Origin of the sequence: Amycolatopsis sp. NPDC004625, from assembly GCF_040609695.1 — a bacterium.
Lineage (GTDB): Bacteria > Actinomycetota > Actinomycetes > Mycobacteriales > Pseudonocardiaceae > Amycolatopsis.
The window spans coordinates 1-55690 of sequence record NZ_JBEXKX010000050.1 but is presented as its reverse complement, the minus strand read 5'-3'; the positions used below and the strand labels follow the sequence as shown (position 1 = coordinate 55690).

Here is a 55690-nt window from a genome sequence, read left to right as displayed (position 1 = left end):
ACCTGGTCGTCGGCGGGCGGGCGCGGCAGCGGCAGGGCTGCCTGGTCAGCGTGCTCGTCGGGGTCGTCGGCGCGGCACTGGGCGGGCTGCTCTACCGGCTCGCGACCGGCCAGGCGAAGACGTTCGACTTCGACTTCCCCAGCTTCGGCGTGGCCATCCTCGGCGCCGTCGTGCTGCTGGCGATCCTGCGGCTGGTCAGCGGGCGCACCCGGCGGCCGAGTGATCGCCGGTGACTTTTCCGCTGAACGGTGATCAAGCGGCCACCGGCCGCTAGACTGCTCCCTCACGCGCATCTCCCGGTGGCCGGGTGCGTGCGCCGTCGGGGGGCGGATGCACCCGGCCCCGTTTCCCCGCTTCGATGACGACGTCGACCGCGCGCACGGGGTCGACGAGCGGCGGCACCGGCACCTCCTCGATCTCCTGACGCCACGCGCCCAGGAGCTCGCGAAGCCGGGCTTCGGCAAGATCGCGGCGGTGGGTCATCGGTCCTCACAGGTCAGGTGGGGGCAGCGCCCCGAACGGCGGCAACTACTCAGTGTCATCGGTGAAATCGACTTTGTGTTACGACCGGGCGATCATTCCCACCCGCCGCGGTGACCCCCTCGCGGAGGAGCCGGGTGGGGCGCACGGACACGCTCACCTGGGGCAGCGGTAGCGTGAAGGCGCCCGCCGGACCTCCGGCACCCACCATTCTTCCGACACGAAACCAGGGGACCCGACCATGAGCGGCACCCGGCCGGAGCCCGCCGGCAACCCAGTCGCGCACGCCCTCCAGCTCGCCCGCGAGACGCTGCCGCCGATGCACCCCGCGGGTCGCCCGTTCGTGGCGGGCGGCGTCGCCGCGACGCTGCTGGCCCGCCGGTTCTCCAAGCGCCTCGGCCTCGTCGGGGCGCTGGCGACGGTGGCGACGGCCGCGTTCTTCCGCGAGCCGAAGCGCGTCCCGCCGCCGCGGGACGGCGTCGCGCTCGCCTCGGCCGACGGTCTCGTGTCCCTGATCGAGGAGGCCGTGCCGCCCGCCGAGCTCGGCCTGCCCGCCGAGCCGCGGATGCGCGTTTCGGTGTTCCTCTCGGTGTTCGACGTGCACGTCCAGCGCGTGCCGGCGAACGGCGTGATCGAGCGCGTGGCCTACCGGCCCGGAAAGTTCCTGTCCGCGGACCTGGACAAGGCGAGCGACGACAACGAGCGCAACTCCGTGCTGATGCGCACCGAAGACGGCCACGAGCTCGTCGTCGTGCAGATCGCCGGGCTGGTCGCGCGCCGCATCCTGTGCGAGATCCGCGAGGGTGACAAGGTCGGCGCCGGCGCGACCTACGGCATCATCCGCTTCGGTTCGCGGGTCGACCTCTACCTGCCGCCGGGTTCGCGCGTGCTCGTGGCCAAGGGCCAGCGCACGGTCGGCGGCGAGACGGTGATCGCCGAACTCCCCGCCACGCCTTCGGAAGGCTGATCGATGGTCCGCGTGACCACCCCGGGCGTCCGGCTGCTCCCGAACGCCATCACCGTGCTGGCGCTGTGCGCGGGCCTCTCGGCCGTGCAGTTCGCGCTGACCAGGAACTACGGGATGGCGATCGCCTCGATCGGCATCGCGGCGGTGCTCGACAGCCTCGACGGCCGGATCGCGCGGCTCCTGGACGCGACGTCGAAGATGGGCGCCGAGCTGGACTCGCTGTCCGACGGCATCTCGTTCGGTGTCGCGCCGGCGCTGGTGATCTACGTGTGGCAGACCGGCGCGGACCGGATCGGCTGGGTGGCGTCGCTGATCTTCGCCGTCTGCATGATCCTGCGGCTGGCCCGGTTCAACACGCTGCTCGACGACACCGAACAGCCGCCGTACGCGAGCGAGTTCTTCGTCGGCGTCCCGGCGCCGGCGGGCGGCCTGCTGGCGATGCTGCCGCTGGTCGCCTACCTGCAGTGGGGCTCGGGGTGGTGGTCGTCGCAGTACGTCGTGTGGGCGTGGACGATCGCCATCGCGGCGCTGCTGATCAGCCGCATCCCGACGCTGTCGCTGAAGACGGTCAAGGCACCGGCGAAGGCGATCGCGCCGCTGCTGATCGGCGTCGCCCTGCTGGCCGCGGCGATCATCCAGTTCCCGCTGGTCGCGCTGATCGTGGCGATGATCCTGTACCTGGCGCACATCCCGTACTCGGTCTACCGGCACCGCTGGCTGGCGGCGCACCCGGAGGCCTGGACGGTCCCGCCGAGCGAGCGCCGAGCGATCCGCCGGGCCCGGTCCCCGCGCCGCCTCGGCCTGCGTCCCCCGCTGCGCCGCCGCGTCGCGGGCGCGGCGATGCGCGCGGTCCGCCTCCCCCGCGAGACGGTTCGCACCCCCCGCGTCACCTCGGAAAACGGCCAGCGCCGCCGCTCCTGGCGCCGCATCGGCCTCCGCCGCAAGTAAGTCCCCGCCAATCACACGTGATGCCCGCCCAATCACGCGAGATGCCCCTCCAGTCACGCGAGCCGTCCGTCCAGGTACGCGAGTCGTCCGTCCGGGTACGCGAGTCGTCCGTCCAGGTACGCGAGTTCGCCGTTCCGGTACGCGAGTCGTCCGTTCCGGTACGGGCATCACCCGTGATCCGAGGGGCATCACCCGTGATTGCCGGGGCGGCACGGGGGCGGGGCTCGCTAGGGTGAACGGCGTGAGCCACCCGCAGATCACGCTGACCGTCCGGCACACGCCGTCCGCGCTGGACACGCGCCGGGGCGTCGTCCGGCTGCATCCCGAAGTCCTCGACGCGCTCGGCCTGCGGGCCTGGGACGCCGTGCACCTCACCGGGGCCCGGGTCAGCGCCGCGCTCGCCGCGCCCGCCGACGAGACCGGCGTGCCCGGGATCCTGCTGACCGACGACGTCACGATGTCGAACCTGGGCGTCACCGAGGGCGCGGAGGTCGTGGTCGCGCCCGCGGCCGTCGCGGCGGCGAAGACGGTGACCGTCGCCGGGTCGCGGCTGGCCAGCGTCTCGGTCAGCCCGCACATGCTGCGGCTCGCGCTGATCGGCAAGGTGCTCACCGTCGGCGACGCCGTTTCGCTGCTGCCGCAGGACCTCGCGCCGTCGCCGGGGTCGGACCCGGCCGGCCTGCGCGGCCAGCTGTCCCGCGCGATCGGCGCCACCTGGACGAACGAGCTGCTCACCGTCACCGCCACCGAGCCCGCCGGCACCGTCGCGGTTGGACCGTCCACAGTGGTCACCTGGCGGGACGGCGCTCAGCCGGCGAAGGAGCCGGCCGCGCCCCGGACGGCGACCGCGCTGGTCCGCACCTCCGCCGTCACCGCGGCCGAGGAGTGGATCGACGCCGAAATCGTCGAGGACGAGGTCGTGGCGAGCGACGTCACCGAACCGGCCGTGCCGCTGGCCGACCTGATCGGCACCGAACCCGCCGCGCGCAAGCTCGGCGAGTGGTTCGACCTGGCCTTCCACCGGCCCGAGCTGCTGGCCCGGCTGGGCGCGCCCGCCCACCTCGGCGTCCTGCTGTCCGGCCCCGAGGGCGTCGGCAAGGCGACGCTCGTGCGGTCGGTCGCCCACGAAGCCGAGATCAAAGTCATCCCCCTGGCCGCGCCGAACCTCGCGGTGCTGGACCCGAACGTCGCCGTCGCGCGCCTGCGCGAGGCCGTCCGCGCGGCCGAAGGCCCCACGGTCCTGCTCCTCACCGACGTCGACGCCCTGCTGCCCGCGACGAGCCCGCCGCCGGTCGCCACGGTCGTGCTGGAGGAGCTGAGGACGGCCCTCAAGCGCGAGCGCTTCGCGGTCGTCGCGACGACGGCCCGTGCGGAGTCCGCCGACCCGCGGCTGCGCGCCGCGGATCTGCTGGACCGCGAGCTCGGCCTGGCTCTCCCGGACGCGAAAACCCGCCGTGAGCTGCTGAACGTCCTGCTCCGCGACGTCCCGCTCGACACCGGGATCGACTGCGGCGTCCTCGCCGAGCGGACGCCGGGCTTCGTCGCGGCGGACCTCATCGCGCTGCGCCGGGACGCCGCGCTGCGGGCAGCGCTGCGCCAGCGCGAAACCGACGAGCCGCGCATCTCGCAGCAGGACCTGCTGGACGCGCTGGCCACCGTCCGGCCGGTCTCGATGTCCACTTCGGACAACCTGGCCACCGGCGGGCTGACCCTGGACGACGTCGGGAACATGGTCGACGTCAAGCAGTCCCTCACCGAAGCCGTCCTCTGGCCGCTGCGGTACCCGGACTCGTTCGCGCGGCTCGGCGTCGAACCGCCGCGCGGGGTGCTGCTGTACGGGCCGCCCGGCGGCGGCAAGACGTTCCTGGTCCGGGCCCTGGCCGGCACCGGCGCGCTGAACGTCTTCGCGGTCAAGGGCGCCGAGCTGATGGACAAGTGGGTCGGCGAGTCCGAGCGGGCGGTGCGCGAGCTGTTCCGCCGCGCCGCGGAGGCCGCGCCCGCGCTGATCTTCCTGGACGAGATCGACGCGCTCGCCCCGCGCCGCGGCCAGTCGTCCGACTCGGGTGTCGCCGACCGCGTGGTCGCCGCCCTGCTCACCGAGCTCGACGGCGTCGAGCCGATGCGCGAGGTCGTCGTCCTGGGCGCGACGAACCGGCCGGAACTGGTCGACCCGGCGCTGCTGCGGCCGGGCCGGCTCGAGCGCCGCGTCTACGTGCCGCCGCCGGACGCCGAGGCCCGCGCGGCGATCCTCGCGGCCAGCTCGAAGAACACCCCGCTGGCCGAGGACGTCGACCTGGCCGCGGTGGCGTCCACTCTGGACGGTTACTCGGCCGCCGATTGCGCGGCCCTGATCCGCGAAGCGGCGTTGACGGCGATGCGCGAGTCCCTGGAGGCCCGCGAAGTCACCGCGGCCCACCTGGAGACGGCGAGGAAAACGGTCCGGCCGAGCCTCGACCCGGCCCAGCTGGCCGCACTGGAGGCGTACGCGAAGACCCAGTCCGGTGACTAGCGGGGCATGACACGTGATTGGGCGGGCATCAGCGTGATGCCCGCCCAATCACGCGAAAAGCCTGTCAGCTGCCCTTGTGGCCGCTCTGGTATTCCTTCGTCACGATCACTATCACGCCGGGGCTCGCGCTCTGGATGCCTTCGAAGCGGGGCTCGGCCTTGATGCCGAACTCCTGCGCGAGCTGCTTGGCCGCGGCCTCCTCGTCGGTGCCCGGGCGGAAGAACGCCGTCGTCGTCGGGATGATGCCCTGGGAGTAGTTGCTGACCTCGTTGACGTTCCAGCCGCCGCCGCGGAAGTCCTCCGCCGCGCGGTCGGCCAGGCCCTTGATCGTCGAGTTGTTGAACACCCGGACGGTCACCCACTTGTTGGACGCCTGCTGGTCACCACCCGGCTGGCCGGGCTGGCCGGGGGCGGTCGAGCCCGGGCCGCCGGGCGCGGGCGAGGTCGGCGACGGCGGCGTGGACGACGAAGAGCCGGCCGTGGTCGAGGTCGACGGCGGGGTCGCCGAAGAGGAGGCCGACGGCGGCGCCGAGGACGAGCCCGGCTGCGTCGGGGTTCCGCTCGGCCCGGCTTCGTTCGACCCGTTGCCCCCGCCCAGCGCGGTGATCCCGCCGATGACGGCGGCGATGATCGCCACGCCGACCAGCGCGACGCCCGCGGCCTTCATCGGCCGGGACATGCCCGAAAACACACTCATTTCAGTTCGATCCCCAGTCGCCGGGCGCCTCGCTTGCGCTGGCGGGCGGCACGCGTCTTGCGCAGCCGCTTCACCAGCATCGGGTCCGCTTCGATCGCCTCCGGCTTCTCCAGCAGCTTGTTGAGCAGCTGGTAGTAGCGCGTGGCGGACAGGTCGAAGCGTTCGCGGATGGCGTTCTCCTTCGCCCCGGCGTGCCGCCACCACTGACGCTCGAAGGCGAGGATCTCGACCTCGCGTTCGGTCAGGCCGGGCACGGGCTTCGGCGGCGACGGCTGCGGCTCAGCCATCGACTCCGCGGCGTCCATCCGAGTCCCTCTCAATCGGGCGTCCTGGCGATTCAGACCTAGCTCTTCCGCGGGCGCCATTCAACCACGGAAGCACGCACCGACGTGGGCATCGACGTCGGCGCGTCACGGTCTGATGCAGGTCTACCAGAGGGGTCCGACTAAACTGGCTCGCCGTGACCATCCACCCCATCGTGATCGCCGGCGAACCCGTGCTGCACCAGCCGACTCGGGAGATCACCGAGTTCGACGAGAAGCTGCGCACGCTCGTGGACGACATGTTCGAGACGATGTACGCCGCCGAGGGCGTCGGCCTCGCGGCCAACCAGATCGGCCTCGACCTGCGGGTGTTCGTCTACGACTGCCCGGACGACGAGGGCGTGCGCCACAAGGGCGTCGTCGTCAACCCGAAGCTGGAGACGTCGGAGATCCCGGAGACCATGCCGGACCCGGACGACGACTGGGAGGGCTGCCTGTCGGCGCCCGGCGAGTCGTACCCGACGGGCCGCGCGAAGTGGGCGAAGGTGACCGGCGCCGACCTCGACGGCAACCCGATCGAGGTCGAGGGCACCGGCTACTTCGCGCGCTGCCTGCAGCACGAGACCGACCACCTGGACGGGTACATCTACCTGGACCGTCTGGTCGGCCGGCACGCGCGTGCGGCGAAGAAGATGCTGAAGCACAACAAATGGGGCGTCCCGGGCAACTCGTGGCTGCCGCCCCGCACCCCCGAGGACGACGGCGCCGTCATCTGACCGCCCACGGTCGTGAGTGGTAAGGCGGGTTCTAACCCGCCTTACCACTCACGACAAGCCGCGGCAGACCTCAGCAGCCGAGGAAGTGGCAGCGGACCACCTTCGGCGTCTCCAGCACCGAGCCCGCCTTGACGTCCTGCGCGAGCCGGACGTACTGGGCGTGCGTCCAGGCCAGCGGGGTCGCCGACGTGTTCGGCGTGCCGGCCGGGAAGCCGGTCTGCCCCGACGGCGGGTTTTCGTCCCACACCTGCTCCGGCATGGTCTCCCCCGAGCTGCTCACCCGGCCGAGGTCACGCAGCCGCCGCGCGGCCGACGACGGGTCGCCGAGCGTCAGCTCGTACTCGCCGCGCTCGCCGGCGAGCAGCGGCCACAGCCGGCCGAACGTCGTGCGGCTCTCCGCCGGGAACGTGTAGTCCCACGGCGAACCGTCGGCCTGCTCGCCGTAGCCGTCCTTCGTGTAGCGGTGCCAGAACTGCCCGGTCGGCGTGGTGAACGCGATGTCCTTGTCGGTGACGCGGACGCTGTTGCGGATCACCGGGTCGTCCGCGCGGTAGATGCCGAGCCGGACCAGGTCGAGGAAGCCCGCGTCGGTGACCGCGCGCTGGTCCATCGTCACGCTCGAGTTGCCGAGGTTGTACGTCGTCGCGTTGTTCGCGTTGGCGTCCTTGGTCAGCCGGACGAAGTACGGGTCCTTCGACAGCGGCCCGTTGGTGGTGATCGTCTGCTTCGGCAGGTCGGCCTTCATCTTGTCCGCCGCGGCGAGGTAGCGAGCCGCGTCCGCCGAAGCGCCGTTGTGCGACGCGAGGTCGGCCGCACAGACGAGCCCGGCGATCACCGAGGCGATCGTCGACGGGGACCAGCCGTCCTGCTCCTCCCAGCGTTCCTGCTGGGTGTACGGCGACGCCTGCCCGTTGGGACCGCGATAGCCGAGGATGAAGTCGGCGGCCTTGCGGACGCCGGGCCACAGGTCGGTCCGGCCGAGCTGCTGGGCCAGCACGATCGGGAACGCGGTCTCGTCGAGCTGGATCGACGTCCAGTACGGGACGCCGTCGACGCGGCTGTTCTGCGGCATGTGCCCGTCGGCCTGCTGCTGCGTGCCGAACATGAAGGACACGGCCCGGTTCGCCGCGGCCGTGTCGCCGCCGGCGGCCAGGCCGGTGGCGATCTGGTAGAGGTCACGCGGCCAGACGAGGTGGTAGGTGCCCGACGGCGACCATTCGGGGTCGTTGTTCCCGAACCGCCACGGCATGCTCGGCGACGCGATGAAGGCGCCCGGGTGGTGCTTGTCCTCGCTGGCGGCGAGCGTCAGCATCGACGCCTTGTAGAGGTCGCGCTCGGCGTCGGTCTTCAGGGACGACGGCGGCTTGCTGACCCCTCGCAGGTACTGCTCCCACCCGCGGTCGTACGCGCGCGTGATGTCGCGGACGCCGCGTCGCTGCGACGCCTGCGCGCTGCCGAGCGCGTCGGCGGCCTTCGCGCCCATGCCGAGGGCGAGGGTGACGTGCCGGTTCCGGACGCCGTCGGCGCTCGTCTGCCCGGTCAGCACGACGTTGCCCTTGGTCGCGGTGTCGTACTGGTTGAGCCGGAAGGTCTTGGAGAGCTGCGTGTTCCCGTCGGACGCACCCGCGTAGCCGACGCTCGTCTTCGTGAACGCGGGCTTCGCGGTGAGCGCGGCCGCGTTCGTGGCGTCCTGCGCGGTGACGGCGTCGCCCTGGCGGGCGGCCGAGTCGTCGGAGCCGTCGTTGGTCAGGTCCGGGTCGGCGACCGCGTAGAGCTGGTAGGGCCGCCCGGTCAGGGACTGGAAGTCGACGTCCACCAGCACGGTCGTGGCGGCCGGGTCGGTGACGTAGGTCTTGCGGAGGCGCCAGCGGTGCTGGTCGTCGGTGACGGTCTGTTCGTAGACCAGGCTGTCGTCGTCGGTGCGCCGGACCTGCTGCGACTTCGCCGAGTAGTCGGTGACGGCGAAGCTGCGGCCGTCGGTGACGACGAAGTTCATCGAGCGGACGCTGGGCGTCGACAGGTCCGGGTAGTAGACCTCGGACATCTGCCCGCCCTGGAGGGTGAACCAGACGTTGCTGGACCGGTCGTGGGCGGTCCCGAAGCCGGTCTTGTTAGCGGGCAGCCAGCTGGGATGGGCGCCCGGGGCGCCGGGCGCCTCGCCCTGGGCCACCGCGGTCGCCGGGATCAGGCCGGTGACCAGCAGCCCGGCGAGGGCGCCGAACATGAGTTTGCGCATATCAACCCCACAGAAGATCGCTTCTGCACCGTTACAGAAGCGACTTGGGAGTCTGCCGCCGATCCTTCACCGGCGCATGGTCCGATCCGGTGAACCACTGACCGTCACTGGTCCGGTGAACCGGTTCACGGACAGCGAACGCCCCCGACCGATTTACGGGCGCAGAATTGTAGTACCTGCAACGCTGTAATCGAGGTACGCATGGACGAGGCCATGGACGCCTACTCGCGGGTGGTCAGCACGGTCGCCGCGACCGTCGCCCCGCACGTCGCCGGGGTGCAGCTCGCGCGCGGCAGCGGCTCGGCGGTCGTCTTCGCCGACGACGGCCACCTGCTCACCAACGCCCACGTCGTCGCCGAGCACCGGCGCGGCGTCGCCACCTTCGCCGACGGGAGCGAGGTGCCCTTCGACGTCGTCGGCGCCGATCCGCTGTCCGACCTCGCCGTGCTGCGGGCGCGCGGTGAAACTCCGTCGTCCGCCACGCTCGGCGATGCCGACGGGCTCGTCGTCGGGCAGCTCGTCGTGGCCATCGGCAGCCCGCTCGGGTTCTCCGGCACCGTCACCGCCGGGGTCGTCAGCGCGCTCGGCCGGGCGCTGCCGGTGCGCCACGGCCGCGCCGGGCGGGTCATCGAGGACGTCATCCAGACCGACGCCGCCCTCAACCCGGGCAACTCCGGCGGGGCGCTCGCCGACTCCGCCGGCCGGGTCGTCGGCGTCAACACCGCGGTCGCCGGGGTCGGGCTCGGGCTCGCCGTGCCGATCAACGCGACCACGCGGCGGATCATCGACACGCTCGTCGTCGAAGGCCGGGTGCGGCGCGCGTACCTCGGCGTCGTCGGCGTGCCCGCGCCGCTGCCGGACGACGTCGCCGAGCGCACCGGGCAGCGCGCCGGGCTGCGGGTGCACGAAGTCGTGTCCGGCGGTCCCGCGGACCGGGCCGGGCTGCGGGCCGGCGATCTCGTGCTGACCGTCGGGCGCACCCGCGTCTCGGACGCCCAAGGCATCCAGCGGCAGCTGTTCGCGGAGGTGATCGGCACCGCACTGCCGATCACCGTGCTGCGCAACGGGGCCATGGTCGACGTCTACGCCACTCCGGCCGAGTTGGTCGGGTGACTTGAGTATCGCGCTCCGGCGTGGCATGGTCGGTGGCACAACACCAACGCGGGAGCTCGCGCCATGGCGGGCTGAGAGGGTGACTTGCGTTTCGCAGGCGTCACCGACCGCATGAACCTGACCGGGTAATGCCGGCGTAGGGAGTGAAAGTCGTTGACGGCTTTGGAAAGCAATGCTGCGCTGAACGTCACGACCGGGCCGATCACGGGCTCGCACAAGGCGTACAACCAGACGGAATCCGGGCTCCGCGTCCCCGCCCGGCGGATCGACCTCTCGAACGGTGAACACTTCGACGTCTACGACACTTCGGGCCCGTACACGGATCCCGACGTGGCCATCGACGTCCACAGTGGACTGCACCGGCTGCGGGCCGGCTGGGCCGACGGGCGGGAGCACAACACGCAGCTCGGCTGGGCCAAACAGGGCGTCATCACCCGCGAAATGGAGTACATCGCGGCGCGCGAACGGGTTTCGCCGGAGTTCGTGCGCGACGAGGTGGCCCGCGGGCGCGCGGTGATCCCGGTCAACCGCCGCCACCCCGAGTCCGAGCCGATGATCATCGGCAAGAACTTCCTGGTGAAGATCAACGCCAACATGGGCAACTCGGCCGTCTGGTCGTCGGTCGAGGAAGAGGTCGACAAGATGGTGTGGGCGACCCGCTGGGGCGCCGACACGATCATGGACCTCTCCACCGGCAAGCGGATCCACGAGACGCGCGAGTGGATCATCCGCAACTCGCCGGTGCCGGTCGGCACCGTGCCGATCTACCAGGCGCTGGAAAAGGTCGACGGCGAACCGGAAAAGCTGTCGTGGGAGATCTACCGCGACACGATCGTCGAGCAGTGCGAACAGGGTGTCGACTACGTCACCGTGCACGCCGGCGTGCTGCTGCGGTACATCCCGCTGACCGCGCGCCGGGTCACCGGGATCGTCAGCCGCGGCGGGTCGATCATGGCCGCCTGGTGCCTGGCGCACCACCAGGAGTCCTTTCTGTACACGCATTTCGAGGAGCTCTGCGAGATCCTCCGGCAGTACGACGTCACGTTCTCCCTCGGCGACGGCCTGCGTCCGGGGTCCATTGCGGACGCCAACGACCGTGCCCAGTTCGCCGAGCTGGAGACTCTGGGCGAGCTGACGCACATCGCGCGCTCGCACGACGTCCAGGTGATGATCGAGGGCCCCGGCCACGTGCCGATGCACAAGATCAAGGAGAACGTGGAGCTGGAGGAAAAGCTCTGCGGCGAAGCGCCGTTCTACACCCTCGGTCCACTCGCGACGGACATCGCGCCGGCGTACGACCACATCACGTCGGCCATCGGCGCGGCCCAGATCGGCTGGTACGGCACGGCGATGCTGTGTTACGTCACGCCGAAGGAGCACCTCGGCCTGCCCAACCGCGACGACGTCAAGACCGGCGTGATCACGTACAAGATCGCCGCGCACGCGGCGGACCTGGCCAAGGGGCACCAGTACGCGCAGGAGTGGGACGACGAGCTGTCGAAGGCGCGGTTCGAGTTCCGCTGGAACGACCAGTTCAACCTGTCGCTGGACCCGGACACCGCGCGCTCGTTCCACGACGAGACGCTGCCCGCCGAGCCGGCCAAGACCGCGCACTTCTGCTCGATGTGCGGGCCGAAGTTCTGCTCGATGCGGATCACGCAGGACGTCCGCAAGTACGCGGAGGAGCACGGTCTGTCCACTGTGGAGGCGATCGAGGCCGGCATGGCGTCGAAGTCGGCGGAGTTCACCGAGTCCGGCGGCCAGGTCTACCTGCCGTTGGTCCAGCCGTGACACCGCCCACCGCCCTCACCATCGCCGGATCGGACTCCGGCGGTGGTGCGGGCATCCAGGCGGACCTGCGGACGTTCTTCGCCCACGGCGTCCACGGGCTGGTCGCGTTGACGGCGGTCACCGTGCAGAACTCGCTGGGCGTGCAGGGTTTCACGGAGATCCCGGCCGACGTCGTCACCGCGCAGATCAAGGCGGTGGCGTCGGACATGGGCGTGAACGCGGCGAAGACGGGCATGCTGGCCACGGCGGAGATCATCCGATCGGTGGCGAAGACCCTGGACGAGGTCGGGCCGTTCCCGTTCGTGGTCGACCCGGTGGCGGCGTCGATGACCGGGCACGCGCTCCTTCGCGAGGACGCGCTGGAAGCGATCCGCACGGAGCTGTTCCCGCGGGCGACGCTGATCACGCCGAACCTGGACGAGGTCCGGCTGCTGACGGGCGTTTCCGTGGTGGACGCGGGATCACAGCGAGTCGCGGCCGAGGCTCTGCTGGAGTTCGGTTCGCGGTGGGTCCTGGTGAAGGGCGGCCACATGCAGGGCACGGTCGACTGCGTGGACCTGTTGTCGGACGGCCGCGAGTACATCGAGCTCAGCGGACCCCGGTACATCACGGAGAACACCCACGGCGGCGGGGACACGCTGGCCTCGGCGATCACGGCATCGCTGGCCAAGGGCGCTTCGGTGCCGGACGCCGTGACGGCGGGGAAGAAGTTCATCGAACGCTGCGTGGCGGAGGCCTACTCGCTGGGCGCGGGAGTGGGCCCGGTCTCGCCCTTCTGGGTGCTCGGCTCGTCGTGAGTGGTAAGGCGAGTTAGAACTCGCCTTACCACTCACGAGACGTCAGCGGGTCGTGAAGTGCGGGGCGTCGACCGCCCAGTACCAGTTGTTGCCCGCCGCGTACAGGCGCCAGGTGAACCGGGCCGAGGTCGCGCCGGCCGGGATCGCCACCGACGCCGACGTCGGCTGGGCCAGCACGTCACCGCCCTTGTTCGCCGTCGAGCTCTCCGGGCCGTAGGACAGCACCGGGCGCTCGGCGCCACCGTCGAACGAGACCGTCAGCGCGCCGCGCTGGGTGCCGTCCTGGCGGTAGTGCGAGACGAACCCGATGTCCACAGCGGACTTCCCGGACACCGCGAGCGCGGGCGAAATCAGCGAGGAGTCGAACGTCCCCCGCGAAGACGGCGAGCCCTTGTCGTCCCACTCGTCGGGGTCGGCCACCGCGAACACACCGCGCGAGCGCACGTTCGCCTCCCGCTCCTGGCCCGGCGCCGTGCGCGTCCAGAAGTCGTCCGTGGTGAACGCCCAGCCCTGCCACTCGGTGACCCCCGCCGGCATGCCCGCGGCGTTCCGGACGGTCCAGCCCGCGGGCGCGTCGTGCGTCCAGCCCAGCACCGAGGCCGGAACGCCGGTTTCGTCCACCCGGGACTTCACCGTCGCCGAATCGAACGCATCGGCCGGAACCGCACCCAGCGCATAACCGTCCGAAGAGGACGACAGCCCCAGGTGACGCCACACCGTCGGCGCGATGTCGACGATCTTCGGTTCCACCGCGGGCGTTCCCGCCGGAACCGCACCACCCGCGGCGATCACGAACGTCATCCGCTCTTCGGGGCTGTCGCCGCCGTGACCGCCCGGGCCGGTGTGCCCGTGGTCGGTCGTCAGCACGATCAGCCAGTCTTCCGCCGCGTACGAGGCACGCGCGTCGATCGCCGAGAGCAGGCGGCCGATCAGCGCGTCGTCGGTGCGGAGTGTCGCCGCGTACTCCGGGGATTCGGCGCCGTGCGCGTGCCCGGCCTCGTCGGTCTGTCCGAAGTAGACGAACGACGCATCGGCCTTGTCCTGCTTCAGGTGTTTCTCCGCGTCCGCGGCGAGCTGCGGGTCGGTGTTCTCGTAGCCGGCGGTGTCACCGTCGGGGACGTACGTGCGGTCCTGCCCGGTGCGCAGGATCCTGTCCCCGATCGGCTTCCAGTCCACCGCGGCGTAGGTGTCCAGCGAGGGTTCTGGCCGGACAAGCACCTGGTGAAGGAGAACTCAGCCGGGCCCGCTGACGTCGGCGCCATACCGCTGCCGTACAGCGAACTCCGCGACGAATACCCGCGCTGCGCCAGCGCGTGCACGTTCGGCGTATCGGCCGCCATGAGCTTGTCGAACCGCGTGCCGTCGAGCCCGATCGCCAGCACCTTGGGCGTTTTGGCGGCGCTCGGATGAGTTATCCGGAGGTTAGGGAGCCTGAACGGCCACGAGGTGAACGCCGGGCCAAACCCGGCAAGCCATCAGCGGACCGGCTGCAGCTCCCGGCCGTCGTACTCCTCGCGCGCCGAGCGGATGCGGCCGAAGTTCGCCTGCGACCAGTTGCTCAACGCGATCAGGTGCGCCCCCACCTCCGCGCCCATCTCCGTCAGCGCGTACTCCACCGTCGGCGGTGTCGTCGGGTAGACCGTGCGCGTCACGAAGCCGTCGCGCTCCAGCTGGCGCAGGTTCTGCGTCAGCATCTTCTGGCTGATTCCGTCCACCGCCCGGCGCAACTCGCCGAAGCGGTGCGGGCCGCGGGCCAGTGCGCCCAGGACCAACGCCGTCCACTTGTTGGCCAGCAGGTCCAGCACATCCCGGCACGGGCAGCTGCGGAGGTACACGTCCCAGGGTCCGCCCTGGTCACAGGTGGTATCCATCAGGTACCTACAATACAGACAAGTGCCTTCTGGCGAAAAGTGACCGGCACCCCGAGGATGGAGGCGACCCCGAACGACAAGGAGAAGACCGATGCGCATCGTGACCCAGGAGACCCTCGGCGGGCCGGAGGTGCTCCGCATCACCGAGGCACCGCGCCCCGAACCCGGGCCGACGGAGGTCCTGGTGCGGGTGCGGGCCGCCGGGATCAACCCGGTCGACTGGAAGGTGCGGCAGGGCGGTGGGTTCCTCGGTGAGCCGCCGTTCACCGTCGGCTGGGACGTCGCCGGTGTCGTCGAACAGGCCGGCTTCGGCGCGACCGGCCTCGAGGAAGGCGACGAAGTGCTCGGCATGCCGTGGTTCCCGCGGCCGGCCAACGCCTACGCCGAGTACGTCACCGCGCCCTCGCGCCACTTCGTGCGCAAGCCCGCCGGGCTGTCGTTCGCCGAGGCCGCCGCGCTCCCGCTCGCCGGGCTCACCGCCTGGCAGGGCCTGGTCGACGTGGCCGGTGTCCACAAGGGACAGCGCGTGTTCGTCGACGCCGCCGCGGGCGGGGTCGGGCACCTCGCCGTGCAGATCGCCAAGGCGCGCGGTGCGCACGTCATCGGCACGGCCAGCGCGAAGAAGCACGACTTCCTGCGTGAGCTCGGCGTCGACGAGCCGATCGACTACCACGACGCCGGAGCCACGACGTCCGATGTGGACGTCTACTTCGGACTCGTCGGCGAGGAGAGCGACCTGCGCTGGCTGCCCGCCGTCAAGGAGGGCGGCCTGCTGATCGGCGTGCCCAGCGGCGTCGCGGACCGGGTGGCGCAGAAGGCCGCCGAAAGGAACGTCCGGACCAGGCGGATTCTCGTCGAACCGGACCGCGGCGGCCTGACCGGCCTCGTCGAGCTGATCGAGGCCGGCCGGCTCAAGGTCCGCGTCGAACGGACCTTCCCGCTGGAGGACGTCGCCGAGGCGCACGAGCTGGGTGAATCGGGCCGGGTCTCCGGCAAGCTCGTGCTGACCGTCTAACCCCGCGCGAGCACCTGGGGCAGCACCGTCGTCAACCCGGTCCAGTCCGACGTGACCACCGACGCGTGCTGCTTCGCCAGGTCGGCGACGCGCTGGTTGGCCTGGTCGACCGTGGGGTTGTGGGCGTCGATGGCCGGAGCGACGTTCTGGCCGTCGGTCATCACGACGTAGTAGTGGTTGGCGTCGTACCACCACGGCCCGGTCTGGGTCACCCACGCGTTCGCGTCGCCGTCGAACACCACGAACCACGGCTTGAGGTCGGCGGTGTACTTGTCCCGCGGGTCACCGCCGGCCGCGCCGTGCACGGTCGGGAAGATGTTCGCGTCGCCGAGCTTGCCCGCGTTCTTCAGGCCGACCAGGTACCGCGCGTATTCGACGTCGGTGTGCAGCGTGTCGGTCGGGTTCCCCTCCTCGACCGTGCCCGGGATGATCTCGGTGATCACCCGCCCCCGCAGCGCGTCCACGGACGGCCAGTTGTCCGCCGTGGCCGCGTCGTCGAGCGTGGCGTAGCTCCCGAGCAGCTCGGCCGGGCGGAACGCGACGCTGCCGAGGTGCGCGCGGAACGTGGCGTCCAGCTCGTCCGGGCCCAGGCCGGTGTTGTCCGAGAAGCCGGTCTTCATCTCGATCTTGAGCGTGATCGGCGTGTGCCCGGGGTGGGCGGCCAGCCAGATCCGGATGTCGTCGAGGCAGTACTCGAGGTTCTTGTTCTTGCCGCCGCTGTACAGCTGCGCCGCCGAGGTCGCCGCGACGCAGTTGTTGTTGTTCCCCAACGGGTTCGAGTGGCTGACCTTCCACTCGTGGGTGAAGAAGTCCGGCCAGACGTCGAGCTCGATCAGCGACGAACCGGCGTCGAGCGCCTGGGCGAGGTAGCCGTAGGCCGCCGGGTCGTAGGTGTTGTGCACGCCGACCGTGGTGACGTGGGAAAGCTTGGGACTGTCGGCGTTGGCGGCGGTCGCTCCGGAGAGCGTGAGCGCGGCCGCGAGGAGTGCCACCGAGAAGAGCTTCATCCAGGCTCCTTCGAACGTGAGTAACGTTCACAATGTCTCACCGTGGTTGACTGTTGATGAAGCAAAAGAGGCTGATTGGCCTAGACCAGAAGTCGGGAAACCACCATGACGACGAGCCTTCCGACCGCGTTGACCATCGCCGGCTCGGACTCCGGCGGCGCCGCGGGACTCCAGGCGGACCTGCGCACGTTCCTGACCTGCGGCGTGCACGGCCTGGTCGCGGTCACGGCCGTCACCGTGCAGAACACCCTGGGCGTGCACGACCGCGCCGACCTGCCGCCGCACATCGTGGCCGGGCAGATCGAGGCCGTGGCGGCGGACATGGGCGTCGGCGCGGCCAAGACCGGCATGCTGGCTTCGGCCGAGATCATCCACGCCGTCGCGGCCGCGTGCGACCAGGCGGGGATCGGCCGGGACGAGGAGATCCCGTTCGTCGTCGACCCGGTGGCGGCGTCGATGCACGGCCACCCGCTGTTCGACGAAGCCGGCCTGCACGCCCTGCGCGACGAGCTGCTGCCGCGCGCCACGGTGCTCACCCCGAACCTGGACGAGGTCCGGCTGCTGACCGGGATGACCGTGACCGACCGCGAGGGCATGCACACCGCGGCCGTCGTGCTGCACCGGATGGGCCCGCGGTACGTCCTGGTCAAGAGCGGCCACCTGCAGGCCGACCCGGAGTGCGTGGACCTGCTGTTCGACGGCTCGACGTTCGTGGAGCTCCCGGGCAAGCGCTACTCGACGCCGCACACGCACGGCGCGGGCGACACGATGGCCTCGGCGCTGACCGCGGGCCTGGCCAAGGGCATGTCCGTGGTCGAGGCGGCCCGCTACGGCAAGTGGTTCGTCTCGCACGCGGTCGAGCACGCGTACCCGATGGGCGCGAAGGTCGGCCCGGTCTCGGCCTTCTGGCGGCTGGCTCCCGAGGAGCGCTGAGCACTCGGCCCGTTACCATCCCTGCGTTTACTGATCCTTGACCAACGCAGGGGGCGGCCTTGACCGGACGCGAGCGCGTGGCGAAGGTCCTCGAAGACCGCCGCTTCCAGAACTTCATCATCGCCGTCATCGTCTTCAACGCCGTCACCCTCGGCATGGAGACGTCGACGTCCCTGATGGACGGCTACGGCGGCCTGCTGCACGCCCTGGACCACGTCGCGCTGGGCATCTTCGTCGCCGAGCTGCTGGCGAAGTTCTACGCCTACCGCGGCGCCTTCTTCCGCGACCACTGGAACATCTTCGACCTGCTGGTGGTCGGCATCGCGGTGATCCCGGCGACCGGGCCGTTCGCCGTGCTGCGATCGCTGCGGGTGCTGCGTGTCCTGCGGCTGATCTCGGTCGTGCCGTCGATGCGGAAGGTCGTCTCGGGGCTGCTCGCCGCGATTCCCGGCATGGCGTCGATCGCCGCGCTGCTCGGGCTGATCATCTTCGTGGCCGGGGTGATGGCGACGAAGCTCTTCGGCACCATCGACCCCGGCGACTTCGGCGACCTCGGCACGTCGCTGTTCACGCTGTTCCAGGTGATGACCGGCGAGGCGTGGCCGGACATCGCGAAGACGATCATGGAGCAGGCGCCGATGGCCTGGATCTTCTTCGTCGTCTACATCCTGGTGTCCAGCTTCGCGGTGCTGAACCTCTTCATCGCCGTCGTGGTCAGCGGCATGGAGGACGAGCTGCGCCAGGACATCCGCGAGGAAGAGGCGAAGCAGGCCGAAGCGCAGGCCGCCGCCAACCAGGAGATCCTCGACGAGCTCCGCGCCCTGCGCGCGGAGCTGGCCGAACTGCGGCAGCGGGCGGCTTAGTCGTCCGCGATCAGGGCTTCGAGGGCCGGGATCGCCGCCGTCAGGGCTTCGCGGTGCTCGGGCGAGAGCCGGTCGAGCCGGCGGTTCAGCTCCTGGACGCGCGTCGACCGGACGCCGGAGACGAGCCGCTCGCCCTCTTCGGTCGCCTTCGCCAGCCACGCCCGGCGGTCGACCGGGTCGGACTCCCGGCTGACGTACCCGGCTTCGACCAGGGACGCGATGATCCGCGACATCGTCGCCGCGGCCACGCCCTCCTTGGCGGCGAGGTCACCGAGCCGGAGCTGGCCCGCGTGCACCAGCGTCGCCAGCGCCGAGATGGCGCCGTGGCCCGGCCCCGGCACACCGGCCTGCCGCAGCGACCGGGAAAGCCTGCCGACGGCGAGGTACAACCTGCCCGAGGTGTCCTGAACCGATGTCGTCACGGCTGGCTCCTTCTGCCCTGTGCGCCGGAAATGCCGTCCACCTTACGGGCTCCCGGTGCACACTCGGCGTTAAGGCGCGGTGTTCACCGAGGCGGACTCGAAGCTTGCGCCCAGAAGCGCTGCGGCACGCGCCCGGCTTCGCGGGCCAGCCGCCCGGCGACGACGCCCGCCCGCATCGCCGCGGCCATCCGCTCGGGGTCGGCGGCCCGGGTGACCGCCGTGGACAGCAGGACCGCGGCGCAGCCGAGCTCCATCGCCAGCGTCGCGTCCGACGCCGTGCCGATTCCGGCGTCCAGGATGACCGGGACACCCGCCCGCGCGACGATCAGCTCGATGTTGTGCGGATTCCGGATGCCGAGGCCGGTGCCGATCGGCGCGCCCAGTGGCATCACCGCGGCGCAGCCGGCCTCCTCCAGGCGCAGCGCGAGCACCGGGTCGTCGTTCGTGTAGGCGAACACGGTGAACCCGTCGGCGGCCAGCCGCTCGGCGGCGTCGAGGGTTTCGAACGGGTCCGGCAGCAGCGTCCGGTCGTCCGCGTGCACCTCGAGCTTGACCAGATCGGTTTCCAGGGCCTCGCGGGCGAGCTGCGCGGTGAGCACCGCTTCGGCGGCCGTCCGGCAGCCCGCGGTGTTCGGCAGCAACTCGATGCCGAGCCGCTTGAGGAGTTCGAGGACGCCGGAGCCGCCCTCGGCGTCGGCGCGGCGCATGGCGACGGTGGTCAGCTCGGTGCCGGACGCCACCAGCGCGCGTTCCAGCACGGCGAGGTTGGCCGCGCCGCCGGTGCCGATGATCAGCCGGGACGTCAGCTTGGTGGTGCCGATGACCAGCGGTTCTGCGTCCACGTCAGCCTCCCTGGACCGCGGTGAGCACGTCGAAGACCGCGCCCTTGGGCACAGCCGTGGTGGCCCAGTCGGCGCGCCGGACGACGACGCCGTCGACCGCGACGGCGATCCCGGGCCGCTGCCCGCCGGTGGCGTCGAGGACGTCGGCGACGGTGGCGCCGTCCGGGAACGCCGTCCACTCGCCGTTGAGCTTGATCTCCATCACACGTGCTCCTTCTGGTGCAGGCGGGCGGGGGACGCGGCCGCGGTGCCGTCCGGCGGCTCGTCCCCCTCGAGCCAGGCGACCACGGCGTCCGCGGTCACCGGGGCCATCAGCAGGCCGTTGCGGTGGTGCCCGGTCGCGGCAAAAACCCGGCCGTCCAGGGCGCCGAGGTACGGCAGCGCGTCCCGGCTACCGGCCCGCAGGCCGGCGGCGGTCTCGGTGAGCTCGTACTCGGTGATCGCGGGGAAGACGCGTTCGGCACCTTCGAGCAGCTCGCGCACGCCGCGGGCGGTGACGGCCTGGTCGAAGCCGGCTTCGTACTGGGTGGCGCCGAGGACGAGCTCCTGGTCACCGCGCGGCACGAGGTAGATCGGGCGGCCTTCGACGACGGCCCGGACGGTGTGCGCGGGCGGCGGCAGGCAGCCACGTCTGGGCCGGAGCCGGAGGATTTCGCCCTTGAGCGGCCGGACGGCGCCGGCGAGCAGCGGGTGCAGCCGCCCGGTCCAGGCACCCGCGGCGAGCACGACGGCTTCGGCGTCCGGGAGTTCTTCGACGCGCTCCCGCCGGAAGTCGACTCGGTGGCTGACGCAGGCCGCGTACAGCGCGTCGAGCAGTTTCCGGTTGTCCACGGCCAGGTCGCCGGGGACGTGGAGTCCACTTCGGACGGACCCGAGGCCGGGTTCGAGCCGCTTGGCTTCGCGGCCGGTGAGGCGCTCGGCGGTGCGACCGAGGGCGTGCAGGTGGCCGGCGAGGATGTCGAGGTGGCCGGCGTCGGCGCTGTCGAAGGCGACGACGAGCGTGCCGTGCCCGGCCAGACCGGGGTCCAGGCCCGCCCTTTGCAGGTCACGTGCGAAATCCGGCCAGCGCTTGAGCGATTCTTCGCCGAGGCGGAGGACGTCCTCCTCGCCCGGCCACGCCTCCGTGACGGGCGCGAGCATGCCGCCGGCCAGCCAGGACGCGCCGCCGCGGACGGGCTCGGGGTCGTAAAGGGTGACCCGGTGGTTGTTCGCGGCCGCACGCCACGCCGCGGACAGGCCGATCACGCCGCCGCCCACCACTGCCAGGTTCGTCATGGAATCACGCTCCCTGCGCCGGCATGACCCGGATCAGGTTCCACGGTCGGAGCGGCAGCTCCCTCTCAGCCCGTGCCTCGGGCTCCCGTGCGGACACCCTCACCCTAACGCGCGATGTACGGTCGCCGCTATGCCCGCCCTCTCCGGTGACAAGATCCGCGCCCGCCTCAACTCGGCGCGCCTGTACCTCTGCACGGACGCCCGCACTTCGCGCGGGGACCTGGCGGCCTTCGCCGACGCGGCCCTCGCCGGGGGAGTCGACATCGTCCAGCTGCGCGACAAGACCGGCGCCCTGGAGGCGGCCGGCGAGATCGCGGCGCTGGAGGTGCTGGCGGAGGCGTGCGCCCGCCACGGCGCCCTGCTGTCGGTGAACGACCGGGCCGACGTGGCCCTCGCGGTCGGTGCCGACGTGCTGCACCTGGGCCAGGACGACATCCCGGTCCCCCTGGCCCGCCGCATCCTGGGCGACGACGTGGTGATCGGCCGTTCGACGCACTCGCTCGACCAGGCCCTCGCCGCGGCCGCGGAACCCGGCGTCGACTACTTCTGCACGGGCCCGTGCTGGCCGACCCCGACCAAGCCGGGCCGCCCGGCACCCGGCCTGGACCTGGTGCGCGCAACGGCGGCCTGGGCCCCGGACCGGCCGTGGTTCGCCATCGGCGGCATCGACGAGCCACGGCTCGGCGAGGTCCTCGACGCGGGCGCGTCCCGGATCGTGGTGGTCCGGGCGATCACCGAGGCCGAAGACCCCGAGGCCGCGGCCCGCGAACTGCGAGCCGCGCTGGCCTGAGTCACGGGGTCGGCGTCGCCGCGGCGCCCTTGCTGGTCGGCGGGGTTGCCGTGGTGGCCGGGGCCGAGGTCGACGGCTGTTCGGTCGTCGTGCTCGGGGTGGTCGACGGCGTCTGGGACGACGTCGTCGGCGGGGTCGAAGGTGCCGTCGGCGTAGTCTCCGTCGGGGACACCTGGGTGTCGTTCGTCGAGGTCGGCGGGGTGGTCGACGGGGTCCTGTCCTCGTGGCCGGGGCTGCCGCCGAAGATCTTGCCGACGCTCGCACCCGTGCCGCCCGCCACCTTGCCGCCCGTGGCCGCGTCCACCCCCACCATCGACAGGATCGCCACCGCGAACGCCGCCAGGCTGGTGCCGATGATCAACGGCCAGCGCAGCTTCCGCAGCCGCGCGGACAGCCCGGGCGCCGTCGAGGGCCGCTCAAGCTGGACCGTCGGCTGCTCGGTGATGTCCACGGCGGGCCCGCGCCGCCGGATCCCCGACGTCGCCAGCTGACGCGCCCGAAGCGCCGCCGCGCGGGTGCGCTCCAGCGAGCGCAGGTACAGCTCACTGCCCACCGTCGACACCACGCTCGCCACGCCGGCGCCGATCACCGTGCCCGCGACGCCCAGTGTCGAGCCCAGCAGGGCCGCGGTCACCGCCGCCAAAGCCGCCGCCAGCACCTGCGCGATCCGCAGGCCCGGCTTCTGTTCCTTCTCCTCCGGAGCCGCTACTTTCTCCTCGCTCATGATCCCGATCTAGGTAGTCCGTGTTCTCCCCTGTCCAACGATTGAGGCGCGCGAGTGACTCCCCTCGTTGCCACGACGTGAGGAGGACCACTCCATCTGTCCACAGTAGACACTCCGCTTCGAACACTTTCTTGACATACTCGGCACATGGAACTGGTGACGATCTCTGACATCGAGGCCGCCGCGAAGCGCGTCGAAGGTGTCGCCGTGCGCACGCCCCTGCTGCTCCAGACCTGGGATCCCCGCGGAACCCTGTGGCTCAAACCCGAAAACCTGCAACCCGTCGGGGCGTTCAAGGTGCGCGGCGCGTTCAACGCCATCGCCGGCCTGGACGACGCGGCCCGCGCCCGCGGCGTCATCGCGTACTCGAGTGGCAACCACGCGCAGGCAGTCGCGTACGCCGCGCAGCGGTACGGCGTGCCCGCGGTGATCGTCGTGCCGGACGTCGCACCGCGGATCAAGGTCGAGGCCACCCGCGGCTACGGCGCCGAGGTGATCGAGGTGCCGATCGGCGAACACGAGGGCAAAGCGCGCGAACTGGCCGTCGAACGCGGGCTGACCCTCGTCCCGCCCTTCGACCACGCGGCCATCATCGCCGGGCAGGGCACGGCGGGCCTGGAGATCGCCGAGGACCTGCCGGACGTCGACGTCGTGCTGGTGCCGATCAGCGGCGGCGGGCTGGCGGCCGGCGTCGGCACCGCGATCCGGGCGCGCTGCCCGCGGGCGCGCGTGATCGGCGTCGAGCCCGCGCTGGCCGCGGACGTCGCCGACAGCCTCCGGCGGGGCGAGCTGGTCCGGTGGCCGCAGGCCGACCGCGCCCGCACGATCGCCGACGGCCTTCGCTCCCAGCCGTCCGAGCTGACCTTCGCCCACCTGCGGGAAGTCGTGGACCAGATGGTCACGGTCTCCGAGGACGAAATCCGCGACGCCGTCCGCGTCCTCGCCCGCAAGGCCCGGCTGGTCGCCGAGCCCAGCGGCGCGGTGACGATGGCGGCGTACCTGTCCCACGCCGACGAGCTGCCGGCGGGCAAGACGGTCGTGCTCGTCTCGGGCGGCAACGCCGACCCGGCGCTGTTCGCCGAGATCCTCGCGGGCTAGGAGCCGGCGACCGGGGTCCCGCCGCCGCGGATGTGCGTCGGCGGGCCCTCGACGCCGCAGTGGTAGCACTCGCCCAGGTGGGGGCACTCGTCGTCGGGCTTGGCGTCCGACGTCGTCGACGGGGGCGCCAGGACGCCGTTGTGGATGCCCAGCGCGATCAGGCCGCCCGCGATGGCCAGGGCCGCGCAGATGACCAGCGCCGTCCGCCAGCCCGCCGTCAGCGCGACCGGGTCCGCGTACGCCTCGCCGGTCAGCCCGGCCGCCGCCGGCAGCACCGCCACCGCCAGCAGACCGCCCGAGCGGGCGATGGCGTTGTTGACGCCGGACGCGACACCGGCGTAGCGGTCCGGGGCCGCGGCGAGCACCGTCGCGGTCACCGGGGCCACCACCGTCGCCAGGCCGAGGCCGAACACCGCGACCGCGGGCAGCACCGTGCCGAGGTAGGACGCGCCGGGCGCGATCCGCAGCATCAGCAGCATCCCGATGCCGACCACGATCGGCCCGACCACCAGCTGCGTCCGCGGGCCGATGCGCTGCGCGAGCGCGCCGGAGCGGCCGGAGAGCAGCAGCATGATCACCGTCAGCGGCAGCCCGGCCAGCCCGGACGCCGTCGGCGAGTAGCCGAGCGACACCTGCAGCTGCATGACCAGCAGCATCATCACGCCGCCGAGGGCCGCGTAGACGACGAACGTCAGCGCGTTCGAGAGCGTGAACGTGCGGTCGCGGAACAGCGACGGCGGCACGAGCGGCTCGCGCGAGCGGTGCTGGACGAAGACGAACGCGGCCAGCCCCGCGATCCCCACCAGGCCCGCGACCAGCACGATCGGGTCGCCGATGCCGCGGGCGGGCGCCTCCACCAGCGCGCCGGTCACCCCGGCGAGGCCGACGGCGCCGAGCGCGGCGGCGCCGAAGTCCGGGTGTCCGGTGGCGTCCGGGTCCCGGGATTCCGGGACGAACCGGCGCGCCATCAGCACCACGGCCACCGCGATCGGCACGTTGATCAGGAACGCCAGCCGCCACGACCACACCTGCACGAGGAAGCCGCCGAGCAGCGGCCCGGCGGCGGCCGCGATGCCGCCGAGGCCCGACCAGGCGCCGATCGCGCGGGCGCGGGCGTCGTGCGCGAAGGACGCCTGGAGGATCGCGAGCGACCCGGGCGTCAGGAGCGCGCCGCCGATGCCCTGCAGGATCCGGGTCGCGACGAGCATCTCGGTGGACTGCGCCGCGGCGCACAGCCCGGAGGCGACACCGAACCAGACGACGCCGACCAGGTACATCCGGCGCCGGCCGTACCGGTCGCCGAGCGAACCCGCGACCAGGATGAGCGCGGCGAGGGCCAGCATGTAGCCGTCGAGGATCCACTGGAGCCCGGCGACGGAGGCGCCGAGTTCGGCGCCGATGCGGGGCAGGGCGACGTTGACGATCGTGCCGTCGAGCATCGCCATGCCGGACCCGAGGATGGTGGTGGCCAGCAGGCCGCGGGCGGCACCGGTCCCCCAGCGGATCCCGGTGTCTTCGGTGGCAGTCACCCGGTCAACTTCACAGTGACCGGGGACCCCCGTCAACCGCGCCCCTACGGCAGCAGCGTCGTCACGAACTTGTAGCGGTCGCCGCGGTAGACCGAGCGGGCGAACTCGACCGGCTTGCCGTCGGTGGCGAACGAGTGCCGGGTCAGCATCAGCACCGGCATGCCGACGTCGGCGCCGAGCATCTCCGCTTCCTGCGGGCCCGCCAGCGACGTCTCGATCGTTTCTTCCGCGCGTTCGAGTTCGACGCCGTAGTGCTCGCGTAGAACGGCGTACAACGAACCGCCGGCGGAGACGTGCTTGCGCAGCCCGCGGAACCGGCCGAGCGGGAGGTGCGTCGTCTCGAGCGCCATCGGCTGCGAGTCCGCCAGTCGAAGTCGTCGAAGACGAAGGATTTTCGCACCGGTGCGGATTCCGAGCAGCTTCGCGAGATCGCCCTCGACCGGCAGTTCCTCGACTTCCAGCAGTTTCGACGACGGCTTCAGGCCCTGCTTGCGCATGTCCTCGGTGTAGGAGGACAGCTGCAGCCGCTGGGCGAGCTTCGGCTCGGCCGCGAAGGTGCCTTTGCCCTGCACACGGTGCAGGCGGCCCTCGGCGGTCAGGTCGGCCAGCGCCTGGCGCACGGTGGTGCGGGAGACCGTGAACTCCCCGGCGAGCGCGCGTTCGGTCGGGATCGGCGACCCCGGCGGCAGCACGTCCAGGAGATCGAGGAGGTGCTGTTTCAACGCCCAGTACTTGGGCTCGCGCTGCCCGCGCATCCCGGCGACGGCCCCAGCCTCGCCCGTGGTGGTGGTCTCCAACATGCCCGGCTCCCTATGCCTTCCCTCATCGCACGCCACGTCCCCGTAAGAAACGTACCCTTTTCCCCAAACGCGCCGCCCCTATAACATTGGTCTAGACCTGACCGACGCCGCCTGAGTCCGGTACATAATGCCGGAGGTGGAGAGGAAAATGATGACCGAACAACGGCCCGGCGAGCACATGGCCGCGGAGATCGCCCAGCAGCCGGACGTCCTGGCCGGACTGGTGGCGCGTCAGGCGGAAATCGCCGAAGTGGCGGAAAAGATCTCACAACGCCCGCCGCGGTTCGCTTTGCTCGCCGCGCGTGGATCGAGCGACCACGCAGCGTTGTATGCGAAGTACCTGATCGAGGTACTGCTCGGCCTTCCGGCCGGTCTGGTTTCCCCGTCGACCGCCACGCTGTACGGCGCGCGACCGGATCTGCGGGACGTGCTGTTCGTCACGGTGAGCCAGAGCGGCGGCTCGCCCGACCTGATCGAGGTCACCGAAACGGCGCGGCGCCAGGGCGCGCTGACGGTGTCGGTGACCAACACGCCGGACTCGCCGCTGCGGGCGGCGTCCGAACTCGGTGTCGACATCGGCGCGGGCGTCGAGAAGGCCGTCGCGGCGACCAAGACGTACTCCGCGACGCTGATGGCGCTCTACCTGCTGATCGACGCGGTGCGCGGCGGCAGGGCGGCCGACGCCGAGAAGATCGGCGAGCTGGCGCAGCAGACCCTGGACGGCGCGACCGAGGGCGTGCAGCGCGCGGTCGACCGGTACCGGTTCGTGAACCGGGTCCTCACCGCCGCCCGCGGCTACTCGTACGCGACCGCGCTGGAGGCGTCGCTCAAGCTCGCCGAGACGAGCTACCTCGCGGCCCGCGCGTACAGCGGCGCCGACCTCCTGCACGGCCCGGTCGCCGCGGTCGACGACCAGACCGCGGTCCTCGCCGTGACCAGCGCCGGGCACGGCGCCGAGGCGATGCGCGAGGTCATCGACGCCGTCGGCAAGCGCGGCGCGGACGTCGTCGCGGTCGGCTCGGCTTCGGCCGAGACCCCGGCGGCGCTGCGCATCGACGTGCCGCAGACGGTCGAGGAGCTGGCGCCGATCCTGGAGATCCTGCCGATCCAGCGGATCGCGCTCGGCCTGTCGCTGGCCCGCGGCGGCGACCCGGACAACCCGCGCGGCCTGCTGAAGGTGACCAAGACCCGGTGAGCTTCGCGGTGGGCGTCGACGCCGGCGGGACGTCGACCAGGGCCGCCCTGGTCGACGCCGCCGGCGCGGTGCTGGGCGCCGGGCGCGGCGAAGGCGCCAACCCCAACGCGCACGCGCCGGAAGTCGCCGCGGACCGGATCGCCGGCGCGATCGCCGCGGCCCTCGGCGCCCACGACCCCGGGGCCGTGCGGGCGTGCGTCGTCGGCATGGCCGGGGTCAGCAAGCTGAGCGATCCGGCCGTGGCCGCCGTCTTCGACGCGGCGTGGACGCGAATCGGTCTCACGTGTGCCGTCCGGACCGTCGCCGACGCCGAGGTGGCGTACGCCTCGGCGACCTCGGCGCCGGACGGGACGGTGCTCGTCGCCGGCACCGGTTCGATCGCCGGCCGGATCCGGAAACGGCGGCTGGCCGGCACGACCGGCGGCTACGGCTGGCTGCTCGGCGACGAGGGATCCGCGTTCTGGCTCGGCCGCGAGGCCGTTCGCTCCACTTTGGAGGCACTCGGCCGCGGGCGGCCGCTCGACGGCCTCCCGTCGGCGGTGCTGGCCGCGGCCCTCGGACCGTCCGGTTTGGACGTCCGGACCGACGCCGGCCGGCTCGCCGCGGCCCGGGCGTTGATCACGGCGGCCAACGCCGAGGCGCCGGTGCGGCTGGCCCGCTTCGCCCCGTTGGTGAGCGCGGCGCACGACGCCGGCGAGCCCGTGGCGCGCGAGATCGTCGCCCGCGCGGCCGAGCTTCTGGTCGCGAACGCGCTCGCGGCGCGCGAGCCCGGCGAGTCGACCCCGGTCGTGCTCGTCGGCTCGGTGCTCACCGGCGCGAGCCCGGTCGGCGCACTCGTGCGCCGCCGTCTGGCCGATCTCGAGGTGCTGACCAGCTCCGATGGCGTGCTCGGCGCGGCCTGGCTGGCCGCGGTGGACGCCTTCGGCGAGGGCACACCGCGCCCCCCGGCGTAAGGATCTCGGGCAAAACGCGGCGCAAAGCCGCGAAAACGTCGACTGAACCCGGGTAGTCCGGGTACCGTAGGCAGTGGCCCCCGGACCCTCCCCCCTCGCCGGGGGCCGCCTTATGCCCCGGGTACGTCGTCCGAACGGGTTTCGGGGGCCAAGCGCAGCCCGGGATGCTCCGGCGGCAACGCGCGGTAGAGCACCCAGCCACTCACCGCGACGGTTAACGCGACCAGCGGCCACGAGAGCACCGTGCGGGCCACGCCGAGGGCGATCACCTGGCCGGACCACCACAGCAGGCCGTAGACGACCACGCGCAGCGTGTACTGGCCGAACACCCAGACCCAGCTGGCCCGCGAGTACGCCTTCAACAGCGCCGGGTCGCGGCGCCAGCGCGTCTTCTGGCCCAGCACCAGGCCGACGACCACGCCGAGCAGCGGCCACCGCACGACGATGCTGGCCGCCCACAGCAGCGCGCTGGCCACATTGGACATCAGCTGCAGCAGGAAGAAGTCCTGCGCGCGGCCGGTGTGCAGCGCGATCAGCGCGGCCGCGACGACCGCGGCCAGGCTGACGACCAGCGCGCGCACCTTGCCGCCGCGGACGATCCGGTAGATCCCGAGCCCGACGGCGACGGCGATGGCGGCGCCGGCCCCCCAGGCGACGGACTGCCCGGCCGCGAGCCAGCCGGCGACGAAGCCGACCGGCGGGATGCTGGCGTCGAGGGCGCCCCGGCGGCCACCGAGGATCTGCGCGAGCGACTCACGGGGTTCTCCGGACACGTCTCCAGCCTGCCGGATCCGGTCCGGGACGCCCCGGGCAGGGAGATTTTCGCCACATCGGGGCCCCTGTTTGTGTCCGAGTGTGCTGTTTCACGGCATGCCGGAGGTGAAGACTACGTAATAGAGAGGCGGAGAAGGCCGACAAGATAAGACACTGTTACCGCTGGCTGAACGGCCGCGGTGGCGGCGGGGGTGGCACCCCGATGCTTAGTTGAGGTGTACAACTACATGTCGGGGTGTGTCGGTCGCAGGATCTCGCAGGATGGGAAGGGGACCCACGTGTTCGGATTCGACAGCTATGTAGCCCTCGGTGACAGTTTCACCGAGGGGCTCAACGACGCCCTGCCGGACGGGTCCTTCCGCGGCTGGGCGGACCGGCTCGCGGAGCTGCTGGCGGGCGGCAGGCCGGACTTCCGGTACGCGAACCTGTCCCTGCGCGGCAAGATGCTCGACGAGATCCTGGACGAGCAGCTGCCGATCGCCCTGGAGCTGAAGCCCGACCTGGTCACGCTGTGTGCGGGCGGCAACGACATCATCGTGCCGGGCGCCGACGTCGACGCGGTCGCGCAGCGCCTGGAGGAGGGCGTCGCGAAGCTGCGCGAGGCGGGCATCCCGGTGCTGATGTTCAACGGCCCGGACACGAAGGTCCTTTCGGTGATGTCGGTGCTGCGCGGCAAGGTGGCGATCTACAACACGCACCTGTGGGCGATCGCGGAGCGCTACGGAGCCCGGATGGTCGACCTGTGGACGATGGGACCCCTCCACGACCGCCGCGCCTGGAGCGACGACCGGTTGCACTTCTCGCCGGAGGCACACGAGCGGATCGCGTTGAAGGCGGCGGAGGTGCTGGGGATCCCGGTCGAGAGCGACTGGCGCGAGCCGTGGCCGTCGGAGGTGGCGCCTTCGCGGTGGATCGACTCGCGGCGGTCGGATCTGACGTGGACGAAGGTGCACCTGCTGCCGTGGATCCGGCGGCAGATCCGGGGGGAGTCGATGGGGGACGGGCTGTCCCCGAAGCGGCCGAAGCTGGTGCCGTTGGTGCCGCTGGATGTGCTCGAGGTGCCGGACAAGGCGCAGCAGCAGGCGAGTTGAGGTTCTGACCGCGGCTGCGGCGGGGTCGGCGCGCTGGTTTCCGGCGCGGCGGGATTCGCTTGGCGGGCTTGCGCTCGGTGAGCTCCGCGTCCGGTAGGCGCTCTGCGGCGGGTTTCGCGCGCGGCGGGTTTCCCGCGCGGCGGGTTTCCCGCGCGGCGGGTTTCCCGCGCGGCGGGTTTCCCGCGCGGCGGGTTTCGCTTGGCGGGCTTGCGCTCGGTGAGCTCCGGGCCCTGCAGGCGCTCCGCGGCGGGCGAGCTCCCGCCTGGCTGAGCGGCTGCCCGGCAGAACTCCGCACCGGTAGGCATCCGCCCCGCGGCCCCTCGGCTCGGCGAGCTTCGGTCCGGCAAGAGCTCCCGCTCGGCATGGCTCTCCATCCGGGCCGCGCCCGGCCGGCGCCCCGAAGCCCACCGCCGGGGCTCGGGCTGCGCCCCCGGTATCCAGCCTATCCGCCGCCTCCGACAGAAAGTATTCACGCGATCACCCACCCCCGAGTTGTCCACATGTCGACTTGCCTGGGGACAACTTGTGGATCGCCATCCGGATTCAGGTCGCCAACCCGTCTCGCCCGGCTTACAGTCCCCTTATGTCCGGTGGTCGGCGGTGGATCCTCGGGGGCGCGATCGCGGTGCTGGTCACAGCACTGCTCGCGGGGGTTGCCACCTGGACTCAGGGCGGGAGCATGGAACGCGACCTCACCGCGCGCGCCCAGACCGCCCTCTTCGAAGCCGGGTTGCCCACCGGGGACGTCCGGTTCGACGGGCGGGATGCCACCCTCAGCGGCTTTCCGCCCGAGCAAGCCCTGCGAGCCCTCGAAGTCGTGCAGGGTGTCGATGGTGTGCGGGCCGCCAAGGTCGACGGTGACGTGACCCCCGTGGCGCCGAACCCGGACCCGAACACCAGCACCACCGCGAGTCCGCCGCCGGTCGCGAGCAGCAGCCCGCCGCCGACCACGACCACCACCGCGCCGCCGCCGACCGACAAGGCCGGGGTGCAGGCCGAGATCGATCGGATGCTCACCGAGGCTCCCGTCAGCTTCGAACCGGACTCCGCGCGCCTCACCGCCGACGGGACCCAGGCCGCGCGCAGCATCGCCATCGCCCTCGCGAAGGCGCCCGCGGGTTTCCGGTACCGCGTCACCGGGCACGTCGCCCGGGGCCCCGGCGGGGAGAGCGCCGCCCTCAAGCTCTCCCGGGACCGCGCGCGGGCCGTCGCGCGGATCCTCACCACCAACGGGCTGGCGGTCAGCCGCGTCACCTACCGGGGGCTGGGCGACACCCGGCCGGCCACCGGCGGCGAGGAAGACCGGCGCGTCGAAATCACAGTCGTCTAAGGGGTGATGGCAGATGGTGTGGCTGTTCGGGCAGATCTGGCTGTGGCTGGTCGTCGCCTTCGCCCTCGGTGCGCTCACCTCGTGGCTGCTCCAGCGCGCCGTCCAGCGGCCGCGGCCGCAGCCGGCTCCCGAACGTGAGCCCGAACCCGAACCCGACTACGAACCGGTGCCGCCGCCGGGGTCGGCCGAGCAGACGCAGTTCATCCCCGCCGCCTGGGCGCAGCACCCGCCGGAACAGCGGCCGCCCGCCACCGACGAGCCCGAGCCCGTCGGGCACCGCGAAGGGCACCTTCCGCTTCCGCCGCAGCGCGGGGCCGAGGCCGAAGACTGGCCCACCGAGGACGAACCGGCCTGGCCCGAGTCCGAAGAGGCCACCCCGCAGTGGCCGCACCAACCTGGGCGCGGTGGCTGACACCCATCCTGGTAAGTTCGGCTACGCACTGTGAGCGCGAAGGGCTGAGAAGGGGGTGGCGTGGCGCTCCCCCATTGGACGTCGCAGCAGGTCCTGCCGCCGGGCCGGCACGCGTGCGACCTCGCCGACGTCTACGAACGCCTGGTCTTCGACGCCCCGCACCAGAACGAGCGCGAGATCCTCTTCAGCGCGCTCAACAGCTACCTCGGCGTCGCCCGGCGGATCATGCCGTCCGGCCGCGCCTGGGTCGGCGGCGAGCTCGTCACGCGCACCGCGCACCCGCCGCGCGGCCTCGACGTCGTCCTCATCCCGGACGAGTGGGGCGCGCTCAAGCGGCTCGACGACGACGGCCGGTCCGCGCTCTACGGCCTGCTCACGCTGCGCGGCGTGATCGTCGGGCAGCCGGCGATGTACCTCGACCAGGTGCAGCCGGTCGGCGGCATGCTGGACGGCTTCCTGTGCCGCCCCGGCGACGAGGACGTGTGGGCCGAGGTCTGGGCCGAAGGCGGCAGGGGCTACCCGGAGATGATCTGGTGAGGAACGAGTTCCGGCGCATCGCCGACGAAATCCCCGGCGGCACGTGGCTCGACGACCTGGCCCGCGCCTCGGCGATGGCGGCCAACGCGAAGTTCGAGCGGACGTCCCGCTCGCCCCTGCTGCACGTCTCGGTGATCGGCGAGCAGACCATCGACGCCTACACCTTCTCCGACATCAGCCGCGCCCTGCAGGACGCGACGGCGAAGATCGGGCACATCATCCGGAACCCCTCCGGCGAGGTCACCCAGGTCCAGCAGACCGACCGGGACAAGGCACCGCTGATCCAGCGCGGCCAGGCGGGCAACGCGATCTTCTTCGGCTTCCCCGAGCCGGTGGCCGACGACGCCCTGATCGTCGACGGCATCGAGACGCTGTCCGAACGCGCGGTCAAGGAGCTGTGCGACTTCCTGCCGGCGAACGGCTCGGACGACGGCGCGCTCGACGCCGTGCTGCTGCAGCGCGACACCGTCCGCAACGCGGTCAGCGACATCGTCAACGCCGTCGCGAAGAACGCGGGCATCGGGATGGCGCTGACCCCGACCGCGGGCGAGCAGGTCACCCGCAGCATGACCACCGAGCAGGCCCGGATCCTGCAGGGCAGCCTCCGCGAGTCCCGCGAAGAGGTCGGCTACGAGACCGTCCGCGGGCGGCTCGACGGCGTCCGCACCCGGCGGCGGATCTTCTACCTCGACCGCGAGTCGGGCGGCACGATCCAGGGCGCGGTGGCGCCGGACCTGCTCGACCAGATCAAGGAGAACCTCGACCGGCCGGTGACCGCCCGGCTACGCGTCGTGCGCACGACGACGATCGACGGCCGCCGCGGCCGGCCCGTCTTCGAGCTGCTCGAAATCACCCCGGAAGTAAGCCTTTTCGACTGAGAAGTCCGGTATGAGACTTTCGTCTTGAACGCTGGTACCTACGGTCGTCGTAGGCCTCACAGTGGTGCCGGGATGCCCGTACGGTATTTACGATACCCGCTGCGAGGTCGCAAAAGGCCGCGTCGAACAGTGGGAGCTCCGATATTCTTCCCATTGATCACCGGGTCACACCCTGCCCACGATGTCAGGAAATACCGATACCTGACCCGAAATGGTGGGACAATGACTTTTTCCAGAATGTAACATTTTCGTCCGGGGCCACACTTATGGGTTAACGTCGTCGCACTCCCACCCGAAGGGGCCCGCATGATGACCGACCCGCAGTACCCGCCGACCACCGCGCGTCACGGCAGACCCGCGCCGCCGGTGACGGCCACGGAGCGTCGTCGCGCCAACGCGAAGCCCGGGCGGAACATCCTCGCGATCGTGGGTCTGCTGCTCGCCGTCGCCGCCCTGGTCGTCACGTTCGTCCCGGATATCGGGTTCGTGGCGTGGCCGCTGGGCGGGCTCGGGCTGGTCCTGGCCATCGCCGGGCTGGTCCAGGCCAAGAAGGGCGTCATGGGCGACCGTGGGCTGGCGATCACCGCCACCGGCGTCTCGGCCGCGGCGCTGCTCACGACGGCCGGGATGCTGCTGTACTCGACCTTCTTCGGCGGCGGGGAGTCCGGCCTGCACCTGCCCCTGGTGGCCGGCGACAAGCACGCCGTCACCTTCCAGGTCACCTCGGCCGGCGGCGCGACGGTCCGCTACGGCAGCCTCAACGACCAGCGCACCGAAAACGCGCCCGCGAGCACCGACGCCTGGCAGGGTCAGGCGTCGTACAACAATGGCTCCTACCTGTTGACGCTCACCGCGGACACGCGAAATGCGGATGTCAGCAACGAAATCAAGTGCGCCATTCTGGTCGACGGCAAGAAGGTCGCGGAAAACAGCGGGACGACGATCGCGCTCTGCACGGCGAACGTGAGCTGAGCGCCTGGCGACCGGCCGGCCTACCCCCACCTCGGCCGGCCGGGCCGCCACGAGCCGCTCCTGGCGGCTCCCGGCCCCGCCGCGGTTTCCCGCGCGGGGCCCGGCACCGGCGTCTCAGCCTGCCCCTCCCCTAGGGCTCAGCCGGCACCGCCGAACCTACGCGGACCCCGCCCCGACCCACTAAGAATCCACTAAGGATTCAGCGTGCGGGCCCGGGCCGTAACCCATTCGCAACCGAACCCGGAAAACCGGGAAAGGCCTCACTGCAGATCGGCCAGTTCGGCACGGACTTCACCGACGAGCTTCGGGTGCACCCGCTCGTAAATGCGCACGCACAACGCCAGTTGTTCCCGCGCGCCGTCGATGTCGCCGCGGGCGCGCAGCACCCGGCCCAGCGTCAGCCGCAGGGCGCCCTCGCGCGCGACGAACCCGCGGCTGATCGCGAGGTCGATCCCCTCCCAGACGTCCCGCTCGGCCGCCTCGGTGTCGCCCGCCCGCAGGCTGAGCTCGGCCAGCCGGTCCAGCGCGACGACGACCCGGTCGTCGTCGCCGAGTTCGCGGTCGATCCACAGGCCGGCGCGCTGGTGGGCGATCGCGTCGGTGAGCCGGCCCGCCCGCTTCTCCGCCTGCGCGCAGCTGCTGAGCGCCTGTCCCCGCAGGGTGACGTCGGGTGCCTCCGCCACGGCCTTCGCGAGTCGTTCGATGGCGCTCTCGTGCTCACCGAGCCGGCTCAGCGCGCGCCCGAGGTGCAGGTCCACCGACGTGCGCAGCCGCCGGTCGGCCACGGCCCCGGCCAGCTCCGCGGCCCGTTCGGCGTCGGCGAGCCCGAACCCCGGCAGCTCGAAGGTCAGCGCGATCTCGCACCGCGCGAGCCGCAGCCAGCACTGCCCGGCGACGTCGCCCGCGGCTTCGGCGGCGGCGACCCCGAGGTCGGCCGTCCGCGTCCACTCGTCGAGCAGCGGGCAGGCGACCCGGTAGGTGTGCCCGAGCCGGGCCAGCCGCCAGACATCGTCGTGGCGGCCCGCGGCGTACGCGGCGTCGAGGACGGCCAGGAGGTTCGGCCACTCGGCCGCGAACCAGTCGTGCGCCTCGTCGAAGCCGCGCAGCGGCGGCATCGCGTCGTCGGCGAGCACGTTCGAGAAGTCGAGCGGGTCGGCGACCCGGCCCAGCCGGCGCCGCGCCCGGTCGGCCACCGCCTGGTAGTAGCGGATCGTCCAGCCCAGCGCCTCGTCGCGGTCCTTCTCCCCGAGCTCCTGCTCCACGAGCTCGCGCAGGTACAGCCAGACGAGGTCGTGCGGCACGAAGACGTCCCGCTCGGTCTCGGCGATCAGGTTGTGCGCGGCCAGCGCGCGCAGCCGCCGACGGGCCTCGGCCACCGGGATCTGCGCGACCGCGGCCATCAGGTGCGGCCCGACCAGCACCCCGGGGATCGCGCCCAGCTGCAGGAACGTCTCGGCGATCTCGCCGGGCAGCCCGCGGAAGGAGACGTCGAACGCCGCGCGCACGCTGTCGTCGGCGCCGTCGACCTGCAGGCCCGCCAGCCGGGTGCGTTCGTTGCCGAGCTCGTCGACGAGCTCTTCGGCGGTCCGCTGGGAGCTCGCCGAGAGCCGCGCGCCCGCGATCCGCAGCGCCAGCGGGAGGTAGCCGCACAGCCGGGCGAGCGCGTGGTTGAGGCTGGCCGGGCCGGCCAGCTCCTCGATGAGCTGCACGGCGTCGTCGGGTGCGAGGGTGCCGAGGACGCGCTGCTTGGCCGCGTTCGACACGGTGAGCCCGTCGAGGCGCAACCGGCTGGTCACCACGGTCATCGTCCGCGCGCTCGGCGGCAGCAGCGGGCGCACCTGCTCGGCGGTGCGGGCGTCGTCGAGCAGCACCAGCATCCGCCGCCCGGCGATCAGCGACCGGTAGAGCGCGACGCGTTCGTGCAGCAGCTCCGGGATCTTCGCGGTGTCGACGCCGAGGCCGAGCAGGAACTGGGTGAGCAGGTCGGCCGGCTCCAGCGGCGGGTGGTGCGGGTCGAAGCCGCGCAGCGACGCGAACAGCACCCCGTCCGGGAACCGCGACGCGGCCCGGTGCGCCCACCACACGACCAGCGTGCTCTTGCCGACGCCGGCGGTGCCGGTGACCACGGCGATGGTCGTCTCCCCGGCTTCGACCCGGGCGACCAGGCCGTCGAGCCAGGCCAGTTCGTCGCCGCGCCCGGCCAGGCTGGGCACCGCCGCGGGCAGCTGCGAAATCGCTTTCGCCGGCTCGCTGCCGGTGGCCGGGGCGACGACGTCACGCGCCGGGAGGTCGTCGTTGAGCACCCGCTCGTGCAGCCAGCGCAGCTCGGCGCCGGGTTCGACGCCGAGGGTGCGCAGCGTCGCGCGGGAGACGGTCCGGTACAGCTCGAGCGCGTCCCCGCGGCGGCCGGCGTGGTAGAGCGCCCGCATCAGCTGGCCCGCCGTCCGCTCGGCCAGCGGGTCGGCCCGGACGATCGGGCTGAGCTCGACGATCAGCTCTGCGTGCCGGCCGAGTTCGAGGTCGGCGTCGACGCGGGCGCCGTGCACGGCGAGGCGCAGGTCCTCCAGCTCGGGGGCCCGCAGCGAGTCGGGCACCCCGCCCAGGGCGGGGCCCTGCCAGAGCGCGAGCGCTTCGGCGAGCAGGGCGGCCGCGATCTCCGGCGTGGCCACGGCCGCACGGTCCAGCAGCGAGCGTGCGCGGTGGACGTCGATCCGGTCGGGCTCGACGTCCAGCCGGTAGCCCGGCGGGGTGGTGAGGATGCTCGGCCCGTCGAGCTCGCGCAGGACCCGGCGCAGGTGCGAGACGTTGCCGTGGACGATGGTGCGGGCGGTTGCGGGCGGGTCGTGGCCCCACAGCGCGTCGATGATCTCGTCGAGCCCGACGACCTTGCCGGGCTTGAGCGCCAGCAGCGCGAGCAGACCGCGGACGCCGGGTCCGCCGATCGGAACGGGGTCGTCGCCGTGGAACAGCTGGACCGGCCCGAGCAGCTGGAGGCGGGTCCGGGCCATGCGCGCGCCCACCTCCCCGGTTCCACGGTGTGCCGGCGTCGCCCCCGCCGGAAAAGTCAACCTACCGTGCCCGGGGGACGGCGAATACCACCCGGCCGGGCCGGGACCAGGACGTTTCGTAGCGCTGCGGATTCCGCTGCCCCGGCGTCCGGGCCGTACGGCTTCCTCCGGCCTACCCGACCGGACGACACGCGTACCCGGGCGGACGACACCCTGCACCCGGCCGGGCCGCGCGTGTCGTCCATCCGGGTACCCGTGTCGGCCACGTGGGTACGCGTGCCGGCCGCCGGGGTACCGACATGACACGACCCCGTACCACCGGTCCCGATCCGGTGGTACGGGGTCGTGCTGAAACTTCCGGCCGGGCCGCCAGGGGGCCGGTCCGCCCGTCCGTCACCGTGGCCGTCCGGGCGGGTGTGCTCACCCCGAGCGAAGCACCCGCCGCCGATCGTCCGCGAAGACGTGTTGCGCGGACCACACGCCCGCGCGGTGGTCGACACGGTAACAAAGCGCACCGGGTCGGTCACCGGCGGGGCGGGGTGAAACTCACCTGCTGATCGGCGTGGCGTCGCGGCCGGCGATGAACGCGGGCCGCGGCGAGCTCGCCGCGAACGGCTCCTGCAGGGCGTTGTCCACGCTGTTGAACACCAGGAAGATGTTCGAGCGCGGGTACGGGGTGATGTTGTTCCCGGAGCCGTGCATGATGTTCGAGTCGAACCACAGCGCCGAGCCCGCCTGGCCGGTGAACTGGTCGATGCCGTGCTCGGCCGCCATCTTCGTGATGTCGTCCTCGCTCGGCACGCCCACCCGCTGGTCCTTGAGCGAGCTCTTGTAGTTCTCGTCCGGCGTCTCGCCGGCGCACTGGACGAACGTCCGGTGCGACCCCGGCATGATCATCAGGCCGCCGTTGAACGGGTAGTTGTCGGTCAGCGCGATCGAGCAGCTGACCGCGCGCGGCGACGGCATGCCGTCCTCCGCGTGCCAGGTTTCGAAGTCCGAGTGCCAGTAGAACCCGGTGCCCTTGAACCCCGGCATGTAGTTGACGCGGCTCTGGTGGACGTACACCTCGGAGCCGAGCAGCTGCCGGGCCCGGTCCAGCACGCGCGGGTCGCGCACCAGCTCGGCGATCAGGTCCGAAATCTCGTGGACGTCGAAGATCGACCGGACCTCACCGGTCTTCGCCTCGGCGATCACCCGCTCGTCCCGGGCGAGCTCCCGGTCGGCGGACAGCCGCACCAGCTCCTGCCAGTACGTCTGCACCTCCCCGACCGACAGCATGTCGTCGACCACGGTGTAGCCCTTGGTCTCGTGGTTCGCCAGCGTGGCGGCGTCGATCGGACCGTCGGCTTCGGTACCCCACACCGTGGGGTGCACGCGCGGCAGGTGCGCCGGCGCACCGGTGATCCGGGTCGGGTAACCGTCGTCGACCCGGGTGTCCGTCAGCGTCACGGGCTTCGCCTCCTGTTTCCTCTCCGGTGTTTACGCGTCCTCGGTGATCAGCGGGTACACGCCGTTCTCGTCGTGCACCTCGCGGCCGGTCACCGGGGGGTTGAACACGCACACGCACTTGATCTCGGTCTTCGGCCGGACCTGGTGCTTGTCGTGGTCGTTGAGCAGGTAGAGCGTGCCGGGCTTGAGCTCGTAGACCTTGCCGGTGGCCAGGTCTTCGATCTCGCCCTCACCGGAGGTGATGAACACCGCCTCGATGTGGTTGGCGTACCAGAAGTCGTTGACCGTCCCCGCGTAGAGCGTGGTCTCGTGCACCGAGAAGCCGACGCCTTCCTTGGCGAGGATGATCCGCTTGCTGCGCCAGTTCTCGGTCTTGATGTCGGCGTCGGTGTCGGTGATCTCGTCGAGCGTGCGGACGAGCACGGGCGAACTCCCTTACTTCTTCAGGACGGCCTTCACGGACTCGTCGATGATCGACAGGCCCTGCGTCAGCTCGTCGTCGGTCAGTGTCAGCGGCGGCAGCAGTTTCATGACTTCGCCGTCGGGACCGGAGGTTTCCATCAGCAGGCCGCGCGCAAACGCTTCCGCGCACACCCGGCCGGCCAGGTCGCCGCTCTGGAACTCGATGCCCCGGGCGAGACCGCGGCCCTTGGCGAGCAGCTCCGCCTCGGGGTAGGCCTCGACGATGCCGGAGAACGCGGCGGCGATGCGTTCACCCTTGGCCTTGGTCGACTTCTCGAGCGCGTCGTCGCTCCAGTACAGGTCGATGGCTTCCTTCGCGGTGACGAACGCCGGGCTGATCCCGCGGAAGGTGCCGTTGTGCTCGCCCGGCTCCCAGACGTCGAGTTCCGGCTTGATGAGCGTCAGCGCCATCGGGATGCCGTAGCCGCTGATGGACTTCGACAGGCAGACGATGTCCGGCGTGATCCCGGCGTCCTCGAAGGAGAAGAACGGGCCGGTGCGGCCGCAGCCCATCTGGACGTCGTCGAGGATCAGCAGGATGTTGTGGCGCTTGCAGAGGTCGTCGAGGCCCTTCAGCCACTCCAGGCGCGCGGCGTTGATGCCGCCTTCGCCCTGCACGCCTTCGACGATCACCGCGGCCGGCTCGTTGAGCCCGCTGCCGGAGTCTTCGAGGAGCTTCTCGAAGTACAGGAAGTCCGGCATGGCGCCGTCGAAGTACTTGTCGTACGGCATCGGGGTGGCGTGCACCAGCGGAACGCCGGCGCCACCGCGCTTCATCGAGTTGCCGGTGACCGACAACGCGCCCAGCGTCATGCCGTGGAAGGCGTTGGTGAAGTTGATGACCGACTCGCGGCCGGTGACCTTGCGCGCCAGCTTCAGCGCGGCCTCGACGGCGTTCGCGCCGCCCGGCCCCGGGAACACGACCTTGTAGTTCAGGTTGCGGGGGTCGAGGACCTTGTCCCGGAAGGCCTGCAGGAAGTCCCGCTTGGCCACGGTGAACATGTCCAGCGCGTGGGTGACGCCGTCGCGCTGGATGTAGTCGATCAGCGCCTGCTTCAGCTGCGGGTTGTTGTGCCCGTAGTTCAGCGCGCCGGCCCCGGCGAAGAAGTCCAGGTAGGGCTTCCCGCTTTCGTCGTAGAGGTGGCTGCCCCGCGCGCGGTCGAACACGACCGGCCAGCCGCGGCTGTAGCTGCGTACTTCGGATTCGAGCTCTTCGAAGATGCTCATGTGTTTCTTTCTCTCCTAATCGCCCGGATTCGACCGTGCCGTCAGCGGACCGATGCGGTAAAGCTCTTCGGGTAGGTGCCCGGCTTCGGGGAAATCCTCGCCACCGAACAGCACACTGGTTTCCACGGCGGCGTTCCACCGCTTCGCAAACGATGCGAACAGCCGGATGGACGCCTCGTTGTCCGGGGTGATGGTGGTCTCGAGGTAACGCACGCCTTCGCCGACCAGGCGCGTGTACAGCGCGTCGAGCAGGGCTCCGGCCAGGCCCTTTCCGCGCTGGGACGCATCGACCGCGACCTGCCAGACGAGCGCCGCCTCGGGCGCGTCCGGCCTGCGGTAGGCGATGACGAAACCGACCGCCTTGCCATCCTCACGCGCAACCACCGAAGACTCGGCGAAATCGCGGCACCACAGCATGTATGCGTACGGCGAGTTGAGATCGAGCTTGGCGGAATCACGCGCGATTCGCCACAGCTCCGCGCCGTCCGCCTTGGTCGGGCTTTCGATCAAGTGCGTTACGGACATACTCAGGAAACGTAACAGAGAATTTTCCGCGTGCCAGCGACGCAGGTCACGACCCCCGCCATGACCTGCGAGGACGCCGAGTACCCGGTGAGCAGTCACACAAACATGTTTGAAGTGGACGGTGCCTGGGCACACGCGCGGCTGGAGCGCGGACCCGTGGCCCGCGACCTATCCGCACCATGAACCCAAACCGGGATGATCGCAAGGCGACGGGCCGGAAACGCCGCCGGCGAGTCGCTCAGCGTGAGCGTTCGGCGACGTTGTCCGGGGCCGTCAACGCCGGGGGCTTGGTCGCACCGCGGCGAGAAGAACCGCCGCTACCGCTGCCGCCGCCGGAGACGTTGAGGGCAACGGCCTTCGCCTTCCGCGACTGCAGGCGGTGGCCGATCCGGCGCACGACCGCGCTCACCGGCATCACGACGGCGGGCAGGATCAGCAGCCCGGAAACCACCAGCCACCACACCGCGCCCTCGCCGCGGCGCCAGCCGGCCACGACGTCACCGAGCCAGCCGAAGAACGGGCGGGCGAGCGGGGGCAGGAACGCGGCCAGCAGCAGCGCCGCCACGACCAGCGCCCCCAGCGCCGCGAACAGCGACCGCACCTTGTGGCCCGTCGTGAGCAGCGCCGTGGCCAGGTAGACGACCGCGCCCGCGAGGACGGGCAGGCCGACCCACTGCAGGACCGCGCCGCCGTTGCTGCCGATCACCAGCCCGGCCAGCAGCGCCAGCGCACCGGCCACGAGCGAGCCCGCCGTGCCGAGCCGGGACGCCCCCTGCGTGACCCTCGCGGTGCTCCGGGCGACCGTCCGCAGCATGCCCGCGACGGTCCGCGGCCAGCCGCCGGGCAGCCGGAACGCGACCGTGCCGGCGTTGACCGTGGCGGCGCCGAGCGCGACCAGGGTCCGGGTCAGCCGCGCGGTGCCCTGCTCCCCGGCGAGCTTCTCGGCCGAGACGCGGCACGCCTGGAACTGGGCCTGCGCGGCGGCCACGTCGACCCGGGGCTGCTCCTCCGCCAATGCCTTCTCGACGCCCGGGCGGTCTTCGGCGTCGTAGCGCGCCGCGAGGGTGACGACCGGGAGTTCCTCCGCGGCGATCGCTTCCTGCCGCCGCCGGGCCAGCACCATGGCCGTCACCGGCATGCTGAGCGGGCGTTCGGCGGCCGGTTCGTCCACCGGGTTGAGGTCGGCGTCGAGGCCGAGGAAGGCGAGTTCGGCCGTGAGCTGGTCGCCCAGCTGCCCCACCTCCGCCGGCGTGCAGCGGTCGCGCTCGTCCGGTTTGCGCCAGCCCGGCTTCAGCACCGCGAGGAGCTCTTCGCGGAACCGGTCCCGGCCGACGACGTCACGCAGCGTTTCGAGGCGGACCGGGTCGAGCAGGCACTGGACCAGCCAGCCGGCGCCGTCGATGCGGCCCCACATCCAGTCGCTGGCCCGCCACGACGCCTTGTAGAAGGCGCCGAAGTAGCTCGCCTGCATGCCGGTCAGCTTGTCCCACGACCGGCGGCGCGTCATGTCCAGCAGCGTCCGCGAATCGGCGCTGACCTGCACGAGGTCGACCCGCTGGTCGACCGAAGGCGCCTGCGCGAGCAGCCCGCGCGTCGCCACGTGCAGGGTGAGCAGCCGGGACTGGACGACGTCGTCGGGCCCGTCGGGCGCGAGGGCGAGCCAGTCCAGGAGGGTGGTGACCGTATCGGCGTCGTCCCCGGCCGCCAGCGCGCGCAACGTCGGCGCCGCGTCACGCAGGCCCGCGACCACCTTCGGCCACGCCTCGGCGACGGCGGCCGAGCGGCCGAGCCCGGCCCACTCCTCGGCGAGCTCGCCGATCCACACCTCCAGGGTGCTGCTCGCGCCGGGCGCGGTGTGCGCGGCGACCCACTGCGCGAGCCGCACCCCGCGGCCGGCGGTCCGTCGTGCCTCGTGCAGCTCGGCGCGCGCCTGGTTGAGGGTCTGCGCCTGCGCACCGTCCGGCCGGAGCCGGAAACCGGCGTTGACCAGCTGCAGGCCGGTGGCGACGGCGTCGTCGAGCGCGGTCGTCCGGTAGCCGACCAGGTCGGCCACCGGCAGGCTGGCGGCCGGCGGCCCGGCCGGGACGCCGGTGCTCAGCCCGGTCACCGCGATCGCGCGCAGCTGCTGCGACATCCCGGACGCCCACTCGCGGTCCGGGGTGTCGGCGTCGGACAGCGCGTACCGCCGGGCGGCGGCCCGCACCAGCTCGGCGGCGTCCTCGGCGGTCCGGCGCTCGAGGTAGGCGGCGGCGATCCGCGCGTCGACCAGGTGGTCGGCCCCGCCGCGCAGGCCGAGCGCGGCGAGCGAGACCCGGGTGTCACGCGCGCGGAGCACGGCGTCGTTGTGCCGGGTCAGGTCGTCGAGCTCGGCGCTGATCGACTGGCTCATCACGGTGTTGACGACCTTGGCCATCGCCCCGGACAGCAGCGGCGGGTTCGCCGGATCGCATTCGACGGCGTCGGTCTCGCCTTCGCCGGTCGGGACGACGTAGAGCAGCAGCCGCCGCACGTCCACGTTCGACGTTCGTTCGAAGATCTCGCGCAGCGCCGGCCGCAGCGGCTTGTTGAGCAGCACGCCCCCGTCGGTCAGCCAGTGCGACCGGGTCAGCTCCGTGTACGGCGTCATGTCGGGGTGCAGACGGTCGGTGCCCCGGGTGCCGATCGGCATCCGCGACAGCTCGAAGGCACCGGGGAAGGACGCGGTGGACCGGGCCGCCAGCGCGAGCGGCCCCTCCACCCCGACGGTCCACAGTGGACCACAGAACCGGAAGAGCATCCGGTGTTCGGTGTCCCGCACCAGGTTCCCCAGCGCATCGTCGAACCGGGTGGTCTCCCCGTCGATCATGGTGCCGGTGAGCAGCACGGTGATGTCGGGCTCGTCGGACGGCGGCGTGCCCTCGGCGGTGATCTGCCGCAGCGCCCGTTCGACGTCACCGAGCAGCACGCGATCGCCGTCCAGCACCGACCGCGGCTGCGCTTCCCGCGGGTCCCGCACGAGGTTCTCCAGCGACCCGGTGCCGATCCAGGTGTCACGGAGCACCTGCGGCGTGGAGCCGAAGGCTTCGGCCAGCCCCAGACAGGCGGCGTTGATCCCACCGGCGCTGGTCCCGGTCAGGACGTCGATGGAGACACTGGCCCGCAGCACGTCGAGCAGCCCGCGGTAGAGCCCGGGTTCGGTCCGGGAGTCACGCCGCGACTCCCGCAGCAGCTGCGAGGTCTCGGTGGCCACCCCACCCATCCAGATGGCCAGGCTGGCCCCGCCGACCATGGTCACGGCGAGCCGGATTTCCTGCTGCCACGGTTCCGCGGTCTCGGCCATGGAGTTCTCCCGGCGGTCGGTCGTCCTGACGCAGAGTAGAGGCGAAAGGTGACGACCGGGATACATCCGGGAGTACAGCCGTTCGGGTGGGATAGTTCGCCCGCTCGGCCGCCCACGGCGGCTCGCTAAGCCGCCAGGTGCTCCAGGAGAAGCACCTGAGCCTCACCGACGGCAAACCCCAGCACGGCCCCCGTGGCGATCAGAATCCACTCGTCCTGCTCGAAAGCCGGCCGCAGCAGCCGCTCGAACTCCTGCGGCGACAGCTCCTTCATCTTCGACACGAGCACGTTCCGGATGTCCATCGCGTCCGTCGCGTAGTCCTCGATGTACCGCATCGTCTCCGGCAACCGGGACATGATCTGCGAAGCGATCGCCAGCTTCACGTCCTGGTACTTCCGGCTGCCGACCGCGAACACCAGCAACGGCTTCGCCACACTCCCCAGCTCCCGGTCGAGCTGACGCTGGATCAACGCCAGCACCCGGTCCGACAACGGTCCGTGCAGGATCGCCTCGATCACGTTGTGCGGCGTGATGATCTCCTTCGCGATCAACGAGCCGTACGCCTCCGCGACCTCCGCCCGCCGCTTCAGGAACAACCCCTGCCACTGCACGCCGAAGTACCGGCGCGGCTCGATCGGGTAGAAGATCATCCGCAGCGCCAGCCAGTCCGTGAACCAGCCGGTGAACAGGCCGAACACCGGCATGATCGGCGGGAACTTGAACAGCACCCACGCCACCATCTGGATGACGCCGATCGCGCCGCCGAACACCAGGCCCGAGCGGGCGATGAACTTGAACTCCTTGGCGCCCGCCTCCTGGAAGATCCGGTTGAGCAGCCGCTTGTCCTTGACCAGGCTGGTGACCACCATGCCCTTGAGGTCGAACACGCTGTCCACATCGGACTTGATCAGGTCGAGCACGGCGGCGACCATCCGCGGCGCCTCGTGCTGGACGCGCTGGATCACCAGCCGCTGCACCCGTTCCGGCAGCGACTCCCACAGCCCCGGCTGGTAGTGCGCCGCCACCTCGCGGACGATGTCCTCGACCCCGGCCAGCAGCGGTTTCTCGATCTCCTGGGCGATCCGGGACGCGTCGAGCCGCGCGACCACCTCGGCCGGTTTGATCAGCTGCTCGGTCATCGTGTCGCAGGCGATGCTCGCCATCCGCGCCGCGCGCTTCGGCACGATGCCCTGCCAGCCGAGGAACGGCTTGACCCCGATGAACTCCACCGGCTGGAACATCATCCGGATCGCGACCAGCTTGGTGCCGTAGCCGATCAGCGCCGCGACGACCGGGATCGAGACGTAGAGGGGCCAGTGCTGCGCGAAGTCGGCGACGATGCCGCTGAGGAAGGCCCCCATCGGCGCTACCCGAGACTCGGGTCGCAGGCCTGCCAGAACTGCGCGCCGAGGCGCGAGACGTGGATCGTGCGCCGGACGAACTTCGCGCGGCGGACGTGCTTCTCCGCCTCGCGCACGGTCTCGTCGGTCAGCAGGATCTCGTACTGCGTCTCCAGCGACGGCACCTCTTCGTCGAGGTCGACCAGGCCGAGCCCGATCAGCCGGGTGACGTAGCCGGGCACCTGGTCGGGCAGCGACACCCCGGCCGCCTTGCCGACCGTCGAGGCGTTGCGCAGCACCACGCGGCCGTGGCCGCCCAGGCCGGTCCGCTCGACGACGTCGACGGCGGGGAACGGCGAGCCGTCGGACAGCGCGGACAGGATCCGGGCCTCGTCCGGCGTCAGCTGGCGCAGGATGATCGCGTAGAAGTACTCGCGGGCGCGCTCGCGGCCGAAGCCGATCGAGTGGTTGAGCAGCTCGGCCATCGCCGCCCGCAGCGGCTCGGCGTGGTTGTCGCGCACCGGCACCAGCGTGACCGTGGCTTCGACCTTGTCGGTCACGGCGCGGTTCATCGCCGACGCCGCGGTCAGCGCCGCGTGGTACGGGTCGTCGACCTCGTCCAGCCGGCGGCGCAGCTCGGTCAGCAGCTGCCGCTCGACCTGCCGGACACCGCGTTCGGCCGTCTCGACGCCGGGGAGCCTGCGGCCGAGCGCGAAGCCGGTCCGCGCGGCCCAGCCCGCCAGCTGACCGGCGCGGCGGGCCAGGTCGGCCACCTCGTCGGTGGTGCCCCGGCCGTTCGGTCGCTCTGCGTTCACCCGTTAACTCCCCTCTGCGTACGCGGGTGATGCTACCTGCGGGTAGGCCGTTCGGAGGTGTTTGGATGCCCACATGAGTCCGACGCGCTGGGGTCCGCCGATCGACGTCCTCCCGTACTTCTCGAAGGAAGAACAGGCGCTGATGACGCTGCTCGGCGCACTGACCGAGGAGGACTGGACGCGGCCGACCATGTGCACGGGCTGGACGGTCAAGGACGTCGCCGCCCACCTGCTGGGCGACAAGGTCGGTCGGCTGTCCCGCGGCCGCGACGGGCACTCCGCGGATTCCCCCCGGCCGGGTGAGGCGTTCCCGCGGTTCATCGACCGGATCAACGAGGAGTGGGTCGTCGCCTGCCGCCGGCTCTCGACCGACGTCCTGCTGACGATGCTGTACGAGTTCATGGGCCAGACGACCGAGTACTGGGCGCAGCTCGACCTCGACGGCCCCGGCATCCCGGTGAGCTGGGCCGGCGAAGAGCCCGCGCCGCGCTGGCTGGACGCGGCCCGCGACTACTCCGAATTCTGGGTCCACCACGTGCAGATCCGCGAGGCCCTGGAGCACACGCCCCTGGAGGCCGAGTACGCCGAACCGATCGCCGACACGTTCGTCCGCGCGCTGCCGTACACCCTGCGTGACGTCGACGCCCGCGTCGGCAAGCAGGTCGGCTACACCGTGACCGGCCAGGGCAGGTGGTACGCGCGCCGCGAGCGCGACGGCTGGACGCTGGATCGCGGCGCGCCGCCGTCGCGCACCCCGCTGGCCACGGTGACGACGGACCCGGACACGTTCTGGCGGCTCTGCACCCGCAACCCGACCGACGTTTCCCGCGTCCGGACGACCGGGGACGAAAACGTTTGCGCGCAGGTACTGACGATGACGTCGATCATCGTCTGAGGCTCAGCGGCGGCGGGCCTGCTTCCGCAGCTGCAGGATCCGGGCGCCGCCGATCAGGGCGACCAGCGCCGCGCCGCCGATGGCCGAGAACAGCATGGCGATGGCCAGCGGCAGGCTGCCCTCGCCGCCGAAGAAGTGCACGGTCACCGAGTCCAGGTTCTGCAGGATGAAGATCAGCAGCAGAACCAGCACGACCAGGCCGGCGATCACCGCGACCCAGGTGCCGCTGATCCGGGTCCGCTTGATCTTCGGGGACGCGGGTTTGGACGGCGCCGGCCTGGTGGGCGCCGGCCGCACCGGCGTCACCTCCTCGGCGCCCGGGCGGACGTCGCCGGCCCGCAGCTCCGCGGGTTCCAGTGCGCCCTCGGGCACGTCGGTGCCGGGCAGGTCGTGGTGTGCGGGACCGGTGGGGCGGTCGGCCGCGCCCCCGCGCGCGTGCGTCATGCGACCAGTGTCCGTCCGGCGTGCGGGGAGCGCCGCCTCAAACCCCCTAACGGGCGAAGCCGTCGACCTCCCGCAGGACGCGGAGGGTGTTCTTGCCGGCCAGTTTCGCGCAGTCGTCCTCACTCCACCCGCGCTCGAGCAGGGCGGCGAACAACACCGGGTACTTGGACGTGTCCTCCAGTCCTTCCGGCAGCGAGGCGACGCCGTCGTAGTCGCCGCCGAGGCCGATGTGGTCGACGCCGGCGACCTCGCGGGCGTGCTCCACGTGCGCGACGACGTCCTCCACGGTCGCCGTCGGCTTGGGCGGGCCGTCCCACTCCTTCACGAACACCCCGCGCTGCGAGAGGTTCCGGTACTCCTGCCCGGCGTCGGCCATCGCGGCCTCCAGGCGCTCGTTCCAGGCGGCGACCTTCGGCGAGACGAACGCGGGCACGAAGGTGATCATCGCGACGCCGCCGTTGCCGGGCAGCTTCGCCAGCACGTCGTCGGGGACGTTGCGGGGGTGGTCGTTCACGGCGGTGCAGGACGAGTGGCTGAAGATCACCGGCACCGAGCTGATCTCGATCGCCGCCCGCATGGTCGACGGCGCGACGTGCGACAGGTCGACCATCATCCCGATCTTGTTCATCTCGCGGACGACGTCGCGGCCGAACTCGGTGAGCCCGCCGTGGGCCGGCTCGTCGGTGCCGGAGTCGGCCCAGGTGGTGTTGAAGTTGTGCGTCAGCGTCATGTAGCGGACGCCGAGCCGGCGCAGGATCCGCAGCACGCCGAGCGACTCGGCGATGCTGTGCCCGCCCTCGGCGCCGAGCAGCGACGCGATCCGGCCGTCGGCGAAGGCAGCCTCGGCCTCGTCGGCCGTGGTGACCAGGCGCAGCCGGTCGGGGTAGCGCTCGGCCAGCTGGTGGACGACCTCGATCTGCTCCAGGACGGCGGTCACGGCGCTGTGGCCCTCGAACTCGCAGGGCACGTACACGGACCAGAACTGCATGCCGAGCTTCCCGTCGGCGAGCTTCGGGAAGTCGGTGTGCAGGGCGGGCTGCCGGACGGTCAGGTCCAGCGACGCGGCCGCCTCCACCGGGTTCGGGCCACCGTGCTGCCGCAGCTCCCACGGCAGGTCGTTGTGCCCGTCGGCGAGGATGACCGCGTCCAGCAGTTTGGTAGCACGCTGTAGTGCCTCGTTAGTCATCGCCCGATCGTAGGGACGGCCGGTATACGGTTCGTACAAACGTCCTGACATCTTCCGCGAAAGAAGTAATCCGGCGAGGTGTTGCGGTAAAGTGCGGTCCGTGGACACCGACGACGACGAGATCGTCACCTGGTGGGGCCTGGTCATCGAGGGGTACCTGGCCACCCAGGACAAGCTGATGGGCGAGATCGCCGACCGCTTCGGGCTCGCGCCGGCGTCGTTCGACATCCTGCTGCGGCTGGTCCGCTCGCCCGAGCACCGGATGCCGATGACCCGCCTGGCCACCGAGGCCGCGCTGTCCAGCGGCGGGTTCACGAAGGTGGCGGACCGGCTGGTGGCCGCCGACCTGATCTGCCGGATCCCGAGCCCCGACGACCGCCGCGTCACGTTCGCGTCGCTGACCGAGCACGGCCTCGAGGTGGCGAACCAGGCCCGCGCGGCGGCGGCGGACATCCTGCGCCGCATCGTGCTGACGCCGCTGGGTGACGACGCGCCCGCACTCGCCGAAGCCATGCGGACACTCCGGGCGTTCAACGAAGCTCGTTGAAAAAGTCGAGGTCACTGCGGTGCGGGTGACGGCGCACCATGGGAACCATGCTGACCGAATCGACCATCACGACGATGCTTCCGGTGACCGACAGTGAACGCGCCGGCCACTTCTACGCGGACTCGCTCGGCCTGAAGCAGGTGGGGAAGGGCGAAGACGGCACCCTCTACTTCGCGGCGGGCGCGGGCGCGATCGGCCTCCGCCCGATGCCGGCCGGTGCGCAGAGCGAAAACACGGCACTGAGCTTCGAGGTCAGCGACCTCGAAACCGAGGTCACGGCCCTGGAGAACCGCGGTGTGCGGTTCCAGGACTTCGAGATGGAGGGCCTGAAGACGGTCGCCCACATCGCCGAGCTGGGCAAGGAGCGGGCGGCGTGGTTCAACGACTCCGAAGGCAACGTCCTCTGCCTGCACCAGCTGCTGACCTGACCCGCCAGTGCGGGGTCTGCCGCGGCTTGTCGTGAGTGAGAAACAGTGTTCTAACCCTGTTTCTCACTCACGACCTGGGCGAGCGAGGGCATCAGCTTGACGGCGTTGCCCGACAGCACCCCGCTCAGCACCTCCGCCGGCAGCCCCAGCCCGGCGAGCGTCCGGACGTTCGCGGCCACCGACGGCACGCCGGGCCAGTCCGTCCCGAAGACGAACTTCCCGGCCAGCCGGGTGAAGTCGAAGCGCTGGTAGTACTCCTTCAGCTTCTTCGGCGGCAGCCCGGCGAGGTCGAGCCAGACGTTGTCCCGCGCCAGCGCGAGGAACGCCGCCACGTCGTACCACCACCCGCGGCCGCCGTGGGCGAAGACGAACGGCAGCGCCGGGAAGTCCTCGACGACGTCGGACAGCAGCTCGGGGTTGCCGAAACTGGTTCGGGAGCCGGGAAAGCTCGACGTTCCGGAGTGGAGGATCACCGGCACCCCGCGGTCCAGGCACAGCTGGTAGACCGGGTACAGCTCCTTGTCCGCCGGGGAGAACGCGCCGTGCACGGGGTGGATCTTCAGCGCGACCGCGCCCAGGTCGAGCTGCCGTTCGACCTCCGCCGCCGCCGGGTGGTGCAGGTACGGGTTGACGTTCGCCACCAGCCGGAACCGCCGGGGATTGCAGGAAACCAGCGGCAGGTTGTCCTCGATCGGCTGGATCCCGGTCGCCCGCGGGCTGTACTCGCAGAACAGCAGGACCCGGTCGACGCCTTCGGACTCCATCAGCTCGTCCATCGCCGCCGGGACCACCGTGCCTTCGGCGTCGTACACCGAGCGCCACGGGTACGAGCCCGCGAAGTCGTGGGCCCACTGCAGCCACGCGGGTTTGAGCGTCGGCAGCCGCGGCACGTGGACGTGCGCGTCGACCACGAAGTGCCCGTCGATCATGGGTGCGGTGCCACCGCCCGCAGGACGTCGCGGACCTGCTCGCGGATCACGTTGCGGCGGATCTTGCCGGTCGCCGTCTTCGGCAGCTCGGCCAGCTCGACCACCCCGCGCGGGCGCTTGAACGCCGCCAGCCCCTCGCGGCAGAACTCGATCAGCTCGTCCGGGTCGACGGCGAACCCGGGGGCGGGCACCACGCACGCCACCGGCTTGTCGAGCCCGTCGGCGTCCGGCGCGGCGACGACCGCGACCTCCGCCACCGCCGGGTGCTGCCGCAGCCGTTCCTCCACTTCGGACGGTGAGACCCAGATCCCGCCCGCCTTCAGCATGTCCCCGAACCGGCCGAGACAGCTGTACGTGCCGTCCTCGTTGCGCACGTAGCTGTCGCCGGTCCGCAGCCATTCGCCCTGGAACACGAGCTTCGTCGCGTCGTAGCGGGCCCAGTACCCGGTCGCCGTCGACGGCCCGGCCACGAACAGCTCGCCCGGCTGCCCCGGCGCGTCGATCACCGCGCCGGCTTCGTCGCGGATCTGCAGGGAGTACCCGGGCACGGCGACGCCGGTGGTGCCCGGCCGCACCCGGCCGGGCTGGTTGGACAGGAAGATGTGCAGGGCCTCGGTCGACCCGATGCCGTCGAGGATCTCCAGCCCGAAGCGTGCGCGGAACCGTTCGAACAGCGACGCGGGCAGCGGCTCACCGGCCGAAACCGCGTACCGCACCGAAGCGAACGAGTCGTCCGGGACGTCGCTGGCGAGCAGCGCCGCGTAGAACGTCGGGACCGCGAAGAACAGTGACGGCTGCTCCTCGCGAGCGCGTCTCGCGAACAACGCGGGTGTCGGACGCGAAGGCTCCAGCAGGGTCGTGCCGCCCGCGCCGAGCGGGAAGAAGCACGAATTTCCCAGCCCGTAGGCGAAGAACAGCTTGGGCACCGACAGGAACCGGTCCGCCGCCGACGTCGCCAGCACGCCGCGGGCGTAGGTCTCGCAGACCGCGCGGACGCTCGCGTGCCGGTGCATCGCGCCCTTCGGCTGCCCGGTCGTGCCCGAGGTGTACAGCCACAGCGCGGGCGAGTCCTCCCACGTCCGGCCGTCGCGGAACTCGCCGTCCAGTTCGGACCAGCGGTGCGTGCGGACGCCGTCCGGGACGCCCGCCGCGTCGGACCGGTCGAGCAGCACGTCCGTGACCTCGGGGGCCAGCCCGAGCGCGGTCACCGCCTGCTCGGCGAACTCCCCGGACACGCACAGCACCCGCGCCCGCGAGTCGGCCAGCACCTTGCCCAGCTCCAGCCCGGTGACCATGGTCGACACCGGGACGGCGACCGCGCCGGCCAGCATCGCGCCGAGGATGCCGGTGAGCAGCTCGACGTCGTCGACCATGCAGAACATGACCCGCTCTTCGGGCCGCACGCCGAGCGCGGTGAGCCCGCCGGCGACGCGCCGGGACTCGGCGGCGAGCTCGGCGTAGGTCAGGGTGCGGCGGGGCGACGCGACCGCGGTCGCGTCCGGGTGCCCGGCCCGCAGCAGGTACTCCGCGGCATTGAACCCTGTCGCCACCAGGCCTCCTACGTGAGGTACACGTACTCGTAGTCGATGGGCTTGCCGTTGATGCCCTGCCGCGGCGGCGCCACCCAGCTCGCGATCTTCCCCCGCTCGTACACCGGGCGCATCAGCGAGCGGACGAACGTGAGGTCCTCGGTCGTGGGCAGCCACTTGCGTTTGCCCGCCTCCCAGGTCGCCTCGTCGACGATGGTGCCGTCGGGAGTGACGTGGTGGCCGGAGTTTATGCCCACTTCGCGGTTGAAGCCAGGGTGCGGCAACCGGAACGCGAAGCCGATGCCGGCGTCGGCGAGGATCTTGTTCCAGCGCTTCACGCCGGTCTGGCAGTCGGCCATGTACTCGCTGCGCAGGTCGAGGTTGAGCAGCAGGATCGCCTGCTGCTCCTCGGTCGTCCAGGTGCCGTCGCCGTTCGGCCGCTCCAGCGTGCGGGCGTCCTCGGTGAGCTTGTGGTCGTCCTTGCGGCGCGTTTCCTGCCAGCGGCCCTTGAGCCCGGCGGTGTAGTAGTTCGCCGCGTTCGTCGACGTCTCGCTGCCGAACAGGTCGAGCGAGACGGTGTAGTGGAAGTTGATGTACCGCTGGATGACCTCCAGCGGGATGCCGCCGTGCGGGCCGATGTCGAGCGTGTCGTGCTCGCGGATCAGCTCGGCGCTGCGGATCACCACGCGGTCGACACCGGTGGTGCCGACCATCATGTGGTGCGCTTCTTCCTTGAGCATGAACTCGCAGGTGCGCGACAGCGGGTCGAAGGAGGACTCCTTGAGCGTGCCGAGCTGGTACTTCCCGTCGCGGTCGGTGAAGTAGGTGAACATGTAGAACGCCAGCCAGTCGGCGGTTTCCTCGTTGAACGCGCCCAGGATCCGCGGCGCGTCGGGACTACCCGAGTTGCGCAGCAGCAGCCCTTCGGCCTCGTCACGCCCTTCGCGGCCGAAGTAGGCGTGCAGCAGGTACACCATCGCCCACAGGTGACGGCCTTCTTCGACGTTGACCTGGAACAGGTTCCGCAGGTCGTACAGGCTCGGCGCGGTGAGGCCGAGGAGTTTCTGCTGCTCGACCGAGGCCGGCTCGGTGTCGCCCTGGATGACGATCAGCCGCTGCAGGTCGGCGCGGTATTCGCCGGGCACCTGCTGCCACACCGGCTCGCCCTGGTGCTCCCCGAAGGCGATCCGGCGGTCCGGCTCGCGCTCGGCCAGGAAGATGCCCCAGCGGTAGTCGGGGACGTTGACGTGGTCGAAGTGCGCCCAGCCTTCGCGGCCCACGCTGACGGCGGTGCGCAGGTACACCCCCTGCGTCTCCAGCGTCGGGCCCATTTCGCCCCACCAGTGCAGGAACTTCGGCTGCCAGCCTTCGAGCGCGCGCTGCAGCCTGCGGTCTTCGGAAAGGTTGACGTTGTTGGGGATCTTGGCGTCGTAGTCGATCTTCTCGGGCATCTGCGCTAGACCCGCTTCCTGTCGAAGACGGCCTTCTGCCCCGTACCGTATCGGCGCAGCGCGCCTTCCGGCCCGGATGCGTTCGGGCGGGTGAAAATCCAGTTCTGCCAAGCCGCCAGCCGGCCGAAGATCTTGGTCTCGATGGTCTCGGGACCGACGAACCGGTGGTTGGCCTCCATCCCGGTGAGGGCGTCCGGGGAGAGCGACGCGCGGCCTTCGAGGGCGAGCCGGATCTCGTCCTCCCAGTCGAGGTCGTCCGGGGCGTCGGTGACCAGGCCGAGTTCGACGGCTTCGGCGGCGCTCAACGCGCGGTTCTTCTCGCGCGCCAGCCAGGTGAGGTGGTCGTCGTCGCCGTAGAACCGAGTCTGCAGGCGGGTCAGGCCGTTGCCCATCGGGAACGCGCCGAAGTTGGCGTCGGTCAGCTGGATCGACGCGCGGGCGTCGCTGTCTTCGTCGTCGATCGGCGGGCCGTCCAGGATGTACTGGCGGTCCGCGGCCAGCGCGATCTCCAGCAGCGCGCCGGTGAAGCAGCTGCCGGGTTCGATGAGCGCGACCAGGCTGCGGCTGGTGACGTCGAGGCGCTTGAGCGTCCGCTTGAAGTAGTGCGTGATCTCGTTGGCCAGCCAGTCCTTCTGCCCCAGCACGGCCTGCTCGTGCGCTTCGACCTTGGCGGGATCGCCCTGGGTCCGGAGGATCCACGTGCCGGCCTCGACCTCGTTGGTGCGCAGCCGCAGGATGGCGTCGTCGAGCTCGCGGGTCATGGCGAGGAACCAGCCGCCCGCGCCTTCCTCGTGCAGGTCACCGGGGTCGGTTTCAGGGCCCTTGATGGTGATGGTGACCTGGTCCTTGGCGACCTCGATGTCGACATGGCGATGTTCGAGGGGCGTCAGCTCGATGCCTTTTTCCGCTTGCTTTTCCGATCGCCGGGCAAGTTCCCGGGCCTTCTCCAGGACTTTTTCGCGGAAGTCCTGGCGCGGCACCAGTTCGTCGACCAGCCGCCAGTCGACCGCCGTCCGGCCCTTGACGCCGTCCGGGCGCGTGGCGAAGACGTCGGCGAGGTCCCGGCGCACGCGCCGCTTGTCGACGACCCGGGTGAGGCCGCCGGTGCCGGGCAGCACGCCGAGCAGGGGGACCTCCGGCAGCGCGACCGTCGAGGAGTTGTCGTCGATCAGGAAGATCTTTTCGCAGGCCAGCGCGATTTCGTAGCCACCGCCGGCGCAGGTGCCGTTCACCGCGGCCACGTAGACCTGGCCGGAGTGCTCGGTGGCGTCCTCCATGCCGTTGCGGGTCTCGTTGGTGAACTTGCAGAAGTTGACCTTCCAGTGGTGCTCCGACGCGGCGAGCATCCGGATGTTCGCGCCGGCGCAGAACACCTTGTCCTTCGCGCTGGTCACGATGACCACGCGGACCTCGGGGTGCTCGAACCGCAGCCGCTGGGTGGCGTCGTACAGCTCGATGTCGACGCCGAGGTCGTAGGAGTTGAGCTTGAGCTCGTACCCCGGGACCAGGCCGCCCTGCTCGTCGACGTCCAGCTCCAGCCAGGCCACCTCCCCGTCGAGCCGGAGGCGCCAGTGGCGGTACTCGTCGGGACGGCGGTCGAAGGCAACCGGTGTGGTGGTGGTCACTCACCCGATTGTCTACACGAGTCAGACGGAGGTCAATGTTGTGTAGAAACTTGATCTCGCGCGGTCACCCGGTTGAGCGTGGCCCAGGCCCAGGTGAGGAACACCCAGAGGGCGAGCCCGGCGGCGGCGTCGGTGAAAATCGTCGCGAACCAGAAGGCGGGGATCTGCGGGACACCGGTCAGGAAATGACCGAGCGTGACGATGCCGGTCAGGGAGTAGACCAGCAGGAACGCCAACGCCTTCTCGTACCGGCCTTGGGTGTACGCGCGGTAGCCGAGCCAGCCGAAGGTCGTCAGCAGCACCCAGGCGACCGCGACCGCGAGGCCCGCCGCGACCGCCGGAATGCCCGGCAGCTGCGGGTAGTCCGCAACGCGGACGGCGTTGTGCGCGTAGTGCAGTGTCGTGCTGAGCAGCGAAAAGCCGAGGATCACGCGAAGCGGTACCAGTCCCTTGTCCATCAACGCCCCCGATTTGATAGATCGCTCTAGCGACGTTACCGCCCACGGGTCGTGGGGGGGGGGGGGGGGGTTGTGACCGCAGGGGCCCCAACACCCGGGCGGCGAAATAAATTAGGGGGGTGGGGGGCCCGGATCACCCCCCCCGGGAACCCAAGGGCCAACGGA

Annotated in this window: 55 protein-coding genes and 2 riboswitches (1 of these 57 cut by a window edge); of the genes, 25 read left to right on the top strand and 30 right to left on the bottom strand. The window is 71.4% G+C overall.

Going from position 1 to position 55690, the window contains the following annotated elements:
- Positions 1 to 233 carry the 3' portion of a GlsB/YeaQ/YmgE family stress response membrane protein gene (locus ABZW17_RS38565; RefSeq protein WP_354825376.1) on the top strand. Its footprint begins 52 nt before the window's first position, so the window shows 233 of its 285 coding nt (coding positions 53-285); the start codon falls outside the window, past its left edge; it ends in the stop codon at positions 231 to 233.
- Positions 234 to 270: 37 nt separating this feature from the next.
- On the opposite strand, the gene ABZW17_RS38560 is transcribed toward ABZW17_RS38565, so the two are convergent.
- Entirely contained in the window at positions 271 to 483 is a 213-nt protein-coding gene (locus ABZW17_RS38560) for a hypothetical protein (protein ID WP_354825373.1), read from the bottom strand.
- 238 nt (positions 484 to 721) lie between these two features.
- Here ABZW17_RS38560 and ABZW17_RS38555 point away from each other — a divergent pair, with 238 nt between their 5' ends.
- The 3 genes from ABZW17_RS38555 to ABZW17_RS38545 all read left to right on the top strand — a co-directional run bounded on the left by ABZW17_RS38555 (position 722) and on the right by ABZW17_RS38545 (position 4904).
- Complete coding sequence (locus ABZW17_RS38555; RefSeq protein ID WP_354825371.1) at positions 722 to 1447, top strand: phosphatidylserine decarboxylase; 726 nt, start codon at positions 722 to 724, stop codon at positions 1445 to 1447.
- A 3-nt stretch (positions 1448 to 1450) separates the two neighbouring features.
- Positions 1451 to 2395: a CDP-diacylglycerol--serine O-phosphatidyltransferase gene (gene pssA / locus ABZW17_RS38550; RefSeq protein ID WP_354825368.1), complete on the top strand. Its 945-nt coding sequence runs from the start codon at positions 1451 to 1453 to the stop codon at positions 2393 to 2395.
- 241 nt (positions 2396 to 2636) lie between these two features.
- Positions 2637 to 4904 (top strand): AAA family ATPase, encoded by a 2268-nt coding sequence (locus tag ABZW17_RS38545; protein WP_354825366.1) that lies wholly within the window; start codon positions 2637 to 2639, stop codon positions 4902 to 4904.
- A gap of 64 nt (positions 4905 to 4968) precedes the next feature.
- Here ABZW17_RS38545 and ABZW17_RS38540 read toward each other — a convergent pair whose 3' ends face one another.
- Together ABZW17_RS38540 and ABZW17_RS38535 are read right to left on the bottom strand one after the other, a co-directional pair.
- Complete coding sequence (locus tag ABZW17_RS38540) at positions 4969 to 5601, bottom strand: LytR C-terminal domain-containing protein (protein ID WP_354825363.1); 633 nt, start codon at positions 5599 to 5601, stop codon at positions 4969 to 4971.
- The gene (locus ABZW17_RS38535) at positions 5598 to 5906 is read right to left on the bottom strand and encodes a DUF3263 domain-containing protein (protein ID WP_003101701.1); all 309 of its coding nucleotides are present in this window, start codon (positions 5904 to 5906) and stop codon (positions 5598 to 5600) included. The genes ABZW17_RS38540 and ABZW17_RS38535 overlap by 4 nt, the downstream gene beginning before the upstream one ends.
- 155 nt (positions 5907 to 6061) lie before the next feature.
- Here ABZW17_RS38535 and ABZW17_RS38530 point away from each other — a divergent pair, with 155 nt between their 5' ends.
- A complete protein-coding gene (locus ABZW17_RS38530; RefSeq protein WP_003101703.1) occupies positions 6062 to 6640 on the top strand; it encodes a peptide deformylase in 579 nt (192 codons plus the stop codon).
- 70 nt (positions 6641 to 6710) lie between these two features.
- Here ABZW17_RS38530 and ABZW17_RS38525 read toward each other — a convergent pair whose 3' ends face one another.
- Complete coding sequence (locus tag ABZW17_RS38525; RefSeq protein WP_354825360.1) at positions 6711 to 8876, bottom strand: glycoside hydrolase family 15 protein; 2166 nt, start codon at positions 8874 to 8876, stop codon at positions 6711 to 6713.
- Positions 8877 to 9077: 201 nt separating this feature from the next.
- Between ABZW17_RS38525 and ABZW17_RS38520 the strand changes: the two genes are divergently transcribed.
- The 3 genes from ABZW17_RS38520 (at position 9078) to thiD (ABZW17_RS38510) (ending at position 12577) form a co-directional block, all read left to right on the top strand.
- Positions 9078 to 9989 (top strand): trypsin-like peptidase domain-containing protein, encoded by a 912-nt coding sequence (locus ABZW17_RS38520; RefSeq protein ID WP_354825357.1) that lies wholly within the window; start codon positions 9078 to 9080, stop codon positions 9987 to 9989.
- A 38-nt stretch (positions 9990 to 10027) separates the two neighbouring features.
- Positions 10028 to 10149: riboswitch (TPP riboswitch) on the top strand.
- Positions 10143 to 11780: a phosphomethylpyrimidine synthase ThiC gene (gene thiC / locus ABZW17_RS38515; RefSeq protein ID WP_354825354.1), complete on the top strand. Its 1638-nt coding sequence runs from the start codon at positions 10143 to 10145 to the stop codon at positions 11778 to 11780. (Overlaps the previous riboswitch by 7 nt.)
- Positions 11777 to 12577, top strand: coding sequence for a bifunctional hydroxymethylpyrimidine kinase/phosphomethylpyrimidine kinase (gene thiD / locus ABZW17_RS38510; protein ID WP_354825351.1), 801 nt, complete (start codon positions 11777 to 11779; stop codon positions 12575 to 12577). The genes thiC and thiD (ABZW17_RS38510) overlap by 4 nt, the downstream gene beginning before the upstream one ends.
- A gap of 42 nt (positions 12578 to 12619) precedes the next feature.
- Here the strand turns inward: thiD (ABZW17_RS38510) and ABZW17_RS38505 are convergent, their stop codons facing one another.
- Positions 12620 to 13795 (bottom strand): alkaline phosphatase family protein, encoded by a 1176-nt coding sequence (locus ABZW17_RS38505; protein WP_354825348.1) that lies wholly within the window; start codon positions 13793 to 13795, stop codon positions 12620 to 12622.
- 3 nt (positions 13796 to 13798) lie between these two features.
- On the opposite strand from ABZW17_RS38505, the gene ABZW17_RS38500 reads away from it, so the two are divergent.
- Complete coding sequence (locus ABZW17_RS38500) at positions 13799 to 13987, top strand: hypothetical protein (RefSeq protein ID WP_354825345.1); 189 nt, start codon at positions 13799 to 13801, stop codon at positions 13985 to 13987.
- A 65-nt stretch (positions 13988 to 14052) separates the two neighbouring features.
- On the opposite strand, the gene ABZW17_RS38495 is transcribed toward ABZW17_RS38500, so the two are convergent.
- On the bottom strand, positions 14053 to 14448 hold the full coding sequence (locus ABZW17_RS38495) for a helix-turn-helix domain-containing protein (RefSeq protein WP_354825341.1): 396 nt from the start codon (positions 14446 to 14448) through the stop codon (positions 14053 to 14055).
- A gap of 91 nt (positions 14449 to 14539) precedes the next feature.
- On the opposite strand from ABZW17_RS38495, the gene ABZW17_RS38490 reads away from it, so the two are divergent.
- The gene (locus ABZW17_RS38490) at positions 14540 to 15463 is read left to right on the top strand and encodes an NADP-dependent oxidoreductase (protein WP_354825338.1); all 924 of its coding nucleotides are present in this window, start codon (positions 14540 to 14542) and stop codon (positions 15461 to 15463) included.
- Here the strand turns inward: ABZW17_RS38490 and ABZW17_RS38485 are convergent.
- On the bottom strand, positions 15460 to 16470 hold the full coding sequence (locus ABZW17_RS38485; RefSeq protein WP_354825335.1) for a phosphatidylinositol-specific phospholipase C domain-containing protein: 1011 nt from the start codon (positions 16468 to 16470) through the stop codon (positions 15460 to 15462). The two genes, ABZW17_RS38490 and ABZW17_RS38485, sit on opposite strands and share 4 nt — an antisense overlap.
- A gap of 105 nt (positions 16471 to 16575) precedes the next feature.
- Here ABZW17_RS38485 and thiD (ABZW17_RS38480) point away from each other — a divergent pair, with 105 nt between their 5' ends.
- Together thiD (ABZW17_RS38480) and ABZW17_RS38475 are read left to right on the top strand one after the other, a co-directional pair.
- Positions 16576 to 17403, top strand: a complete 828-nt coding sequence (thiD, locus tag ABZW17_RS38480) for a bifunctional hydroxymethylpyrimidine kinase/phosphomethylpyrimidine kinase (protein ID WP_354825331.1) — start codon at positions 16576 to 16578, stop codon at positions 17401 to 17403.
- A 59-nt stretch (positions 17404 to 17462) separates the two neighbouring features.
- Positions 17463 to 18266: an ion transporter gene (locus ABZW17_RS38475; RefSeq protein ID WP_354825328.1), complete on the top strand. Its 804-nt coding sequence runs from the start codon at positions 17463 to 17465 to the stop codon at positions 18264 to 18266.
- Here the strand turns inward: ABZW17_RS38475 and ABZW17_RS38470 are convergent.
- The 4 genes from ABZW17_RS38470 to thiO form a co-directional block, all read right to left on the bottom strand.
- Positions 18263 to 18688 carry a MarR family transcriptional regulator gene (locus ABZW17_RS38470; protein WP_103351229.1) on the bottom strand — a complete coding sequence of 142 codons (426 nt, stop codon included), beginning with the start codon at positions 18686 to 18688 and terminating at the stop codon, positions 18263 to 18265. The two genes, ABZW17_RS38475 and ABZW17_RS38470, sit on opposite strands and share 4 nt — an antisense overlap.
- Before the next feature lie 83 nt (positions 18689 to 18771).
- Entirely contained in the window at positions 18772 to 19530 is a 759-nt protein-coding gene (locus tag ABZW17_RS38465; protein WP_354825324.1) for a thiazole synthase, read from the bottom strand.
- Between the two features lies 1 nt (position 19531).
- Entirely contained in the window at positions 19532 to 19732 is a 201-nt protein-coding gene (gene thiS / locus ABZW17_RS38460; protein WP_354825321.1) for a sulfur carrier protein ThiS, read from the bottom strand.
- Positions 19732 to 20805, bottom strand: coding sequence for a glycine oxidase ThiO (thiO, locus tag ABZW17_RS38455; RefSeq protein WP_354825318.1), 1074 nt, complete (start codon positions 20803 to 20805; stop codon positions 19732 to 19734). Before thiO ends, thiS begins: the two co-directional genes overlap by 1 nt.
- A riboswitch (TPP riboswitch) is annotated at positions 20799 to 20904 on the bottom strand. (Overlaps the previous gene by 7 nt.)
- A gap of 31 nt (positions 20905 to 20935) precedes the next feature.
- Between thiO and thiE the strand changes: the two genes are divergently transcribed.
- Positions 20936 to 21595, top strand: a complete 660-nt coding sequence (thiE, locus tag ABZW17_RS38450) for a thiamine phosphate synthase (RefSeq protein ID WP_354825315.1) — start codon at positions 20936 to 20938, stop codon at positions 21593 to 21595.
- 1 nt (position 21596) lies between these two features.
- Here thiE and ABZW17_RS38445 read toward each other — a convergent pair whose 3' ends face one another.
- Positions 21597 to 22319, bottom strand: coding sequence for a hypothetical protein (locus ABZW17_RS38445; protein WP_354825312.1), 723 nt, complete (start codon positions 22317 to 22319; stop codon positions 21597 to 21599).
- 147 nt (positions 22320 to 22466) lie between these two features.
- Here ABZW17_RS38445 and ABZW17_RS38440 point away from each other — a divergent pair, with 147 nt between their 5' ends.
- The gene (locus ABZW17_RS38440) at positions 22467 to 23417 is read left to right on the top strand and encodes a threonine/serine dehydratase (protein ID WP_354825310.1); all 951 of its coding nucleotides are present in this window, start codon (positions 22467 to 22469) and stop codon (positions 23415 to 23417) included.
- Here the strand turns inward: ABZW17_RS38440 and ABZW17_RS38435 are convergent.
- Together ABZW17_RS38435 and ABZW17_RS38430 are read right to left on the bottom strand one after the other, a co-directional pair.
- Positions 23414 to 24946: an MFS transporter gene (locus ABZW17_RS38435; protein ID WP_354825307.1), complete on the bottom strand. Its 1533-nt coding sequence runs from the start codon at positions 24944 to 24946 to the stop codon at positions 23414 to 23416. The two genes, ABZW17_RS38440 and ABZW17_RS38435, sit on opposite strands and share 4 nt — an antisense overlap.
- 44 nt (positions 24947 to 24990) lie before the next feature.
- Positions 24991 to 25746: a GntR family transcriptional regulator gene (locus ABZW17_RS38430; protein ID WP_091318606.1), complete on the bottom strand. Its 756-nt coding sequence runs from the start codon at positions 25744 to 25746 to the stop codon at positions 24991 to 24993.
- Positions 25747 to 25894: 148 nt separating this feature from the next.
- Between ABZW17_RS38430 and ABZW17_RS38425 the strand changes: the two genes are divergently transcribed.
- Both ABZW17_RS38425 and ABZW17_RS38420 read left to right on the top strand, forming a co-directional pair.
- Positions 25895 to 26941 (top strand): SIS domain-containing protein, encoded by a 1047-nt coding sequence (locus ABZW17_RS38425; RefSeq protein WP_354825304.1) that lies wholly within the window; start codon positions 25895 to 25897, stop codon positions 26939 to 26941.
- Positions 26938 to 27894 carry a BadF/BadG/BcrA/BcrD ATPase family protein gene (locus ABZW17_RS38420; RefSeq protein WP_354825301.1) on the top strand — a complete coding sequence of 319 codons (957 nt, stop codon included), beginning with the start codon at positions 26938 to 26940 and terminating at the stop codon, positions 27892 to 27894. Before ABZW17_RS38425 ends, ABZW17_RS38420 begins: the two co-directional genes overlap by 4 nt.
- A 110-nt stretch (positions 27895 to 28004) precedes the next feature.
- On the opposite strand, the gene ABZW17_RS38415 is transcribed toward ABZW17_RS38420, so the two are convergent.
- Positions 28005 to 28667, bottom strand: coding sequence for a DUF3159 domain-containing protein (locus ABZW17_RS38415; RefSeq protein WP_354825297.1), 663 nt, complete (start codon positions 28665 to 28667; stop codon positions 28005 to 28007).
- A gap of 279 nt (positions 28668 to 28946) precedes the next feature.
- On the opposite strand from ABZW17_RS38415, the gene ABZW17_RS38410 reads away from it, so the two are divergent.
- From ABZW17_RS38410 to ABZW17_RS38385, 6 genes are all read left to right on the top strand, one after another.
- Positions 28947 to 29759, top strand: a complete 813-nt coding sequence (locus tag ABZW17_RS38410) for an SGNH/GDSL hydrolase family protein (protein WP_354825294.1) — start codon at positions 28947 to 28949, stop codon at positions 29757 to 29759.
- A gap of 583 nt (positions 29760 to 30342) precedes the next feature.
- Positions 30343 to 31089, top strand: a complete 747-nt coding sequence (locus tag ABZW17_RS38405; RefSeq protein ID WP_354825291.1) for an OmpA family protein — start codon at positions 30343 to 30345, stop codon at positions 31087 to 31089.
- 13 nt (positions 31090 to 31102) lie between these two features.
- Positions 31103 to 31501: a hypothetical protein gene (locus tag ABZW17_RS38400; protein ID WP_354825288.1), complete on the top strand. Its 399-nt coding sequence runs from the start codon at positions 31103 to 31105 to the stop codon at positions 31499 to 31501.
- 60 nt (positions 31502 to 31561) lie between these two features.
- Positions 31562 to 32038, top strand: a complete 477-nt coding sequence (locus tag ABZW17_RS38395; protein ID WP_354825285.1) for a hypothetical protein — start codon at positions 31562 to 31564, stop codon at positions 32036 to 32038.
- Positions 32035 to 32916: a hypothetical protein gene (locus tag ABZW17_RS38390; protein WP_003071616.1), complete on the top strand. Its 882-nt coding sequence runs from the start codon at positions 32035 to 32037 to the stop codon at positions 32914 to 32916. The genes ABZW17_RS38395 and ABZW17_RS38390 overlap by 4 nt, the downstream gene beginning before the upstream one ends.
- A 306-nt stretch (positions 32917 to 33222) precedes the next feature.
- Positions 33223 to 33888 carry a DUF4190 domain-containing protein gene (locus ABZW17_RS38385; protein WP_354825282.1) on the top strand — a complete coding sequence of 222 codons (666 nt, stop codon included), beginning with the start codon at positions 33223 to 33225 and terminating at the stop codon, positions 33886 to 33888.
- Between the two features lie 260 nt (positions 33889 to 34148).
- Here ABZW17_RS38385 and ABZW17_RS38380 read toward each other — a convergent pair whose 3' ends face one another.
- The 8 genes from ABZW17_RS38380 to ABZW17_RS38345 all read right to left on the bottom strand — a co-directional run bounded on the left by ABZW17_RS38380 (position 34149) and on the right by ABZW17_RS38345 (position 46033).
- A complete protein-coding gene (locus tag ABZW17_RS38380; protein ID WP_354825279.1) occupies positions 34149 to 36896 on the bottom strand; it encodes a BTAD domain-containing putative transcriptional regulator in 2748 nt (915 codons plus the stop codon).
- Positions 36897 to 37442: 546 nt separating this feature from the next.
- On the bottom strand, positions 37443 to 38345 hold the full coding sequence (thpD, locus tag ABZW17_RS38375; protein WP_354825276.1) for an ectoine hydroxylase: 903 nt from the start codon (positions 38343 to 38345) through the stop codon (positions 37443 to 37445).
- A 30-nt stretch (positions 38346 to 38375) separates the two neighbouring features.
- Positions 38376 to 38768, bottom strand: a complete 393-nt coding sequence (locus tag ABZW17_RS38370) for an ectoine synthase (RefSeq protein ID WP_003071625.1) — start codon at positions 38766 to 38768, stop codon at positions 38376 to 38378.
- Between the two features lie 12 nt (positions 38769 to 38780).
- Positions 38781 to 40034, bottom strand: coding sequence for a diaminobutyrate--2-oxoglutarate transaminase (gene ectB / locus ABZW17_RS38365; protein WP_354825271.1), 1254 nt, complete (start codon positions 40032 to 40034; stop codon positions 38781 to 38783).
- 15 nt (positions 40035 to 40049) lie between these two features.
- The gene (gene ectA / locus ABZW17_RS38360) at positions 40050 to 40559 is read right to left on the bottom strand and encodes a diaminobutyrate acetyltransferase (RefSeq protein ID WP_354825268.1); all 510 of its coding nucleotides are present in this window, start codon (positions 40557 to 40559) and stop codon (positions 40050 to 40052) included.
- A gap of 238 nt (positions 40560 to 40797) precedes the next feature.
- Entirely contained in the window at positions 40798 to 43878 is a 3081-nt protein-coding gene (locus tag ABZW17_RS38355; RefSeq protein WP_354825265.1) for a patatin-like protein, read from the bottom strand.
- Positions 43879 to 44003: 125 nt separating this feature from the next.
- A complete protein-coding gene (locus tag ABZW17_RS38350) occupies positions 44004 to 45239 on the bottom strand; it encodes a DUF445 domain-containing protein (protein ID WP_354825262.1) in 1236 nt (411 codons plus the stop codon).
- Positions 45240 to 45244: 5 nt separating this feature from the next.
- The gene (locus ABZW17_RS38345) at positions 45245 to 46033 is read right to left on the bottom strand and encodes an Abi-alpha family protein (RefSeq protein ID WP_354825259.1); all 789 of its coding nucleotides are present in this window, start codon (positions 46031 to 46033) and stop codon (positions 45245 to 45247) included.
- 73 nt (positions 46034 to 46106) lie between these two features.
- Between ABZW17_RS38345 and ABZW17_RS38340 the strand changes: the two genes are divergently transcribed.
- Complete coding sequence (locus ABZW17_RS38340) at positions 46107 to 46928, top strand: maleylpyruvate isomerase family mycothiol-dependent enzyme (protein WP_354825256.1); 822 nt, start codon at positions 46107 to 46109, stop codon at positions 46926 to 46928.
- A gap of 3 nt (positions 46929 to 46931) precedes the next feature.
- On the opposite strand, the gene ABZW17_RS38335 is transcribed toward ABZW17_RS38340, so the two are convergent.
- Both ABZW17_RS38335 and ABZW17_RS38330 read right to left on the bottom strand, forming a co-directional pair.
- The gene (locus tag ABZW17_RS38335; RefSeq protein WP_354825252.1) at positions 46932 to 47372 is read right to left on the bottom strand and encodes a lipopolysaccharide assembly protein LapA domain-containing protein; all 441 of its coding nucleotides are present in this window, start codon (positions 47370 to 47372) and stop codon (positions 46932 to 46934) included.
- Between the two features lie 46 nt (positions 47373 to 47418).
- Positions 47419 to 48558, bottom strand: a complete 1140-nt coding sequence (locus ABZW17_RS38330) for a dipeptidase (RefSeq protein ID WP_354825249.1) — start codon at positions 48556 to 48558, stop codon at positions 47419 to 47421.
- 100 nt (positions 48559 to 48658) lie between these two features.
- Between ABZW17_RS38330 and ABZW17_RS38325 the strand changes: the two genes are divergently transcribed.
- Both ABZW17_RS38325 and ABZW17_RS38320 read left to right on the top strand, forming a co-directional pair.
- Entirely contained in the window at positions 48659 to 49105 is a 447-nt protein-coding gene (locus ABZW17_RS38325) for a MarR family transcriptional regulator (RefSeq protein WP_354825246.1), read from the top strand.
- Positions 49106 to 49152: 47 nt separating this feature from the next.
- Positions 49153 to 49533, top strand: coding sequence for a VOC family protein (locus tag ABZW17_RS38320; protein ID WP_354825243.1), 381 nt, complete (start codon positions 49153 to 49155; stop codon positions 49531 to 49533).
- Positions 49534 to 49583: 50 nt separating this feature from the next.
- Here the strand turns inward: ABZW17_RS38320 and ABZW17_RS38315 are convergent, their stop codons facing one another.
- The 5 genes from ABZW17_RS38315 to ABZW17_RS38295 are packed head-to-tail and all read right to left on the bottom strand — an operon-like array spanning position 49584 to position 55525.
- Positions 49584 to 50462 (bottom strand): amidohydrolase family protein, encoded by an 879-nt coding sequence (locus ABZW17_RS38315; protein WP_354825240.1) that lies wholly within the window; start codon positions 50460 to 50462, stop codon positions 49584 to 49586.
- Positions 50459 to 52012 (bottom strand): benzoate-CoA ligase family protein, encoded by a 1554-nt coding sequence (locus tag ABZW17_RS38310; RefSeq protein ID WP_354825237.1) that lies wholly within the window; start codon positions 52010 to 52012, stop codon positions 50459 to 50461. The genes ABZW17_RS38315 and ABZW17_RS38310 overlap by 4 nt, the downstream gene beginning before the upstream one ends.
- A gap of 8 nt (positions 52013 to 52020) precedes the next feature.
- Positions 52021 to 53442, bottom strand: a complete 1422-nt coding sequence (boxB, locus tag ABZW17_RS38305) for a benzoyl-CoA 2,3-epoxidase subunit BoxB (protein ID WP_354825234.1) — start codon at positions 53440 to 53442, stop codon at positions 52021 to 52023.
- A 5-nt stretch (positions 53443 to 53447) separates the two neighbouring features.
- The gene (boxC, locus tag ABZW17_RS38300; protein WP_354825231.1) at positions 53448 to 55067 is read right to left on the bottom strand and encodes a 2,3-epoxybenzoyl-CoA dihydrolase; all 1620 of its coding nucleotides are present in this window, start codon (positions 55065 to 55067) and stop codon (positions 53448 to 53450) included.
- A 32-nt stretch (positions 55068 to 55099) separates the two neighbouring features.
- Positions 55100 to 55525: a hypothetical protein gene (locus tag ABZW17_RS38295; protein ID WP_354825228.1), complete on the bottom strand. Its 426-nt coding sequence runs from the start codon at positions 55523 to 55525 to the stop codon at positions 55100 to 55102.
- Positions 55526 to 55690: the final 165 nt, after the last annotated feature.

Coding starts and splice junctions, on each gene's coding strand:
- ABZW17_RS38560 (WP_354825373.1), bottom strand. CDS start 483: ATGACCCACCGCCGCGATCTTGCCGAAGCCCGGCTTCGCGAGCTCCTG.
- ABZW17_RS38555 (WP_354825371.1), top strand. CDS start 722: ATGAGCGGCACCCGGCCGGAGCCCGCCGGCAACCCAGTCGCGCACGCC.
- pssA (WP_354825368.1), top strand. CDS start 1,451: ATGGTCCGCGTGACCACCCCGGGCGTCCGGCTGCTCCCGAACGCCATC.
- ABZW17_RS38540 (WP_354825363.1), bottom strand. CDS start 5,601: ATGAGTGTGTTTTCGGGCATGTCCCGGCCGATGAAGGCCGCGGGCGTC.
- ABZW17_RS38535 (WP_003101701.1), bottom strand. CDS start 5,906: ATGGACGCCGCGGAGTCGATGGCTGAGCCGCAGCCGTCGCCGCCGAAG.
- ABZW17_RS38525 (WP_354825360.1), bottom strand. CDS start 8,876: ATGCGCAAACTCATGTTCGGCGCCCTCGCCGGGCTGCTGGTCACCGGC.
- ABZW17_RS38520 (WP_354825357.1), top strand. CDS start 9,078: ATGGACGAGGCCATGGACGCCTACTCGCGGGTGGTCAGCACGGTCGCC.
- ABZW17_RS38495 (WP_354825341.1), bottom strand. CDS start 14,448: ATGGATACCACCTGTGACCAGGGCGGACCCTGGGACGTGTACCTCCGC.
- ABZW17_RS38490 (WP_354825338.1), top strand. CDS start 14,540: ATGCGCATCGTGACCCAGGAGACCCTCGGCGGGCCGGAGGTGCTCCGC.
- ABZW17_RS38485 (WP_354825335.1), bottom strand. CDS start 16,470: ATGAAGCTCTTCTCGGTGGCACTCCTCGCGGCCGCGCTCACGCTCTCC.
- thiD (WP_354825331.1), top strand. CDS start 16,576: ATGACGACGAGCCTTCCGACCGCGTTGACCATCGCCGGCTCGGACTCC.
- thiS (WP_354825321.1), bottom strand. CDS start 19,732: ATGGAGATCAAGCTCAACGGCGAGTGGACGGCGTTCCCGGACGGCGCC.
- thiO (WP_354825318.1), bottom strand. CDS start 20,805: ATGACGAACCTGGCAGTGGTGGGCGGCGGCGTGATCGGCCTGTCCGCG.
- thiE (WP_354825315.1), top strand. CDS start 20,936: ATGCCCGCCCTCTCCGGTGACAAGATCCGCGCCCGCCTCAACTCGGCG.
- ABZW17_RS38445 (WP_354825312.1), bottom strand. CDS start 22,319: ATGAGCGAGGAGAAAGTAGCGGCTCCGGAGGAGAAGGAACAGAAGCCG.
- ABZW17_RS38440 (WP_354825310.1), top strand. CDS start 22,467: ATGGAACTGGTGACGATCTCTGACATCGAGGCCGCCGCGAAGCGCGTC.
- ABZW17_RS38430 (WP_091318606.1), bottom strand. CDS start 25,746: ATGTTGGAGACCACCACCACGGGCGAGGCTGGGGCCGTCGCCGGGATG.
- ABZW17_RS38425 (WP_354825304.1), top strand. CDS start 25,895: ATGATGACCGAACAACGGCCCGGCGAGCACATGGCCGCGGAGATCGCC.
- ABZW17_RS38405 (WP_354825291.1), top strand. CDS start 30,343: ATGTCCGGTGGTCGGCGGTGGATCCTCGGGGGCGCGATCGCGGTGCTG.
- ABZW17_RS38400 (WP_354825288.1), top strand. CDS start 31,103: ATGGTGTGGCTGTTCGGGCAGATCTGGCTGTGGCTGGTCGTCGCCTTC.
- ABZW17_RS38385 (WP_354825282.1), top strand. CDS start 33,223: ATGATGACCGACCCGCAGTACCCGCCGACCACCGCGCGTCACGGCAGA.
- ABZW17_RS38380 (WP_354825279.1), bottom strand. CDS start 36,896: ATGGCCCGGACCCGCCTCCAGCTGCTCGGGCCGGTCCAGCTGTTCCAC.
- ectB (WP_354825271.1), bottom strand. CDS start 40,034: ATGAGCATCTTCGAAGAGCTCGAATCCGAAGTACGCAGCTACAGCCGC.
- ectA (WP_354825268.1), bottom strand. CDS start 40,559: ATGTCCGTAACGCACTTGATCGAAAGCCCGACCAAGGCGGACGGCGCG.
- ABZW17_RS38355 (WP_354825265.1), bottom strand. CDS start 43,878: ATGGCCGAGACCGCGGAACCGTGGCAGCAGGAAATCCGGCTCGCCGTG.
- ABZW17_RS38350 (WP_354825262.1), bottom strand. CDS start 45,239: ATGGGGGCCTTCCTCAGCGGCATCGTCGCCGACTTCGCGCAGCACTGG.
- ABZW17_RS38340 (WP_354825256.1), top strand. CDS start 46,107: ATGAGTCCGACGCGCTGGGGTCCGCCGATCGACGTCCTCCCGTACTTC.
- ABZW17_RS38335 (WP_354825252.1), bottom strand. CDS start 47,372: ATGACGCACGCGCGCGGGGGCGCGGCCGACCGCCCCACCGGTCCCGCA.
- ABZW17_RS38330 (WP_354825249.1), bottom strand. CDS start 48,558: ATGACTAACGAGGCACTACAGCGTGCTACCAAACTGCTGGACGCGGTC.
- ABZW17_RS38320 (WP_354825243.1), top strand. CDS start 49,153: ATGCTGACCGAATCGACCATCACGACGATGCTTCCGGTGACCGACAGT.
- ABZW17_RS38315 (WP_354825240.1), bottom strand. CDS start 50,462: ATGATCGACGGGCACTTCGTGGTCGACGCGCACGTCCACGTGCCGCGG.
- boxB (WP_354825234.1), bottom strand. CDS start 53,442: ATGCCCGAGAAGATCGACTACGACGCCAAGATCCCCAACAACGTCAAC.
- ABZW17_RS38295 (WP_354825228.1), bottom strand. CDS start 55,525: ATGGACAAGGGACTGGTACCGCTTCGCGTGATCCTCGGCTTTTCGCTG.